The sequence below is a fragment of the Gluconobacter vitians genome (genome assembly GCF_015244565.1).
Taxonomy (GTDB): domain Bacteria; phylum Pseudomonadota; class Alphaproteobacteria; order Acetobacterales; family Acetobacteraceae; genus Gluconobacter; species Gluconobacter vitians.
The window spans coordinates 1-42,196 of the sequence record NZ_JABCQG010000019.1 but is presented as its reverse complement, the minus strand read 5'-3'; the positions used below and the strand labels follow the sequence as shown (position 1 = coordinate 42,196).

Genomic DNA, 42,196 nt, shown 5'->3' with positions numbered 1-42,196 from the left:
CGCACGGCGTGCGTGGTCGTGGCGCTGCCATGACGTATCTGTCCCATAAGGCTTCCTTCCACTCGCGTGAAAATATCACACCATCAAATCCCGGGACTAAACACCTAGGTCGGGCGTGAAGGGGATGAGGCAAATCGTCTCACGAAACGCACGAAAAACGGCGGTTTCGTAGGGGAAAGTTCTGACGTTTCACTCGGCCAGATTTTTTGTACTGGCGGTTATGTCGTTTTGGCCCGGATTTGTAGAAATATTTTCCAGAAATCCGGGCTTGTTTGCGTTTTACGGGTGAGCTTCCGCGTATGCGGCGGCCGCGCCAAAGAGGCCAGGCTGCGGATGCGTGATGATCTTGACCGGCATTTCGGTCATCATTGCTTCAAAGCGGCCCTTTGCGACAAAGCGCTCAGCGAAGCCGGAATGGCCGAGGCCATCGGCGAGCCGCAGTCCCAGCCCTCCGCCAATAACAACGCCGCGGGCGCCATGTGCCAGAGCCAGATCGCCTGAAATGGCGCCTAGGCTGAGGCAGAAGCGTTCCAGCGCGGCAACCGCAACAGTATCGGAGCCATCCAGAGCATTTTTCCACAATGTCCGGTTGTCACGCAGGGTGATGGGCCAGCCCTGCATCTCCGCAATGACTTCGTAAAGATTGGTCAGGCCGGGACCGGAAACGATCCGCTCGGCGGAAACGCGGCGGAAGCGCAGACGCAGGGCGCTGAGGATTTTGTCTTCAAGTTCGTCGAGTGGCGGATAGTCCAGGTGGCCACCTTCGGTCTCCATGACAAAATATCGGTCTTTGCGACGCAGCAGGCACGCGGCTCCCAGCCCCGTACCGGGACCAACAATCGTGATGGCGCCTTCGGTCGGCAGATCGATATCAGGCCCGCAGAGATGCCTCATATGCGACGAATCGACCTGTGCCACGGCATGTGCCACAGCGCCGAAATCATTGACGAGCACGAAATTGTCGAGATGCAGACGTGCCCCCAGCTGGCTGGGCTGGATGATCCATGGGTTGTTGGTGAGCTTGAGGATTTCGCCACTTACCGGACACGCCACCGCAATTCCGGCTTCGCGCGGAAGCGTCCGGTTCAGGGAGCGGCCGAATGTTTCCCATGCCAGAGCGAGGCTGCCATGATCCGCACATTTCAGCGTCGTGGCTTCACCCAGTGTGGCGACCTTGCCGTCCTCAATGGTCGCAATTGCAAACCGTGCGTGCGTTCCACCGATATCGACGGCTACGATTTCCCTCATGGCACCTCAAATCCTCTGACGATGCTGGCCGGTGGCCCGCGCTTTTTCTTATGGGCAGCAGTTACCTACCGTCCCGGCCACGTCAAGTTCCGGAGGCTTCCAAAGAATTTTCTTCAGCGTGCAGGGCGCTGCCGGACCTCGGCTGTTCTGAGCAGTCGGTGAACGATGGCCCGCGGCACGATCATCTCCAGAAACCGGGCAATGGCGAACGGCCACGGAAAAAGCAGATGCGCCCGTCCCTGCCCGATCGCGCGGGCAATCATCTGCGCAGCACGACGCGATGACACCAGGAAAGGCCTTGGCCCTTCAAGGCGCTGGCTCATGGGTGTGTCCACATAACCCGGGGAAATCAGGGTGACAGAGACATGATGGGGGGTCATGGCAGCGTGAAGGGCTGTGCTGAACCTCGCAAGACCGGCTTTGGAGCCACTATAGGCCGTGGCGATCGGCAGATCGTGGAATGCGGCGACGGAGCCTACCAGTGCGATACGTCCACCTTTGCGAGCGGCCATCCGCGAAGCCATCTCGGTCGCAAGCGTTGCAGGGGTTGTGAAATTGACCAGGGAAATGTTCCGGACTTCCTCGGCTGTTTCCGTGAGCGCATTTTCAGGACGGATATCTCCGAGGCCTGCTCCCAGGATCAGGATATCGATCTGCCGCGCATCATCCGTCTTTCGGAGTGCTGCCAGGGCATCGTCCGTCTGACACAGATCGAGCGAAAGGGTATCGGCCGTTGCCCCCCTGCGCACAACCTGTGCCGCAACTTCGGCGAGACGCTCGGGGTTGCGCCCCCAGAGCGTCAGATGTGTCCCCGGACGGGCATACTGGAGGGCCAGGGCGGCGCCGATGCCGCTCGATCCCCCGGTAATAAGGACGTGAAACGGGGCGCTGGAGGAGGAAGCAGAAGCATCTGACATGGAAAACCGCTTTATTCGTGGTCGGATCGGGGCTGGAAGGGTATAGCCCTCCCATGCAACAAGATGCGACCCCGTGCCGTACTGGCACATCACCCCGTCTGACGGGATGTTTTTTTCGATCAGAGGTTCACCTGCCATTATGACACTGCCCGACAGGACTGACATCCCTGCGCCACATGATGATCTTGTGGTCCGGCCAGTGACCACGCGGGCTGACCTCAAGCTGTTCATGACCCTGCCGCGTCGCATCTATGCCGGCATGGCTGGCTTTGTTCCAGCTTTCGACATAGAGCAGGATGACCTGCTCAACCCGAAAAAAGCACCGATTTTCCGTCATGCAAGCATCCGGTATTTTCTGGCCTGGCGCGGCAATACGGCTGTAGGGCGCATCGCCGCAATCGTGGATCATCGTGCCATCGAGCACTGGGGCATGAAGATCGGCTGCTTCGGGGCCTTGGACGCCATTCCGGAAGGGAGCATCGTCAGCGCTCTTCTGGATACGGCACGGAACTGGCTGCGGCTGCAGGGCATGCAGACAATGCGCGGCCCTGTCACACTGAGCGGTAACGGCGAATCCGGTCTGATGATCGAAGGACAGGACCAACCCCTGATGGTTGCCATGCCCTGGCATCCGCCTCTGCTGGGCAAACTGGTTGAAGAAGCGGGCTACACCCCTGTTGAGGACCTGCTCAGCTACAAGCTCGATCTGGATGACCAGACGGAGTCGCGCTTCAAGGTTCCGGGCGATCTGAAAATCGGTGAAGGCCGGCTGGGCGCCATTGCCATCCGGCGTCTGTCAAAAAAGCAGATCGCACAGCAGGGTGAAATTCTGCGCCAGCTTTACAATGATGCCTGGAGTGACAAATTCAATTTCGTTCCGCTTCAGGATTACGAAATGAAGGCCATGATCAAGCAGCTTGGCCCGGTCCTTCGTCCGGAACATTACGTCCAGATCGACCAGAATGGTGAGCCTGTCGCCATGGCGCTGGTTGTTCCCAATCTCTATGACATTGCAGGCGATCTTGGTGGTGCCCCCTCGCCTCTCGGCTGGGTGAAGCTTGCCGCGCGTCTGGCAACGCATCGCTTCCATTCCGCCCGTGTCATTCTGCTCGGTGTGACGCAGCGGCTGCGCGGAACGGTTCTGGGAGCGCTTCTTCCGTCACTGGCCATTGCCGAACTGATGCGTCGGCGGAAGTCCCTGCCCTATTCCTGGGTGGAACTGGGCTGGATCCAGGCGTCTGACTCCAACATGCGCAATCTGGCTGAAAGCATCGTGCCAGAGCCATACAAGCGCTACCGGCTCTATGAGCGGGTTATCGAAGATCCCGCCTGAGGCTCCACACTCACAGCGCGGCTGTCAGAAATGCTGCCAGCCGCCCTGTTTCGGGATGATGTCCCGTCCCTCCGCGTCCAGAATACGCACGCCTGTGCCAGAACACACCGTTCCAATGCGATGGACCGGGATGTTGGTAGCCTGAAACGCGGCCTGAAGGGCTTCTGAGCGTTCAGGCGCGCATGTGAGAAGCAGTTCGTAATCGTCGCCGCCGCACAGGCGTCGCATGAGCAAGTCATGTCCCAGCGACGCTGCAGCAGGGGAAACCGGAACGACGTCCGCTTCAATAACAAGCTGGACGCCTGATTCCTCGGCGATATGGCCGCAGTCCTGAATCAGTCCGTCCGAAATATCCATCGCAGCGCTGACGATGCCGTGCAGGTGAAGCCCTGTTCTGGGCCGGGGCAGATGATATCGCTCTGCCAGGAAGCCCGATGGATCCTGCAACTTGCCCTGCAGGACAAGCAGCCCCAGAGCCGCATCACCGATCGTGCCGGTAACCCAGATATCGTCTCCGGGACGGGCGGTGCTGCGACGGAGCGCCGTATTGTGCCGGAGTAGTCCAAACACGGTGGCGGAGAGGACCAGCGGTCCGGAAATGGACGTGGTATCGCCACCAATCAGATGAATACCATAGAGCTTCTGGTCTTCGGCCAGTCCACGTGAGAAGGCAGCAAACCAGCTTTCATCATGTCGTCCGCCACGTGGAACCGTAACGTTCAGCGTATAGGCATGAGGCCGTGCCCCCATGGCCGCCAGATCCGAAAGATTGCAGCGCAACAGCTTGCGGCCGAGTGTCTCGGGTGGATCGTCAGGAAGGAAATGGACGTTTTCGACCATGGTGTCGGTCGAGATGGCGAATTCCTCGCCTTCGGGGCAGCGCATCAGGGCGCAGTCATCCCGCAGGTCGAGGCTCTCTGGGCCGGCCAAGGGCCGGAAGTGACGGGCGATGAAGCCGAACTCGCCTGCTTTCGTCGCTTCGGCCCCTGACGTGCCCGTCATGGATCAGACGTTGCCGTCGCTGCCGCGGCGGCTGAGCGTATCGAGGATACCGTTGACCATCTTGGGCTCGTCGCCCGAGAAGAAGCCGTGAGCGACATCCAGATATTCGTTGATGATGATCCGGTCAGGCGTATCCGTGGCGATCAGTTCAAAGACGGCAGCGCGCAGAAGCGCCCGAAGCACGGGGTCCAGTCGCGGGAGTGGCCACTGCTCGGGCAGGACGTCGCTCAGCTTCGCATCGATATCGTCCTGACGACGCGTGACACCGAGGACGATTTCCTGAAACAGCTTCAGATCGGCATCGGGGATATGTCCATCGTCGAATGAAGCGGTGGAGCTGACGCGGCGGTGACGGATGAACTGGCTGATGACGGTTTCCGCCGTGTCGCCAGACTGTTCGCACTGGAACAATCCCTGGACGGCCGCAACACGGGCAATGGTCCGGCTGCGGCGCGTCGGGTTCGTGGCGGGGGCGTCGGTGGCGGTCATGGTGTCTCCTGGGAGTCGTCGGGGGACGGTGTGTCCGTATCCCCGGGAATGGGTTTCATGTCGGCGAGGATTTTCGAGAACGCCTCGACCTCGCGGAAGTCGCGGTAGACGCTGGTGAAGCGGACATAGGCCACACCGTCCACTTCGCGCAATGCGTCCATCGCCAGCTGGCCGATGCGATGGGAAGAAATCTCGTGTTCTCCGGACGCCTCAAGCTGCCGGACCAGCCCGTTGACCAGACGCTCCTGACGTTCTTCGGCAACCGGCCGCTTGCGCAGGGCCACGCGGATGGAGCGTGCGAGCTTGTCCCGGTCGAAAGGCACGCGCCGTCCGTCTGCTTTGGTGACGGACAGCTCGCGGAGCTGGACCCGCTCCACGGTGGTAAAACGCTGCGTACATGCCGAACAGACGCGCCGGCGACGGATGGCAACGCCGTCTTCCGTGGAGCGGCTGTCCTTGACCTGGGTATCGTCATGTCCGCAAAAAGGGCAACGCATTCGCGATCCTGAGTGTTCGGGCCTTGTCGTGGCCGGGGAAATGGGAGCACTTTACCGGATGATGCGTTCCGGCCCAAACGGGCTTCGTGAGATCGCGCACAACACCGGGAGACTGTCGTTGAAACGGGTATCTGTCCTGACCGCCCTCTTTGCTCTTTCCACTGCCTCTGCCATGGCCCAGCAGGTTCCAGCGACTACGGCACCGGATGCCGATCATAACGCACAGCGGGTGGTGGTCATGGACGGGACGTTCCGTCCTTCAGCGTATTTTCCGAACCGCGGCGCCGGCTATTTCACGATTCGCAATGATGACAGTGTCGATCATCTGCTGAAGGGTATTTCGTCTCCGCTCTGCCAGAACGTCGTTGCCCATCATACGAACCAGCAGCAGACCGATGGCGCGAATGATCTTTTCACGCATCTGGCTCTGCCGCACAATTCGACGATGATTTTTCCGCGGTCTGGCTATCACATGATGTGCATGGGGATCCGGCAGATGCCAGCGAAGGGCGACAAGGTGCCTTTCACGTTTGATATTCTCAATGGTGGCAGCATCACCGTCAGTTTCACCGTGACCGAGCCTGACGAACTGACCCACGACTGATTTTTTGGCGGGCGGTCAGTGAGCTGTCGCAGGCTCACGGATCTCTCGGAGTACGGTCAGCACTGCGGCGCCGTAGCGGTCCAGCTTCGATGCACCCACTCCTTTGATGGTTCCCAGCTCTTCGCGGCTGACAGGCTGCTCTCGGGCAATGTCGCGCAGAACCGAGTCATGAAAAATGACATAGGGCGGAATTTCCTGCTCCCGCGCCTCTGACAGGCGCCACTGACGCAGGGCATCGAAATACGGTTTTTCGTCTGCTGACAGGCGGTCATTTTCCGTATGACCATCCGAGCCCGCGCTGGCAGTCAGGGCTGCCTTGGCTTCAAGCCTCAGGGCTACGCGTTCCTCACCACGTAGGATCGGGCGGGCGATCTCGCTTTGCAGTGCCAGACTACCGTATTCACCGTGCATCCGGATGGCACCGCGCGCAATCAGCTGACGAATGACAGCGCGCCACCACTGCTCACTGTGGTCTTTGCCAATCCCGAACACCGAAAGATGCTGATAGGCATTGCGCTCGATGGTTTCGTTGAGCTTTCCGCGCAGCACATTGGAAAGTTGAACTGCTCCAAGGCGCTGTCCGGTGCGGTAGATGGCTGAGAGAACCTTTTGGGCCGCCTGTGTGCCATCGAATGTCGAGACCGGGCTGATGCAGTTGTCGCAGTGACCGCAGGGCTGAGGAAGGTTTTCTCCAAAACACGCCAGCAATGCCTGTGTGCGGCAGCCCGTGGTTTCCGTGAGCGCGATCATGCTCTCAAGCCGGGCCTGCATGACGCGCTTTTCATGATCTGGTGCGCTGGACTGTTCGAGCCAGTAACGGGCCCGGGCCATGTCTTCGCCGCCATAGAGCAGGAGCGTATCGGATGGCTCCCCATCGCGCCCTGCCCGTCCGATCTGCTGGTAATAGGCTTCCGGCGACGAGGGCATGTCCAGATGGACCACGCAGCGTACGTCGGGCCGGTCGATTCCCATGCCAAACGCAATTGTGGCCACGATCACCATTTCCTCGCCGGAGCGGAAACGCAGCAGGGTCGCCCGTTTCTCGACCGAGGACAGGCCTGCGTGAAACGGAAGAGCGGTCAGGCCCTTGTCCCGCAGCATCGTCGCGACACGTTCCGTCTTGTTGCGGCTGCCGCAATAGACGATGGAGGCCCCCTCACGATGGCTCTGCAGGGTCTCGAGAAGCTGCCGGCTTTCGCTGGCCTTGGCTCTGGCTTCCACAATCAGGTTGGGACGGTGAAAGCTCGCCATCAGGACACGTGCGTCGGGCATGCCGAGCGCGTTCAGAATATCATCCCGCGTCCGGGGATCGGCCGTGGCCGTCAGGGCAATGCGCGGCACACCCGGAAACATCTCCGGCAGGCCGGCGAGTGCGCGGTATTCCGGTCGGAACTCATGTCCCCAGGCCGAAATGCAGTGCGCTTCGTCAATCGCGATCAGCGAGATCTGGCGCTTTGACAGGAAATTCGCGGTTGAGGGCTGAAGGAGACGCTCTGGCGAAATGTAAAGAATATCGATCCTGCCACTGCGAAGATCGCTCTGCAGTGCATCACGTTCGTCGGGCTCAAGTCCGGAATGCAGGGCTGCAGCACGAACGCCCAACTGTCTCAGGCCTGCAACCTGATCGTCCATCAGGGCAATCAGCGGGGAAATAACCAAGCCCATGCCATCGCGGCAAAGAGCTGGCACCTGATAGCACAGGCTCTTGCCGCCACCGGTCGGCATGAGGACAAGGACGTCCTCACCCCGCATGACAGTCTCGACAGCTTCCTGCTGGAGGCCGCGGAAACCGGGAAAACCGAAAACTTCCGCAAGCACGCTTTCAGGCGTGGAAGGCGGATGTGATCCCGGGGCGACGGGAGGGCTGTTCTGCGCCTGCGTCATCCCGGGCGCCGGATCAGTGGCCCGGAACGATGGTGATGGAGACGCGACGCAGGGCGACGTGGGAATCCTCAAGCTCGCTCGGCGTGTACGGCGTCATTTCGATCCGGGCACCATTGATCCCGTCATTGCTGAGCTGGGTGGCGACGGTCTGGGCGCGGCTCGTGGCCAGTTCCTTCAGAACCGCGGCATCGCCGCTTGCACCGGCCGAACCCGAGACGCGAACGACGGAGGCATGTTCAGCGCGGGCGGCCGTGGCAGCCTTTGTGACGACAGCCTGTGCGACAGGGCTGAGGGTTACGGATTCACGGTCGAAGAAAACCACGTAGCTGTCACGCGACGGCTGCTGGGCGCATCCAGCCAGCGCAGCTGACAGAACGAAAACCGGGGCCGCGATGCGGACGAAGGAGAGGAAACGTGCCATGGCGTAGCGTCCTGTCAGGATGAGTAAGCGTGAAGCTGGATCGGCGCGGGCCGGTCAGCACGCACTGGAAATAACCTGTCCGTCCTCGAGGCGCCAGATGCGGTCAAGTTTTTCCACGCCGGTCAGACGATGCGCGATCAGCAGGACGCTCCGTCCCTCGGTCGCATTGTTCAGCGTTTCGAGGAAAGCCCGCTCGGTATCGGCGTCCAGTCCGGTTGCCGGCTCGTCGAGAACAAGGATCGGAGCATCGGACAGCAGGACACGCGCCAGAGCGATACGCCGTCCCTGCCCGCCCGAAAGTTTCGAGCCACCTTCACCAATCCACGTATCCAGACCATCCGGAAGTTCGCGGACAACATCGGCGATCCTGGCTTGCTCGAGTGCAGCCCAGAGTGCCGTGTCGGAGATGTCAGTCCGTCCGAGAAGCAGGTTGCCCCGAATGGTATCATCAAACAGGTGACTGGCCTGTGACAGCCATGCGATCTGCGAGCGCAGGTCACTGTCACGCAGTGTGGTGATGTCCGTTCCTCCCAGCAGGATCCGTCCCTTTTCCGGGGACGCCGCCTTGAGGATCAGTGCGGCCAGACTGGACTTTCCTGCGCCGGAAGGTCCGATCAGCGCTGCGCGCTCGCCCTGTCGGAGTGTGAGGTTCAGGTCACGAAAGATCGGTGCACGCTCCGCTGTCCAGCGGAACGTCACATTTTCCAGTCGCAGATCCCGTCCCGCCGGAAGTGGCGCATTGCCTTCCGGAGCCGGGGGCGCACGGTCGGCAATCTCGACAATCCGTTGTGCCGCGTGATTGACCTGCCCGCTGAGCAGTCCTGCCCGGGCCAGCCCTGTTACGCCTTCTAGAGCTGTAATGGCGACAAACAGCGCCGTGATACCGGCAATGGCTGGAGCCTGTGGAAACAGGATTCCTGCGACCGCGCACAGGATAACTGCAATCCCCGCCTTGGCGATCAGGCCAGCGAAACCGTGCATGAGCGCCATACGGGTCTGCTGACGGCGCTGGGCCCTGAACAGGGTTTCCTGACGGTCCGTCACTGCGGCGGCAAGCACATCTTCTGCGCCGAAAGCCCGGGCTTCGCGGAGGCCGGATGTGAGATCAAGAGCGGCAACCCGCAGGTCGGACTCCGCACGAAGAATGTCCGGACCGAAACGACGGGACAGCCGCGCACCCATCAGAGGCAATATGAATGCGAGAACAGCAAACAGCGCGCCGGTCAGAAGGCCCGCTTCCATTCCGGCCCGCATCCAGACGAGTGTTGCGATCGGGAGTGTCAGTAGGGCTGAAATCAGCGGAACAAGAATGCGCAGATACAGGTTGTCCAGTGTCTGGACGTCGGACACCAGACGCGACAGGAGATCTCCTGAACGCTGGAAACCCAAGCCCGCCGCAGCACCACCTGCAAGTTTGCGGTAGAACCAGACCCGCAGATCCGCCAGCGCGCGGAACATGGCGTCATGGGTATAAAGGCGTTCGCAATAGCGCAGGACGATCTGGGCCACACCCGAAAGACGCAGCAGAAAATAGGCAGTTCCTGCTCCGATTGCAGCGCCGGCGACTCGTCCACCTGCCTGTCCCATCAGGGCCAGGCCGGCACAGACAGCCAGTTCAGCTATGACAATGCCGGTAATGAGACGTGTATACTGGGGGCGCCAGACCTGCAGAATGCGGGAGAGCGCCGTCTCGCTGTTTGGGGCGGAAACCGGGCTGGTTGGCAGCGGGGTGCTCATGCAGCTTCTCCTGTAAAGGCGACAGCGCGACCGCCATCAAGGACAAGATGACGGCCGTGGAACTGGCGGGCCTGTGCGGAATGGCTGCACAGGATGACAGTCCGGCCCCTGGCCAGTTCTTTCAGGCTGATGAGGATTTCCGCCTCTGTTTTCGGATCGAGATGGGATGTTGGTTCGTCCAGAAGCAGAAGCGGCGCGTCTTTGAGATAGGCACGTGCAATGGCAATACGCTGCGCCTGTCCGCCGGAGAGGCCAAAGCCCCCCTCGCCGATCCGCGTTTCCAGACCTTCCGGCAGGGACGACAGATACTGATCGACGGCCGCAGCCGAGACGGCATGTTTCAGATCTTCGGCAGAGGCATCCGGACGTGCGAAGAGAATGTTTTCCCGGATCGTGCCGGCAAACAGGACAGGCTTCTGTCCGATCCAGCTGATTCGTGATGAAATCTGGCGCGGAGACAGGGTCTGCATGTCCTGACCATCGAACAGGATGCGGCCCTGTGAGGGTGCAACGAAGCCGAGAAGCAGTTCCAGAAGCGTGGATTTACCTGCGCCAGAGGCTCCTTCAAGGATCAGGGTCGATCCAGCCGGAAGAGCAAAGCTGACATCATGAATGACCGTGCCGCGCTGCTCGTCCCAGGCAAAGGAGACATGCTCTGCAGTCACTGAAATTCCGCCATCCGCATGAACGATATCCGGACCAGCAGATGTCCGCTCGGTCAGCGGTGCGAGTTCATGCATGGCTTCTGCAGCAGCCGTGGCATGTGCCCGGTCCTGATAGGCGGCAGACAGGGCACGGAAGGATGCAAAAGCTTCCGGTACCAGCAGAACGGCATAAAGGGCGCGGGTCAGAACAGCGTCCGAAGGATGTCCCATCAGCGTGTTGGCCTGTGTCACGACAATCAGCACAAGAGCCACCACCATGGCGACATCAGTCGTGGCCGACGCCACAAAAGCGATCCGCAGAACCTTCATGGTGCGCTGGCGCAGGTTATCGGCGCTCTGGGCCAGAGCCTGTGTCTCGCGATCGGTGCCGCCGGACAGGACGATGGTCGCAATGCCTTTCACCCGATCGAGAAAGCGCGTCTGAAGCCGCGTCATGGCCAGAAACTGCCGGCGTGATGCAACAGCGGTGGCGATTCCGAAAACAGCCTGGAAGATGGGAAGCGATGCACAGCAGGCGGCGAGGATCAGGCCAGCTTTGTGATTTTCCAGATACAGCGCAATGACAACCAGCCATTGTGACACCAGCCACAGCGATGCTGCCGGCAGCCAGCGGGCAAAATAGCCGTCCAGCGCCTCGATACGATCGACCAGAGTCGCTGCGATGGCCGCACTATGGTGGCGGCGCAGCAAGGCTGGCCCCTCGCCGATGATGCGATCCAGCACCTCACGGCGCAGACGGCGCCGGGCATGGATTCCTGCCGCCGCAGCCGTCATGTCCTGCACGGTGGAGAGAATGACCCTCAGCACACAGGCCAGCAGGAAAACGGCGATGGCTGGCCCGGTACTGTCCGTATCCCGCGTCAGGACGGATGCCAGCGTTCGTGCCAGTGCCCATGCCTGCAGCAGTCCCAGCAGGGTCGAGAGCAGTCCTAAAAATACGACGACAGAGGTCCGGGAGCGGCTTGCTCGTCCCTGTGCCTTTACCCACGCTTTTGCGATTGTCTTGTCGGCCTTCATGATCCCTGCATATAGGTCGCAAAAGCTCCACAAGACAGTGCTTCACACAATTCTTGCCGCTTATTTAGATTTTTTCGTGGATTTTCGGGCGGAACCTTGAAGGTGACCGGCCTTTACAGACCCGAGTCTTCTCCGTGACTGATCGCCTTGCGGGCCATGGCCAGCGCCGTAAGTGAGGGCTGTTCCGGAACAAAACGCAGGGTATACCAAGTCCCGTTTTCATTGCTGACTGTCATCTCGGCGTTGATCTGCCGTGCGAACCCACGGATGAGCTGCATCCCGATACCTTCCCGACGTGTGCGGGACTCGGAGGCCTGACCAGCATTGATACCGATGCCGTCGTCTCCAAGCTTCAATTCGACCAGCCCCTCCTGTTCAGGAGGCGCCGGGATGACCTTGTGCAAGGCGATGACGATGTGCCCTGCCCTGTCCTCCGGGAAGGCATAGCGGAGGGCATTGCTCACGACCTCGGTGACGATCAGGGCGATTGGCACGGCCTGATCGGGTGAAATCAAAACATGTTCAATGTCGAGCTGCAGGCGGATGCGCGTCTGGGCGTTCATCCCGTTCGCAGACAGCAGGATGCTGCAGAGTTCTTCCAGAAAGCTCTGGACGTCCAGCGCAGAGAGACCGCTCTTGGAATAAAGGTAACGGTGCAAGGTTGCGAGCGCCCTGACGCGATCGCGCACAAGACGGAACTCCTCACGAGCTTCATGAGAACGAATGCGGCTTGCCTGAAGGTTCAGCAGAGACGCGACAACCTGCAGGTTGTTTTTGACGCGGTGATGGATTTCGCGAATCAGCATGTCCTGATTACGTCCCGACTGCTCCAGATCCTGTTCATGCTGGCTCAGTCGCCGCGTTGCCCGAAGGAACGCTTTCTCCAGATGCCGGATTTCCAGTGGTATGGAACGGCTTATTCTTGGTGCAAATGGCGCGCCCCGCCGCCAGTCGGCCACGGCCTGAGTCAGTTTTTCGAGCGGATCAACGAGGAAAAGCCGGGCCCCCAGTGCGACGGCCATCAGTTCAAGAACCAGCAGCCCGACAATAAGGCTGACCCGGATCAGAAAGATATTGAGCGCATGGCTTTCCTCGGCAGTGCGCTCGGTGGAAACGATCAGGCTTACGGGGCCATAGGCGTTCTGGAAGGCATAAGTGATGCCGCGGCTTGTAAAGACGTCGTGCAGGTTAAGAGACGAGATGTCCCTCTTCAGGCGGGCCAACGCTTTGGGCGGCAGTGTCGCAACCACAGGACGATCGGGAAAAAGTGAGTAAAGGGAGCCGTCCGGCATTGCGAGAAAATGCTGTGCATTGTCTCCTGTTCCAAGGAGAAGGCGACTGTCCCCTTTCGGGAGATGACTGCGCTGCCAGCCAAGGGTTCGCACGGCAATAATGTAGCCGGAAACCGAATTATTGCTGAGAATTGGAACAACAAATTTCAGAAGCGGACCGCGGTCACCTTTTAGGACATCTACCCCGACAACGGGGAGCTTTGCCGGCGTCGATGTCAGTGACGGGTCAGCAAGTTCAGGAGACCGGCAGATTGCGGCTTCCTGCGTTGATGCAGGTGGCAACACAACCGACGGACGCCCTGAAACATCTGTCAGCATCAGCAGGCAGTAATGATGCTGCGACACCGTTTGGACGAGAGAAAACTCCCGTAGGGCATTGCCTGAAGAAATGTCGCCATCGGCGAGCATGTCCAGAAGTGTATGGGTCTGATCGAGATCGGTTGTGATTTCCGAAATCGCAAGCTGGGTATCCCGCTCGGTGCGCAGGGCTCCGTTACCGACATTCTGTTGATAACTATGCCATGCGAGCAGAGAGGCGATGATAGCGAGGGGAAGAGTCGTTGCCACGATCAGCGCCATCACCCGGGCACCGACAGTATCCAGCATCCGGATATTACGCAGGGCGCCCCGTCTGTAGAACAGACGGCGCCAGCGCCGCGGACTCAGGTCTGGAAGCCCAGACCGGGTAACAGTCACTTGTTTCGGTCTTCCTCGATCAGTCGGAGAAGCTCATCGGGAATCGGCTCGTTTGCAACATCATCGAAAAGCTGATGCAGGCCCCGGCTCAGCCAGATACCAAAAGGCGAGTCCTTTTCCTCACCTCTGGTATCGCTGACTGAGGACTTCCGCTTGTCTCCTGCGGTCATTGGCTGGTCTGAACCTTCCTGTGACGTCAGAAGATGCAAATCCTGCACCCCTGATACTGACTATGGCGCGAACTCCGAGTTTTCTCCTAGAGAAGCCGCTATGGCATGAACTGCCAATCCAGTCTTACGAAAACAACTCGTTCTCTGCAATCGCTGCCAAACCGCAATGGACGCAGATTCCATCGTTTGTAACCAATTAAGGTCAGGAAAGCATCAGATCGTCAGAAGACTTGCCAGCGCGACGACGGGCATCCATTGCATCGCGCAGAGCCTTGACCTTCACGCGCAGCTTGTCGTTGGTCGGCAGTTCGCCGCTCATCCATGCTTCCAACTGACGGCGAGCACGGAACACGCGGCTCTTGGCCGTGCCGACAGCGCAATCGGTTGCTTCGGCCAGAGCCTCATAGCTCATGCCCTGGATCACAACCATGACAAGCGCCTCGCGCTGATCGGCCGGGAGACGGGACAGCGCCATCGACAGATCCTTGAGAGCAAGGCTGTCTTCATGCGTTGCCGGGCTGGCAAAGGAAGATGCGGGCACATCATCGATGTCGGTCGTCTCACGACGCTTGCGAAGATCGGAAATGAAGCGGTTCCGCAGAATACGATGCATCCAGGCCGAGAAGTTCGTCCCCGGAATGAAGCTGTTCTGGGCAGCCAGGGCGTTGCACACGGCGTCCTGTACGAGATCCTCCGCAGCAGCGCGGTTACGGGTCAGGGAGAGGGCCTGAACACGCAGCTTCGGAAGAATGGCAATGACCTGATCGTGGAACGTCATGGAACTAACTCCTGATTTCGCTCTGTTTTCATGGGATCAATGAACGGTCGGGAGAAAATGTTGCATCGAGCCGCAGAAAATCTTCCCAAGAGCGAAAACAGGGCGCCAAAAGCCGCTGAAAACCGCCGGAAATCAGGTGATATTTTTTTCGGATTCCGTCTGCGGATCAACGCTTTTTTCTGCAGCCAGCTCCGCAAGCTGGGCTCTGGCACGGGAAACACGGGCCCTCATGGTTCCGGCCGGCACATCACAGACGCGGGCGGCGTCTTCATAGGACAGTTCCTGTGCCCCCACGAGAATAAGCGCTTCACGCAGAAGGTCCGGCAGCTTCCAGAGCAGCTCACCCAGATCCTGAACCGCGTCACGCGCGTGCTGTCGTGATGGTGCCGCGGTAGAAGGCTGCATATCGAATTCGATATCCTGCATGATTTCCTGTTCGCGGCTGCGGCGACGGGTCTGCTCGTAAAAGGCATTTCGCTGAATTGTGAACAGCCAGGCTTTCAGCACCGTTCCTTCCTGGAACTGGTCCTGTGCTGCCAGGGCACGGACAATCGTGTCCTGCACCAGATCATCAGCTGCAGCCGTGTCCCGTGTCAGAAAACGTGCAAAACCCCGCAGATCCGGAAGGGTCTGAAGCAGACCCCGATGGAAACTGCCTTTTTTCGCAGTCGGGCCGGATGGAGTGCCCCCGGGTGCTGGTGTGCTCAGAAGAAGATCCTTCATGCGACATTGCAGGCGACCGAGGTGGCCACGAAGACTATACGAAGATTGGGCATCGTGTCATGATTATTCAACCTTCATAACGGGATGCATCCCACTCGGGATGGGTCGGCAGCTATCTTTTCAGGAGGCCACGGACACATGACTGATCTGACACGTCAGGAACTCGTCAAGGCACTTCCCTATGCACGTCGTTTTGCCCGCGCGCTGGTTGGTGATCAGAAGACGGGCGATCAGCTTGTGGCTGCGGCCCTGAAAGAGCTGATGGAAAATCCGCCTCAAAGCGGTCTTTCCGCACGGCAGGCTCTTTATGGCCTGCTCGTGAACGTGTTTATGGCACAGCACGGCGCGGATGCTACGGTGGGCATGCCGCTGCGCCAGCGTGCACTTCTGCTACTGACCTCTCTGGAAGAGCAGTCGCTTGCGTCGAGTGCGCAGGCTCTGGGCATTACCGATGAAGAGGCGGCTGCCGAACTGAACAAGGCCCGCCAGGGGCTTCAGGGAATTGCGCAGACCAACGTTCTCATTATCGAGGACGAGCCGATCATCGCCATGGATATCCAGGATCTGGTCGAACGGTGTGGTCACAAAATCGCCGGCGTAGCCCATACTGAGGCGGACGCCGTTGAACTTGCTGCAAAAACGAAGCCCGGCCTTATCCTTGCAGATATCAATCTTGGCGGCGGCGGTGATGGCATGCAGGCCGTGGGACGGATCCTGCGCACACATGAAGCCCCGGTTATTTTCGTGACAGCTTATCCGGAGCGTCTGCTGACCGGTGAGACGCAGGAGCCATCCTTCGTTATCACCAAGCCGTTCGAGCCGATGACGCTGGCCGTCGCAACCTATCAGGCCGTAACAGGTGGTGTGACACCCGTCTGAATTTTATTCGGACAGAGGCGTCTTGCGGCAGACGTCAGGCTGCGACACATAGGATGCCATGTCGGCACCCATTCTTTCTCTTCAGAACATTACCTACACTCTTGGTGGACGCCCGCTCCTAGATGGAGCAGAGCTAGGCGTCCTGCCCGGTGAACGGATCTGCCTGGTAGGGCGGAACGGCTCGGGAAAATCCACGCTGCTGAAAATTGCCTCTGGCGATATCGTCGCAGATTCTGGCGAGCGGTTCGTCCAGCCCGGGACGAAGGTCCATTATCTGGCGCAGGAGCCGGATCTTTCGCGTTATGCTACGACCTTTGATTACGCGTCTGAAGGGCTGGATGAGACCGAGACCTATCGGGCGCGCTCGATGCTGGCCGAACTCGGCATGACGGGTGAAGAAAGCTGCCAGAACCTTTCGGGCGGCGAAGTCCGTCGCTGTGCCCTCGCCCGCGCCCTTGCAGCCGAGCCGGATCTTCTGCTGCTTGATGAGCCAACGAACCATCTGGATCTTCCATCCATCACCTGGCTGGAAAAAGAGCTCGCTGCCACCCGCTGCGCCATGATTGTCATCAGCCATGACAGACGCCTTCTGGAAACGCTGTCTCGCAGCGTGGTCTGGCTTGAGAATGGGGTCACGCGCCGGCTGGATCAGGGATTTGCCCGCTACGAGAGCTGGCGGGATGAGGTTCTGGAACAGCAGGAGCGTGATGCGCACAAGCTGGACCGCCAGATTGCGCGCGAAGAAGATTGGATGATTTACGGCGTTACCGCACGCCGCAAGCGGAATGTCCGGCGTGTCGGAGAGCTGGCAGCGCTTCGGGCGCAGCGCCGTGAACTGGCGTCCCGTGGCAAGGGGACGCTGCGGATGGCAGCGACGGAAGCCGAGAGCGCAGGCAAGATCACCATTGCAGCCGAGGGTGTGAACTGGGCTTATGATGACCGCGCCATTGTCCGGGATCTCGATCTGCGGGTCCTGCGTGGAGACCGGCTCGGTCTGGTGGGCGCCAACGGCGCCGGAAAGACAACGCTCCTGCGTCTGCTGACCGGCAGGATGGAGCCACAGTCCGGCACAGTGAAGATGGGGCCGTCCGTGGCCATGGTCACGCTGGACCAGCAGCGGGAAAGCCTTGATCCTTCAAAGACCCTTGCTGAAACCCTTGCGGGCGGCAGCGGAGACATGGTGCAGGTTGGCGACGAGAAGCGTCATGTCATTGGCTATATGAAGGACTTCCTTTTCCGTCCGGAGCAGGCCCGCACTCCCGTAGGAAAGCTTTCGGGCGGTGAGCGCGGACGGCTTGCACTGGCCTGTGCTCTTGCCAAGCCGTCCAGTCTTATGGTGCTGGACGAACCGACCAACGATCTCGATCTTGAGACACTGGATCTTCTACAGGATATGCTGGCTGATTATGCGGGTACGGTCCTGCTGGTGAGCCATGATCGCGACTTCCTCGACCGGGTCGCAAGCTCGGTGCTGGTTTCCGACGGTGGTGGAGACTGGATCGAATATGCAGGCGGCTACTCCGACATGCTGATCCAGCGTGGGGATGTTCCGGCCGGTCGTGAACCTGCGGAGTCGGAGGCGGAAGAAATTGCGCCAAAATCTGCTTTGAAAACAGAGAAGAAGCCGAAAAAGCTCAGCTATAATGACAAGCGGGCCCTGGATCTTCTTCCGCAGAAAATGGCGGATCTGGAAAAGAAGATCCAGACATACCGTGACGTTCTGGCTGACCCCGGTCTCTATAGCCGGGATGCTGCAAAATTCCAGAAGACCACACAGCTTCTGGAGGCTGCCGAACAGGATCTTACCCGGTCCGAGGAGGAATGGCTCGAGCTGGAAATGAAAAAAGAAATCCTCGAAAATCAATAATTTGGCAGGATAAAATCATTTACACTTTCAGGAGGGGATCAGGCCTGAAAGCTCCATGATCTGCCGGGACTGCCGGATGCTGTCCGTCACGCGGATGGCGGCATCGAGTGCCCTGATCCCCGCCTGGGCGTCCACTAGCACGGGCGCACCATGAAGACATGACGCTGCAAAGGCGTCATGTTCGACTGCAAGGTTGTCGTGATCCTTCCAGCTTATGGCTTCACGCCGGAAGCCACCTGTGCCGGGAAGCGGTACGCCGCGCTCACGGCCAATGAAGCTCAGTTTGCGCTCCATGAAATCGGCAGACAGATAGCCGTCCTGTGAGAAAAGCCGCATACGCCGTTCCGTTTTTAGGGAAATCCGGCTGGCGGTGATCGTGGCTACGCAGCCATTCTCGAACCGGACGCGGGCATTGGCGATATCTTCATGCGCGCTTGAAACAGCTGCTCCCAGAGCATCGATGTCCGCGATCGGGCTGTCCACGATTGCCAGAACGAGATCAAGATCATGGATCATGAGATCCAGAATGACCGATACGTCCGTTCCCCGTGGCTTGTAAGGTGCAATGCGGGTGGCTTCGATGTAAAGCGGCGCCTTGATCCGCTCTGTAATGGCCCGGTGTTCTGCTGAATAACGCAGCAGATGGCCGACCTGAAGGACCTTGCCGGTCTCCCGGGCAAGATCGGCAAGGGCATGCGCTTCGTCCAGCGTGGCCGCGATGGGCTTTTCGACCAGAACATGTCGCCCGGCCCTGAGGGCCTGGCTTGTCAGGGCAAAGTGATACTCGGCTGGTGCAGCGATGATGACGGCATCCACCTGCTCCAGAAGATTTTCATAGCTTGTGGCAATTGCGCAACGAACTTCCCGTGCCACGATCGCCGCACGGGCCGGATCGGGATCGTAAAGCGCGACAAGCTGTTCGGCCGGGTTTGCGGCGGACTTGAGTGCATGAAACCGTCCGAAATGGCCGGCCCCGACGATGCCGACCCGAAGCTGTTGCGCTGTATTCATGCTGACAGGCTTATCAGCCACGGCGATCCTCGCAAAGGCAGCGTGCCCTCAAAGAGGCAAAAGGTTGCATCGGCATGGCGGAAACGGCATGGTCCCGCCCTGAAAATGATCTGAAAAACGATCTGTCCAAATCCGCCGAGGACGTCTCGACCTGATATGATGTATTACAGCCGGCTCAGACTGCTGGGCGTCGCGGGCATCTGCCTGATTGGCGTACTCCTGTGTCTGCCCAATTTTCTGCGTTCTCCCGCACCGTCCCTGCCCTGGCGGCAGATCCATCTGGGGCTCGATCTGCGGGGTGGGTCCTACCTTCTCCTTCAGCTCGATCTGAAATCCCTTGAGCATGACCGCCTCCAGTCCCTTCAGGATCAGGCGCGCCAGACGCTTCTGGACCGGTCTCTGGGATATCGCGATTTTGCCCGCGACGATGCAACCGCCAGCCTGAGCTTCATGCCGCGTTCGGATGCCGAACGTGACGCCGCGCTCAAGGCCATGCAGTCCCTGCCCCCGGTGGTGCCGAACGAGTTCACGACGTCTGAAAAGGACGGACGCATCGTCCTGACGCTTCAGCACGACGCGATGCTGGCCCGTGCGCGCGAAGCCGTGGCACAGTCGATCGAGATCGTCCGTCGCCGTATCGACGCAACGGGTGCGATCGATCCGAGCATCGCGCGTGAAGGTGACGACCGGATTGTCGTGGAGCTTCCGGGCGTCAGCGATCCGGAGCGGATCAAGAGCCTGCTGGGAACGACAGCGCGTCTGACCTTCCGTCTGCTGGCCCCGAACCCGAGCGTTGCGAGCCCTGGCTCGACGATGCTTGAGGACGAGAGCGTGCATACGCAGGTTGCGGTTCAGGATCATGTCGATGTAGATGGCACGGACCTGACCAATGCGGGTGCCGTGATCGATCAGCAGAGCGGTGGCTGGGCTGTGACGTTCCAGCTCAACAGCGCTGGTGCAACGGCCTTTGCGAACGTCACGCGGGCCAATGTCGGCAAGCGCTTTGCGATCGTGCTGGACAACAAGGTCATCGAGGCTCCGAACATTATCAGCCCGATCACAGCCGGAAATGGTCAGATCACGGGTGGTTTCGATGCTCGCAGTGCGTCTGATCTTGCGCTTCTGCTGCGCGCCGGTGCCCTTCCTGCTCCGCTTTCGGTCGTAGAGCAGCGGACGATCGGTCCGAGCCTTGGCGCGGCGTCCATCCATGCCGGTATCATCAGTCTTCTGACCGGACTGCTTCTGGTTATCGTGTTCATGGTGCTGTTCTACGGGCGGTTTGGCCTGTATGCGGATATCGCCCTGTTCGCGAACCTGATCCTGATGGTGGCGATCCTCTCGCTGTTCCAGGCGACGCTGACCCTGCCGGGCATGGCCGGTATGCTGCTGACCCTTGGTATGGCCGTGGATGCCAACATCCTGATCAATGAGCGTATCCGTGAGGAAGTGAAGCGTGGCCGTGGTCCGCTTCAGGCCCTGCAGGCCGGTTTTGACCGCGCGACCGGTACGATCATCGACAGTAACGCCACGGCGTTCCTGGCGCATGTCATGCTGTTCGTGTTCGGAACGGGTCCTGTCCGCAACTTCGCCCTGACGATCACCATCGGTATCGTCACGACACTCTTCACGACCCTCCTGCTGTCACGCCTTCTGGTCGTGCGGTGGTACGCCCTCGCCCGTCCCAAAGAACTTCCGGTCTGATCGTCATGCTGTCACGTCCCCTTTTCCGTTTTGTCCGTGACGATCGGCGCATCAACTTCATGCGCGGCCGTCACATGGGGCTGATCGTTTCGGCAGTCCTCTCCATTGCTTCCGTCATCCTGTTCTTCCAGCCCGGGCTGAAGCTCGGGCTGGATTTCCGCGGTGGCATCATCGTTGAAGCCCAGACCCCCGGCCCTGCCGATTTCGGCAAGCTGCGCGCGGCTCTGGATCATGCCGGCATTCATCCGGACGCCGTGCAGGCATTCGGTTCACCGCGGGATGTCCGCATTTCGATCAATGCTCCGGAAGGTGCGGATCGCGAAGCGCAGACCCAGAAGCTGGTTGATGGCGTCAAGAGCGCCATTTCGGCTGCCGAACCCGGAACGCAGGTTCTTCGTGCCGATGCCGTAGGCGCCTCGGTTTCGTCCGAACTGTTCCGTGATGGTCTGCTGGCGCTTGGCTTTAGCCTTGCAATGATCCTGATCTATGTCTGGGTCCGCTTTGAGCGTGAGTTTGCCATCAGTGCGGTGGTGACGCTCATTCTCGATCTGACCAAGACGGTCGGCTTTTTGGCCATTACGCGCTTCGAATTCGATCTGGTGATGGTTGCAGCCCTGCTCACGATCCTAGGCTATTCCACCAACGACAAGGTGGTGGTCTATGACCGGATCCGCGAGAACCTGCGCAAGTACCGCACGATGCCGCTGCGGGAACTGCTGGATCTGTCTATCAACGAGACCCTGAACCGGACACTCGGCACGTCCATGACGGTCTTTCTGGCCGCCCTGCCGCTTGCCCTGTTCGGGGGCAGCACGCTGACCGGTTTTGCGACGGTCATGCTGTTCGGCATTGTGGTCGGGACGTCTTCGTCGATCTTCATTGCAGCGCCCCTGCTTCTCCTTATGGGTGAGAAGCGGTTGCGCAAGGAAACTGACGCAGGCTGATTACGTCTGTTCCAAGCACAAAAAAACCGGCGTCCCTCAGGGGAGCCGGTTTTTTTGTGTCTGTTCTGCCGGACTTCGTGGGAGCGGCGGTGTCTTCTGCGGAAGATCTGCCAGCAGGTTGGAAAGCGCCTGATCGGCCTGCCGGTTGGCTGACGAGCTTTGCAGCTTCAGGGCGTTTACCGTGGCCTGCTGTGCGGCCTTGTCCAGAGTGACGAGCCGAACCAGTCCCTCGGGGCCAATCTGGCCGGTCATAACCGCGCCCCGTGCCATGCCATGTGCAATCAGATAGGCATAAAGACGCGAGTTCGGCGATGGCGGCAGCCCTGTCATGACAGGGCGTGCCACACATCCGGCCAGAAGGCTTCCTGCTACCAGCAATACGGCTGTAGAGCGCCAGACTGCAGCAGGGGAAGCCTTCAGGTCAGTCATCAGACGCTCTTTTTTGCCAGAAGATCGCGGATTTCCGTCAGCAGAACTTCTTCCTTGGTCGGTGCCGGCGGAGCTGCAGGCGTAGCTTCTTCCTTGCGGTGCAGCTTGCTGAGGATGCGTGTCAGCCAGAAAATGAAGAAGGCGACGATCAGGAACTGGATCACGGCGTTCAGGAAGACGCCGATGTTGACGGTGACAGCGCCCGCCTTCTGGGCTTCGGCCAGAGTGTCCTTGACCGGGCCTTTGAGCGTGATGAAGAGGTTCGAGAAATCGACACCTCCCGTCAGCAGGCCAATGAACGGTGTCAGGATATCCTTGACGGCACTGTTGACGATCGCGCTGAACGCAGCACCGATCACGACACCGACGGCAAGATCAAGCACGTTGCCGCGCATGATGAATTTCTGGAAATCGCCAACCCAGCCCGGGGTGTGCAGTGTATGTTTGGTTTCGCTCATATCAAACCTTTCTCGGTATCCGTGAAACCACGGTCGCAGGCCTGACTTTCGAGCCCGCATTCATTTCAAGGGATAAACGGACTCATATGATCCAGTAAAGGCTACTTTCATCCGACAGCGGTTTCCGTTATATGCGCCTCATGATTCGCTCCGGTCGGCATCGGAGCTTTCTTTATGGAGTAGAAATTCATGAAATCCGGCATCCATCCCGATTACCACGAGATCACCGTCATCATGACCGACGGGACTGAGTACAAGACGCACTCTTGCTACGGTGAACCGGGCGCAACGCTGCGTCTTGACGTTGATCCGAAGTCTCATCCGGCCTGGACTGGCGTCCAGCGCATGATGGATACCGGAGGCCAGGTCGCAAAGTTCAACAAGCGCTTTGCAGGCATCGGTACGCGCACGAAGTAATTCGGCGCCCCTCCTCCCGTCTCCTCTTGAAGGCGGGCAGGTCGGAACCTATCTGGAAAACCAGTCGCGATGCCGTTCGGGTCGCGGCTGGTTTGACCATAGCATTTTGCCATACCGGGAAATGCGCCAGATGATTCCTGCCAGAAGGAGGTTTCAGTGACCTACGATTTTACACCGCTGTTCCGCAGCGCGATCGGTTTCGACCGTCTTGCCAGAATGGCCGGCAGTGTTGCCAACGCCCAGGCAATTCCAAGCTATCCCCCTTACAATATCGAAAAAACCGGCGAGACGAACTACGTCCTGACGATGGCTCTTGCGGGCTTCCGGCCAGAAGACGTGGAAGTTCTTCAGGAAGAGAACACGCTTGTCGTGCGTGGCAGCGTCCCTGAGAACAGCCGTGACCGGGACTGGCTCCATCGTGGCATCGCTACGCGGGCTTTCGAGCGCCGTTTTATTCTGGCCGACCATACGGAAATCGATCAGGCGGATCTGGTGAATGGGCTGCTGTCCATTGCCGTCCGTCAGGTCGTACCGGAAGCTGCCAGACCGCGCCGTATTCCTGTCCGGACAGGATCGGAGCATGTCGCACAGGCAGAAACTGTTCAGGCAGCCTGAACGTCAGAAAGGGAGCGTCCTAAAAGCGCTCCCTTTCTTTTTGGTGCTTGACCACGGCGGTGTCGGTGGCCCATACCCATCTGCATTATCGCAGAGCATCCAGCAGGTGCCGCGATCATATCCCGGGCGGGATTGGTTCCTCGCCGGATACGCCCGATCGGTGCCTGCGGAAGCCGGCTCCATCCGTGTCCCAGCAAGGAACGCACCGACATGACCCTGCCTTTGATGCCCAAGGCCACGGCCGTCTGGCTGATCGAGAAAACCGGTCTTACCTTTACCCAGATCGCAGAATTCTGCGGCATGCATCCGCTTGAAGTTCAGGCGATTGCGGATGGCGAAGTCGCGGCCGGGATCAACGGTTACGATCCGGTCAAGAATCATCAGCTTGCCGAAGCCGAAATCAAGCGCTGTGAGGCAGATACCAACGCACGCCTGAAGAGCATGCCGACGGCCAGCCCCGTGAAGCGCCGTGCCAAGGGTGCGCGCTACACCCCGGTTGCCAAGCGCAATGACCGTCCGGACGCCATCGCGTTCGTCCTGCGTCAGTTCCCGCAGTTGTCCGAAGCCCAGATCGTCAAGCTGCTCGGCACGACCAAGGACACCATTACCAAGGTCCGCGACCGTCAGCACTGGAACAGCGCGAACATCAAACCGCGTGATCCCGTGATTCTCGGCCTGTGCACCCAGACGGATCTGCATGCTGCTGTGACGGCTGCCAACGATCGTCTGGCCCGTGAAGGCCATGCGCTTCCGGTCGTGGACGCCTATGTGCCAGACAGCGACAGTCATGCCTGATTGCGGCATCCGGACGGCCTTGTGAAGGGCTGGTCCGGATGAATGCCTGACGGGCACTGGTCCGCTGCCCGTCAGGCATGATACTGCAATGAAAAGAGTGGAAAGAATCAGTCTCTCCACAACGCCTGACCGTTCTCCGGGACCGGATGCCATGATGACTGACGACAATGCCATGCTGAAACGTCTGCACGAACTGCGCAGCGAGCATCGCGACCTTGATACCGTCATCGAGCGTCTCGTCCATCATCCCCTCAACCAGCTGCAGCTTCAGCGTCTCAAGAAGCGCAAGCTCCAGCTCAAAGATGAAATTTCGTGGATCGAGACCCGTCTCATCCCGGATAATATTGCCTGAATGAGCCAGATCCTCTCCGCCGACGAAACCCTTCAGGACGACATGCCGATCCGTGTTGGTGTGATCATGGGAAGCCAGTCCGACTGGGATACCATGCGCCATGCCTGTGAGATCCTCGACGATCTTGGAATTGCCCATGAAAAGCGGATCGTCTCGGCTCACCGTACGCCTGACCGTCTGGTGGACTATGCGAAGACGGCCCGTCAGCGTGGCCTTCATGTCATTATCGCCGGTGCAGGCGGTGCGGCGCATCTTCCAGGAATGTGCTCCGCCTGGACAAGCATTCCCGTTCTTGGCGTCCCTGTGCAGAGCCGTGCCCTGAACGGGCAGGACAGTCTGCTTTCCATCGTGCAGATGCCGGGTGGCGTGCCTGTGGGGACGCTGGCGATCGGCAAGGCTGGTGCGATCAATGCGGGGCTTCTGGCAGCATCAATTCTTTCGGTTTCAGATAGCGAGGTCATGGCTCGTCTGGATGCCTGGCGGGCAACGCAGACTGCGGCTGTTGCGGATGTTCCGGTCGAATGACGAAGCAGAAGGTTTTTGCTCCCGGCAGCACGATCGGGATCATTGGTGGTGGCCAGCTTGGCCGCATGTCAGCCGTGGCGGCCTCGAAGCTTGGCTTTCATGTTCATGTGCTGAGCACCGAGGCGCCAAGCCCGGCTACGGAAGTCGCGGCGTCGGTAACGGTCGGGGCCTATGACGATCCGGCGGCGCTTGAGGATTTTGCCTCGCGCTGTGATGTCGTGACGTTTGAGTTCGAGAATATCAGTGCCGAAGGGCTGGCTCTGCTGGAGAAGCATCGGCCGGTGCGACCTGCGGGGGAAATCCTGCGGATCAGTCAGGACCGGATTGCGGAAAAGACGCGTCTGTCCGAAATCGGCGTCAGTCTGGCCCCCTGGCGGGCCGTCAATGGCCCCGAGGATCTGGCAGGGCTTGAGACGCTCGGTTTTCCGCTCATTCTCAAGACGACCCGCTTCGGTTACGACGGTAAGGGTCAGTTCCGGGTGTTGGATGCCGAGGCCCTCGCAGCCCTGAAGGATCTGCCCTACCCGCTCGTTGCGGAGAAGATGATCGATTTCGAGCGTGAGCTCAGCGTGATGGTGGTCCGTGGGCTGGACGGAACCGTGCGGTGTTTTGATACAGTCGAGAACCGGCACCGCAACGGTATCCTGGACGTGACGCTGGCCCCGGCCCGCATCATGCCGGACCTTGCGCGTCAGGCGCAGGACATGGCGGCCAGAATTGCCGAGGCGCTGGGGCTGGTGGGGATCATGGGGGTGGAGATGTTCCACGCTGCTGATGGCAGTCTCATGGTGAACGAGATCGCCCCTCGCCCGCATAATTCCGGGCACTGGACCATGGATGCGTGTCTGGTAGATCAGTTCGAGATGCATGTGCGGGCGGTGGCGGGTTTGCCGCTGCCGCCTTCACGTCGGCATTCCGATGCCATCATGCACAATCTGATTGGTCCCGAAGACATGGCGCGTGTTCCGGCCATTCTTGCAACGGACGGGGCATCGCTGCATCTGTACGGTAAGGCCGAAGCGCGTCCAGGACGCAAGATGGGGCATGTAAACACCATCTTCCCGCGTGGTGCCCTTCCTGGAGAACTGGCGCTTGAAGGGCTTGTGCCGCCGCGCGGCTGAGGTTTCAGAGCAGGTTGCTGCGGCGAAAGCTGGTGTGGCGGCCGTTGCCGATGATGAAGTGGTCCGCGATCGTAACGCCGACCACTTCGAGTGCCGCCTGAACCTGCATGGTCATCTGAAGATCGGCTTCCGAGGGCGTGGGATCGCCGCTCGGATGGTTGTGGACCAGAACCAGCGCGGTGGCGCCAATTTCCACAGCGCGTCTGGCGACTTCCCGTGGATAGACAGGCGTGTGGTTGACCGTGCCTCTGGCCTGCGCTTCGTCAGCAATCAGGCTGTTCTTTTCGTTGAGAAACAGGATGCGGAACTGCTCAATGTTTTCCCGCGCCAGACGGGCCGTGAGGTAGTCGAGCAGTTTCTGTTCGTTGTCGAGCACGTCTTCCGGCGGCAGGCGCGCACGATTATAGCGAAGTGCTGCTTCCTGAAGAACACGGATCATGGGCAACATGTGCGTGCCCATATCCGTGATGCTTTCGAGTTCCCGATCTGTGGCGGACAGGACAGCGGCCAGAGAGCCAAAACGCGCCAAGAGATTGTGTGGTAGTGCCGCGCTGCCCGTTTCCCGTCCGGTGAACAGCACGGTCAGGAGATGCAGCAGGGTCGCATCGTCCAGATGCCGCCCCCGCCCCGTCAGCAAGGCAAGCGGCGGTTCTATTTCGGGAAGAGTTTCCGTCAGCGCCGAAATCTGTCGCAGATCGGCTGACGACAGGCCTGTCATGCCATCCGAAAATCCGGTTGTTCCAGCGTTCCTGTCGTCCACCTTACAGCAGCCCTTCCTGACGCAGGCTTGACGGGCGCCCGTCCCCTGCAATGAGTACGTCGTGAAGCGTAATGGACAGGGGACGCATCGCGAAATCCAGTTGCCGCGCTGATTGTGACAGATCTACGGGGCGTTCCTTGGGACGAATGTGAAAACCGATCAGGGCCGTGGCATGCAGTGCGAGGGCCCGGATGGCGATGGCGCGGTTGCGATCCGCAAGACTGTCGGCCTCGGGCGCGGCTTCGTCTGCCAGAAGCCGGTTACGGTTGTCGAGATAGAGCAGCCGGAACTGCCCCGAAACACCGCCCTCAAGTGCCTGATCGAGATAGGCCATGAGCTGTTCCCAGTTGCTCAGTGTCGGGCGTTCACGCTGTTCCGAAGAGGCCAGACGTTCGGCCGCCACTCCTGGAAGGCGCAGCACCCTGATGGTATCATCTTTCAGTCCTGCGGCGCGCAGGGCTTGTGTGGGTGCGCGGAAAACATCCACCAGACTGCCGAAATGGCCGATCAGTGCCTTGGCGAGCGGTTTGGTATCCTTGCGTGGCACACCTGCGAAGAGCAGCATTTCAAGGATTTCGTAATCGGCGAGCGTGTGGGCACCATTGGCCAGCACGCGGGCGCGCATTCTGGCGCGGTGTCCCTGAGGTCCTGTGCCGCGTGTCAGATCGATCCGGGGATATGTGTTGGCCATGACGGTATCTCACTCTATATCGGGAGGGTGCCGCAAGACCTACCCTCCCCTACCCCCGAGTATCTCTCCCGCCTCAACCCGGAGCAGAGACGTGCCATCGAGACAACCGAAGGCCCGCTCCTCATTCTCGCCGGTGCGGGAACGGGAAAGACGCGCGTCCTGACGACGCGGTTTGCCCATATTCTCCTGACGGGCCGCGCCTATCCGAGCCAGATTCTGGCCGTGACGTTCACGAACAAGGCCGCCCGCGAGATGCGCGAGCGTGTCAGTGCGATTCTGGGCGAGCCGGCCGAAGGGCTGTGGCTGGGAACGTTCCATTCGATCTGTGCGCGAATGCTGCGGCGTCACGCGGAATATGTCGGGCTGACGAGCAGCTTCAACATCCTCGATACGGATGACCAGATCCGGCTGCTCAAGCAGGTCATGGAACCGTGGAAGATCGATACCAAGCGCTGGCCGCCGAACCAACTCATGGGGATCATCCAGCGCTGGAAGGATCGCGGGCTGACACCTGACCGGGTGACGCCGGCCGAAGATTCCGATTTTGCGAATGGTCATGCTCTGGCGATTTACCGGGCGTATCAGGAGCGTCTGATTGCGCTCAATACATGCGATTTCGGCGATCTGATGCTGCACATGACGGAGATCCTGCGCAACCAGCCCAATGTTCTGGCGCAGTATCACCGGATTTTCCGCTACATTCTCGTGGACGAATATCAGGACACGAATACGGTTCAGTATCTGTGGCTGCGTCTGCTGGCCAAGCGCGAGCACGGACCATCCAACATCGCCTGTGTGGGTGATGATGATCAGTCCATCTATTCCTGGCGCGGGGCGGAAGTTGAAAACATTCTGCGCTTCGAGAAGGATTTTCCGGGGGCGGAAGTCGTGCGTCTGGAGCGGAACTACCGCTCGACGGCACAGATTCTCGCCGCGGCTGCCGGGCTGATCGCTCATAACGAAGGACGCCTGGGCAAGACGCTGCGGCCCGGACGCGATGATGCGCAGGGGGAGAAGGTCCAGATCATCGGGGTACGCGATTCGGATGAGGAAGCGCGGATTGTGGGGGGTGCCATCGAGCGTCTGCGCGGTGACGGACATCCGCTGTCGGAAATCGCCATCCTGATGCGCGCTGGTTTCCAGACGCGGCCGTTCGAAGAGCGGCTGATGATGATCGGCATCCCATATCGGGTTGTTGGTGGGCTGCGGTTCTACGAGCGCTCCGAAATCCGGGACTGTCTGGCGTATCTGCGTGTACTGTCGCAGCCTGCGGATGATCTGGCGTTTGAGCGGATCATCAATGTTCCCAAGCGTGGCGTGGGTGCCGTGGCCGTGCAGAAGCTGCATGCCCAGGCGCGTGCCCTGCCCGGTCCGCTGACGGCGGCTGTGATCTGGCAGCTTCAGGAAGGGCTGCTCAAGGGCAAGTCGAAGGACGCATTGGACGGGCTGATGGCGGCGTTCCAGCGGGCCAAGGCAACGCTTGAGAGCGAAGGCCATGTGGTGGCCGCCGAACAGCTTCTCGAGGATAGCGGCTATCTTCAAATGTGGCGGGATGACCGCTCCGTCGAGGCGCCAGGGCGTCTGGACAATATCCGTGAGCTTCTGAGGGCTCTTGGAGAATTTGGAACGCTTCAGGGCTTTCTGGAGCATGTGGCGCTCGTCATGGATACCGAGAGCGAGACGTCGGATGACAAGGTCAGTCTCATGACGCTGCATGGCGCCAAGGGGCTGGAGTTCGACACCGTGTTCCTCCCGGGCTGGGAGGAAGGTGTGTTCCCGTCCCAGCGGTCGCTCGACGAGGGCGGCAACCGGGCACTCGAGGAAGAGCGGCGGCTGGCCTACGTAGGGCTGACGCGCGCGCGGCGTCGGGCGATCGTGCTGCATGCGGCGAGCCGGCGGATCTATGCCAACTGGCAGTCCTCGATGCCGAGCCGCTTCATTGAGGAAATCCCGTCCGAATATGTGCAGTTGACGGGACAGGCATTCGAGACGCGCCGGCAGGCCGCAGCGGCACCGTCCATGTTTGCGTCCGGGCCGCTGACCAGTACGCGGCCGCCGGGCTTTCGGGCGCCACGTCCGAAAATTCATGATGTGAAGCCAGCGCCGACGGTCGCCATCGGGACCACGGTGTTTCATCACCGGTTTGGTGAGGGCACGGTGATCGGGGCCGATGGGCCGCAATTGCACATCAATTTTGAAAACGGTGGCGTCAAACGCGTCATGTCAAACTTCGTGGAGATCAGATCGTGATGGCACCCCGCAGCATTGGCCGTCGCCATGCCAGTGCGCTCGAAACCCTGTCCATCACGGTGGAAGAGCCCTTTGTTCCCCTGTTTGAACAGGCCCTGATGTGCGCCTGCGAGACTGTTGGCATTTTCGAGGCCGATGACGCGCAGAAATACTGGCGTGTGGAAGGCGTGAAGGATACGGGCTTCAAGGAAGACGAGCTCGAAAACGCTCTGGCCGTGGCGAGGATGCTGACCGGCTGTGAAGCGGAACTCGAACGCATTCCGACGGAGTCCGAGGGCTGGCTGGCCCGGACCTATGAATCCTTCCCGCAGCAGAATGTCGGCAAGCGTTTTGCCATTCGCGGCACCCATCTGCATGGCGCGCCGGATCAGTCGCGCCTGACGATCACGCTGGATGCGGGAATAGCGTTCGGTTCGGGCGAGCATGGGTCCACGCGCGGGTGTCTGCGGGCACTTGAGATGGTCGCGTATCGCAAGCCGCAGCGTATTCTGGATATGGGTTGCGGGTCCGGCATTCTGGCGATGGCGGCGGCGAAGCTGCTGCACCGTCCGGTTCTGGCCGTCGATATCGAGCCTTGGTCCGTGCGAACGGCGAAGCTCAATGCTCGCCTGAACGGTCAGGGCAATCTGCTGGACTGTCGTTTCGGCAATGGCTGGCAGACCGAGGCCGTGCGCGCCAAGGCGCCGTATGATCTGGTCTTCGCCAATATTCTCGCCCGTCCGCTGTGTCGGATGGCGCAGTCTCTGGCGCTGAACCTTGCGCCGAACGGGACGGCTATTTTAGCCGGTCTGCTTTACAGTCAGGCGCGGATGGTGCTGGCCGCACACCAGCGTCAGGGTCTTGTGCTGGAGCGTATCCTGCGTGAAGGCGACTGGGCCACACTGATCCTGCGCCGTCGCGGCTGATGGGTGTGCCGGGATCATTGCCGTTGATCCGGGACGCTGGACCTGATGACCTGCCGGCTATCCTGCGGATCACCAATGATGCCATTGAAAACACCGATGCGCTCTGGATCACGACGCCTTTTACGCTGGAGCAGCGGCGCCAGTGGTTCAAGGATCGGACGATGCAGGGCTATCCAGTGCTTGTTGCCGTCGATGCGGCTGGCGAGATTGCGGGGTACGGTTCTTATGGGTCTTTCCGGGCCTATGAGGGCTATGCGCAGACTGTCGAGCATTCGGTGTATGTGGCACCTAACTATCAGCGCCGGGGCATTGGCCGGCTGCTTCTGCGCGCGCTAATCGAGCATGCGAAGGCGGCGGATTTTCATGTGATGGTGGCCGGGATCACGGCGGACAATGCGGCGTCCCTTGCCATGCATCGCGAACTTGGTTTTCAGAACTGTGGCACGTTGCCTCAGGTTGGACGCAAGCATGGGCGGTGGCTTGATCTGCTGTTCATGACACTCCGCCTTGACGATATTCATACTGTGGAAAAGGACTTTTCATGACCCTGTCCTCCATCCCGCTCAACGAGCGCCCTGCCCTCGTCCGCAAAGCCTGCAAGGCGCTGGGTGTTGACGGTTTCATCATCCCGCGCGGTGACGAATATCTGGGTGAATATGTTGCTCCCTGCGCCGAGCGTCTGGCCTGGCTGACGGGTTTTACGGGAAGTGCGGGACTGGCGGCGATCCTGCCGGAAACAGCCGCCGTATTCTCCGACGGGCGTTATACGGTGCAGATGGAAGAGCAGGTTCCCCATGATCTGTGGGCGCGTCGCCATGTCGCACTGGAACCGCTTTCCGACTGGCTGGCGGAACACGCGAAGGGGCTGAAAGTCGGTTATGATCCGCGTCTGGTCAGCCGGTCCATGCTGGCCTCGTGGCAGACGGCTGGCGTGGAGCTTGTCCCGCTGCCGCGCAATCCCATCGATCAGGCCTGGACCGATCGTCCTGCGGCTCCAGCCGGCCCGGTCGTGCCGCAGCCGCTTGAATTCTCGGGCGAGAGCAGTGCGGACAAGCGCCGGCGTCTGGGACAGGCGCTGCAGGCAGCCAGACAGGATGCGGCGGTGATTGCGGACTGCACGTCCCTCGCCTGGTTGTTGAATATCCGGGGGAGCGATGTGCCCCTCACACCGGTCGCACATGGCTATGCGGTTCTGCATGCAAATGGTTCGGCAGAGTGGTTTGTTTCCTCGGACCGTCTGACGGATGGCGTGACGGAGGTCTGTGGTGACGGCGTGACGGTTCATGCTCCTTCGGAGCTGGCGGATCGTCTGACGGCGCTCAGGGGCCGGACAGTGCGTGTGGATCCGGTGACAACGGCTGTGTGGTTCGACACGACGCTTGCGGCTGCTGATGTAACGGTCGCGGATGGAACCGATCCCTGCACGCTTCCAAAGGCCGTCAAGAACAGAACTGAGCAGGCAGGTTCGAGGAAAGCTCATGCCCTTGATGGCGTGGCGATGGCCCGCTTCCTGCATTCACTAAAAGTTTCGGGAATCGGACAGCACGAGACGGATCTTGTGACCCGGCTGGATGGGTTTCGTGCCCGCTCCGGCGATTATCGGGAACAGAGCTTTGATGCCATTTCTGCTGTTGGGCCAAATGGTGCTTTCCCGCATTACAGGGCGCAGGTGGGCAAGGATCGCGTTCTGGAAACGGGCAGCGTCTACCTGATCGATAGTGGCGGGCAGTATCCTTTTGGCACGACTGACATCACGCGCACGCTCTGGGTGGGAGATGAGGAGCCGCCGGCTCATATCCGTGAGGCATTCACGCGGGTTCTGAAGGGCAATATCGCTCTCTCCCGCATCCGCTTTCCGCCTGGCACGACCGGTCATCGGCTGGACGTGCTCGCGCGTGCGGCTCTTTGGCAGGTCGGGATGGATTACGATCATGGCACCGGACATGGCATCGGGAGTTATCTGTCGGTCCATGAAGGCCCGCAGAACATTTCCCCTGCTCCCCGTCCGGTGGCGCTTGAGGCTGGCATGATTGTTTCCAACGAACCCGGTTATTATGAGCCCGGACAGTATGGAATCCGGATCGAGAATCTGATGCTGGTGCGGCCGTCTTCCTTTAGGGGAAACAAGGGGACGTTCCTTGAGTTCGAGATCCTCAGCTATACGCCGATCGACCCTCGCCTGATCGATGTTCCGCTGCTCAATGATGCCGAGCTGAACTGGCTGAATGCGTATCATGCCGAAGTTCAGAAACGTGTCTTACCGCAGGTCGAGCCAGAGGTCGCAGACTGGCTGGCGGAGGTCTGCAAACCGCTCGTGCGATAAAGTTGCACGCATAACCTAATTTTTACCTTTCCCAATCATATACAGGACGATGATCGGGAAAGTTCTCCTCTCTGCTGCTGTCACAACGCTTTCAGGCTTGCCCACGGCGTTCGCCTATGATGCGTCCTCCGTCTGTCGTGTGGCAGCGCAGACTGCGGAACAGCAGGCCGGGATTCCGGCGCGTCTTCTCGATGCCATCAGCCGTGTCGAGAGTGGTCGCCGCGATCCTAATGGATCAGCGACTGTCGCCTGGCCCTGGACCGTCAATGCGGCCGGGAAAGGCTATTTTTACGAAAGCAAGGACGAAGCCATTGCGGCCGTGCGGGATTTTCAGGCGCGCGGGATCGTCTCGATTGATGTGGGTTGCATGCAGATCAACCTTCATCACCATCCGGACGCCTTCTTCTCGCTTGACGATGCCTTTGATCCGTTCAGCAATGCCCGTTATGGCGCCCGCTTCCTGTCCGGACTGCACAGCCAGCTTCAGGGCTGGCCTGCTGCGACGGCGGCCTATCATTCCCTGACCCCTGCTCTGGGCGCCGAGTATGCCCGCCATGTGCTGGCGATCTGGAACGGTCAGCCAGATAGCTACCGACCGCCTGACTTTCTGCCGCAGGTCGTGATGACGGCAAACGGTCTGCAGGCCATGCTGCCAGCGTCCAGACCACCCTCCTATTTTGCTGCTGGCAGACAGTCCGGATTTTCTGCGCCTTCTCCGCCGCGTACGGGCAATCTACCATCCGTTCACATGGTGTCCTATGCCCCACCGCCCCGCATCATCCATCACCCGATCAGTGCAGCAGGCGGTGGTATGCCGCAGCAGATGGGCAGGAGCTTGGCGTCCTATCGGGCTATGCCGGTCCGATTGGCCTGGCGTCAGCGCTGATCAGTATCCGGACCAGCCACTTCCGGCTCCGGCATAAGCTCCTCGATGAGACGTGTGGTGTCGAGAAATGGGTGTGCTGCCGTCATCTGGTGTTCGAGCGCACGCGGCAATTCCAAGAAGCAGGGCCAGAGCCACTATCCGAAAATTCATGTCACACCTGCCTTTACACTTTGAAACCGGCGCTTGCGGCAACCCGTACCATTCTGGTTCGTTTTCGAGCTTCATGACCGGAGAAATATCATGAAGTTCCTGTTCTGCCTGATCCTGGGCGCCATGACCGCCCGTGTGTGGTTTCGCGTTCTGGCCAATACCTATTCACGCCCTTCGCTTATCGGAAGCCGGGGTGTCTGAACGGATGCTGCCAAATTCAGAACAGGTCTGACCTGTCAGGGCTGGAGGCATCGAGCCATCCCTGGAGCATGTAAGCTGCAGCTATCTTGTCCACGACCTCGGCGCGACGACCGCGCGTCATGTCGGCATCCTTGATCAGAAAACGGTTGACGGCGCTTGAGGACAGGCGCTCGTCCCATAGACCTGCGGGAATCCCGAGCTTTTCCGACAGGGCCTGTGTCCAGTCCGATGCAGCACGGGCTGCCGGACCAAAAGATCCATCCAGCGATAACGGTAATCCGACGACCAGGGCTCCTACGTCTTGTGCTCGGACGATCTTGGCCAGTTCCTGCGCATTTTCGCCCAGTTTCCGGCGTTTGAGGCCGATCAGGGGGGATGCCAGCATGAGCGAGACATCCGTCAGGGCGACGCCAATGGTCTTCGATCCGGGGTCGAGACCGAGAACGCGCTGACCGGACTGAAGAAGATTACGGAGATCATGTGGATTGAACAGGGGCATAGCACGGCGTTATGATCCCCCTGACGGCTGAAAAGCCACCATAAAATTTCCTCTTGTTCAGGAATATTCATGTCGCTCGACGCGAAAACGGTTACGCGCATCGCCAGACTGGCGAGGATTGGTCTCCAGCCCGAAGAGGTTGAAACTCTCGGGAAAGATATGGGCTCCATCATCGACTGGGTGGAGCAGCTCAAGGAAGTGGACGTCACGGGCGTCGACCCCATGATCGGCACGGGTCTCGCAAAGCCCCGCCTGCGCGAAGACCGCGTTACGGATGGCAACTGCCGTGACAAGGTTCTTTCCAACGCTCCCGAGCGGGAAGGCCCGTTCTATACGGTTCCGAAGGTGGTCGAATAATGTCCGGCATTCACGATTTTACGCTGGCTTCGGCCCGGGACGCGCTCAAGGCGCGCAAGATTTCCGCGGTTGAGCTGACGAACGCCCATATTGACGCGATCGAGCGTCTGGACGGCCAGCTCAACAGCTTCATTACCCGTACCCCCGATCAGGCCCGTGAGGCTGCCAAGGCTTCGGACGAGGCCCTGGCCAAGGGTGAAGGCGGAAGCCTGTGCGGTATTCCGCTGGGCATCAAGGATCTGTTCTGCACGAATGGTGTCCGCACCACGGCAGCCAGCAAGATTCTCGGCAATTTCGTTCCGCCTTACGAGAGCACGGTGACGGCCAATCTTCTCAAGGATGGTGCTGTTTTCCTTGGCAAGCTGAACCTTGACGAATTCGCCATGGGATCGGCGAACCTGACCTCGGCCTTCGGACCGGTGGAAAACCCCTGGAAGCGCAAGGATTCTGACGCAAAGCTGGTTCCGGGTGGCTCTTCGGGTGGTTCTGCGGCGGCTGTGGCGGCCGGGCTTGTCCTGGGTGCGACAGGTACGGATACCGGTGGCTCCATTCGTCAGCCGGCGGCGTTCACGGGTATCGCCGGGATCAAGCCGACTTACGGTCGCTGCTCGCGTTTTGGAACAATTGCCTTCGCAAGTTCGCTGGATCAGGCCGGTCCGATGGCGCGCAATCTTCAGGACTGCGCCATTCTGCTTGAATCAATGGCCGGGTTTGATCCGCGCGATTCAACGAGCGTTGATACCCCCGTTCCGCATTACGAAGCGGCGCTCAAACGCGGTGTGAAGGGTCTGCGCGTTGGTATTCCCAAGGAATATCACGTTGAAGGCATGCCGGCTGAGATCGAGGCCCTTTGGCAGCAGGGCATGACCTGGCTACGCGATGCCGGTGCGGAAATCGTCGAGGTTTCTCTGCCGCATACGAAGTACGGTCTGCCGACCTATTATATTGCGGCTCTGGCCGAGGCGTCTTCCAACCTTGCCCGTTATGATGGTGTCCGGTTCGGTGAGCGTGTCAGTGCACCGACGCTGGATGGGCTGTATGAAGCCAGCCGTGCAGCCGGTTTCGGTGATGAGGTCAAGCGCCGCATTCTGATCGGGACGCATGTGCTGTCATCGGGCTATTACGATGCCTATTACCTGCGCGCGCAGAAGGTCCGCACCCTGATCCAGCAGGATTTCCTCAAGGCTTTCGAGAGTGTCGACGTGCTTCTGACGCCGACCGCTCCTTCCGGCGCTTTTGCGCAGGATGAAAAGCCGAGCGATCCGGTACAGATGTATCTCAATGACGTGTTCACGGTTCCGGCCAGCATGGCGGGTGTCCCTGCCCTGTCCGTTCCAGCTGGTCTGGACGCGCGTGGCGTGCCGCTTGGGTTGCAGCTTATCGGCAAGTTCTTCGATGAAGAGACGCTGATTGCGGCTGGTCATGCCATTGAGCAGGCTGCGGCATTCCATCACAGACCCACCATTCATGCAGGAGTGTCGGCATGAGCTATCGTATCACCGGCAGCACCGGCGAATGGGAAATCGTTGTCGGCCTTGAAGTTCATGCCCAGGTCGTCAGCGAAGCGAAGCTTTTTTCCGGCGCTTCAGCGGAATATGGCGGCGAGCCGAACACGCATGTCAGTCTCGTCGATGCCGGTTTTCCGGGCATGCTTCCGGTTCTGAACCGGGAATGCGTGGCGCAGGCCGTTCGGACAGGTCTGGGGCTTGAAGCCGAGATCAACCTGTTCAGCCGGTTTGATCGCAAGAACTACTTCTATGCCGATCTGCCCACCGGGTATCAGATCAGCCAGTTCGCCCATCCGATCATCGGCAAAGGCAAGGTCCTGGTTGATCTGGCCGATGGCAGCACGCGCGAAATCGGCGTGACGCGGCTTCATCTGGAGCAGGATGCGGGCAAGTCGATCCATGATCAGGATCCGACGCGCTCTTTCATCGACCTGAACCGGGCCGGTGTGGCGCTGATGGAAATCGTCAGTGAGCCGGATATTCGTTCGCCCGAAGAAGCCGGTGCCTATCTGCGCAAGCTGCGCCAGATCCTGCGCTATATCGGCACCTGCGATGGCAACATGGAAGAAGGCTCCATGCGTGCCGACGTGAACGTGTCGGTCCGCAAGCCGGGTGAGACCGAATATCGCACGCGCTGCGAGATCAAGAACGTCAACTCCATCCGTTTCGTGATGATGGCGATCGAGGTCGAGGCGCAGCGTCAGATCGAGGTCTGGGAAGCTGGCGGAACCGTTGATCAGGAAACGCGTCTGTTCGACCATGTGCGTGGCGAAACCCGCTCCCTGCGGAGCAAGGAAGACGCGCATGATTATCGCTACTTCCCGGATCCGGACCTGCTGCCGCTGGTGATCGAGCAGGCTTGGGTTGATGAGCTCAAAGCGGCTCTGCCGGAACTGCCGGAAGCCAAGCGTGCGCGTCTGGAGCAGGAATACGGCGTCAGCCGTTACGAATCTTCTGTGCTTTGCGTGGAACAGGCGATCGCGGATTTCTATGAGACCGTGGCGCGTGGTGCGGATGCCCGTCTGGCAGCCAACTGGATGTTGGGAGATTTTTTCGCAGCGCTGAACCGTACGGGGCGTTCGATCGAGAACAGCCCGGTCAGTGCGGAAGGTCTGCGGGAACTGCTGGGTCTGATTTCCAATTCCACGATCAATGGCAAGATCGCCAAAGAAGTTCTCGAAGATATGGTCGAGACGGGTGATTCCGCCTCTGCCATCGTCGAGCGCAAGGGCCTGCGTCAGGTGACTGACACAGGAGCAATCGAGAGCGCCATCCGCGAAATCTTGACTGCAAACAGCGATAAGGTCGAGGAATACAAGGGCGGCAAGGACAAGCTTTTCGGCTTCTTTGTCGGTCAGACGATGAAGGCCATGAAGGGCAAGGGCAACCCTGCCCTCGTCAACGAAACCCTGAAAAAACTTCTTTCAGAGTAAGGCGAAAAAAAATGTTCTCGGGGGGTTTGACCACGACGCGGTTACCCCCTAAGAACACTCCTGCATACGCCGTGCGAACCGCGTAAAAGAGCGGAGGGGTGGCCGAGAGGCTGAAGGCGGCGGATTGCTAATCCGTTATACGATGCAAGTCGTATCGTGGGTTCGAATCCCATCCCCTCCGCCAGCGCGATCCCAAAAAAGATCCTTACAGCTTTATCGAACATCAATTGGGCTGTTCTGCGTCAGCTGCTTTGCCGGGCTTTCTTCACGGGCTCGGAGCGTGTAGAGGCTGTGCCCCATGTCAGGACATTCCATTCCAGTTTATCTGGCGGGGGATCTGGTTTTCCGTCCGGAAGCCCTCTCCCTTTTCGCGCGACTGAAGTCGATCTGTGCAGAATACGGTCTTGAAGGCGTGGCGCCTTTTGATGGCCAGGCTGAGGCACGTCTTCTTCCTCCCGGGCGGGAAACCATTCTTGCGTTTGTGCGCGCCGATCGTGATCTGATGGATCATTGTGCAGCCGGGCTGTTCTGTATTGACCCGTTTCGTCGTTCTCCCGAAATGGATCCGGGGACGGCCGTTGAAATCGGTTACATGATGGGGCTGGGCAAGCCGATGGAAGCCTATACCGTTGATGGCAGGCTTTATTCCGAAAAAGTCGAGGCTTACTGGCGCGAGGCCTGGAGTGAAAGTCTGCGGGAACGGCCGGCGAGCGATGCGCCGTCTTCAGGCAGCATGGAAGATCCCGACAGCATGTTGGTTCATTCCGAAGGTCTGCTTCAGAACGGTATGGTTGAAGGGTTCATCAACATGGCAGGCGGCCGTGTTTCCATTGACCCGGATTTTTTCCAGGCCTTTCGGAACGCCGTCAAACGCCTCTCAGCACGACTGCATGAAAAAAAACTGACGCTTTAGCGTCAGTTTTTTGCGTAAATGCCCTGCCGACAGCGTGGCGCCAGATTGCAGACATTACAGACGACGGTCATTGAAGGATCGTCGTTGAATGCGCAGGACGCTGGACGTTCCATGGCATAGCCCTGTGGCGGGGGCTCTGTGTGGAACGCTGTTACAATCCGCGTTATCCAGCTCTGGAGTTGCTGTGGAAGCTCATCGCTATGGTTTGACCACCACAGGACGTCATCGGTTGTACGCCCAATCTGCTGTGCAAGCTGGTCAGGAGACCATTGAGTCACTTGCAGAAAATCAGTCAACGTTACACTTGGCACGTTACAGCCTTCCGAAAGTGTAAAACAGAATTATTTCTGTAGGAGGCTTCTGCTTTTCCGTCAATAAATCATCAATGAGAAATTGATAAAACAAAGTAACAGTGTTTTTAAATGGTTAACATTGCGACTTATGGCTTTAAGATTTTTCGAAGAGTAACTTTTAACTCGATTTTATGATCGTGCTTTTCTGCGGAGCATTGCGGTTATTCCTTCTGAGCAGCCGAGCCCAAAGTAGCCCTGTGTTTCAGGAATCGCTGTAATCCGATCTTCCCGATTTTTTCGAGTACCGGTGTACTGAGTCTTAGCAGCCACGGCATCATCAGGCAGGCATGGCCGAAGACCCCGTCTATTCTGGGCAGAAAGATCTCGCGTCCTGATTTTCTACTCGTCCGGACAATCATTCTGGCGACATCACGGGCAGACAGGGGCTGGCTCACAAAGTTCAGGACAGAGCCACCATCCTGCGTTTCCTGCTGCAGCATCTGGGTATCGACCGCCGCAAGAAAGATGGACGAAACCCGAAGTGTTCCGGGCCTGAATTCCAGTGCGAGCGAGCGCGCAAAGCCTCTGAGTCCGAATTTCGTGGCACTGTAAACCGCGCTTCCCTGCAGAGGCATGACGCCGGCAATGGAATTGACGAACATGATATGGCCGCTGGGAGATATTGCGGGAAGCAACTGACTGGTCATGAGTATGGGCGATGTCAGATTGATCGCCATCTGCTCATCGAGGCTGCGCGGCGTGATGTCCCTGGTCGGTTCAGGCTGGATTTTCCCTGCACAGTGAATCAGAAGCTCTACAGGCTTCTTTTTGCGAAGGATCTCGTCGCTGACTGCCTGAAGATCCGCGGGTTTTGTCAGATCACAGAAAACGGCTTCAAATCGGCCGTTTTTTCTGGAAATCTGCTCCTCCGCCTTTGCGGGTTGGCGCGTCAGAAGGATGACGTCCCATCCCTGCTCCAGAAGAAGGGCTGCAATTTCACATCCAATGCCCCCTGTTCCACCTGTCATGACGGCGAGTGATGGTGACGTTGCCCTCTTTCTGATGGAAAAGAGAGTCATGTACTGCGCAGACCGGTCTGAACTGAAAGCGTCGTGAAGTGCATGGTCAACTTTCTCAAAAGAATGGCTGCATCTTCATAACGCCATAGCCCTGCATATCCTATGCTTTTGATCTCCGTGTCTGAAAGTATCCGCAGGGCGTCATTTCATCTGACTGGATTGGACCAGCATTTTTGGAACGCGTTGTGCTCTGGGTAACAGACCGGACCTTTTTCTGGTCACGCCCGGTCTGTCTGGCATCGTCTTTACGACATTGGAAACGGGGGCTGCCCATTGGAGGCGGTGACACCTCCATCTACCGGCATGATGAGGCCCGTAATGTATGCGGCGTCATCGCTTGCAAGGAAAGTAATGGCAGCGGCCATGTCGTCAGGTTCTCCAAGACGTTGTAATGGCACGCGAGCCTCAACGCTGGTAACGAATGCCTCGTTTTTGAGTGCATCTGCTGTCATGGCTGAACGTGTAACAGAGGGACAGATGGTGTTGACACGAACGCCATCCTTGCCGTGATCCATGGCCATCGCCCGTGTCAGGTTCACGACGCCGCCTTTTGCAACATCGTAATAGGCTGTGTTCCAGTCTCCCCGCATGCCGGAGACCGAAGCGGTATTGACGATATTTCCCCTGGTTTCGATCAGCAGCGGCAGGAATGTGCGACTGACGTTCAGAGGACCAGTCAGGGTCGTGGCGCAGACAGTGGCCCATGTTTCCAGGTCACAGTCCAGCACCGTGCCCATGGCGGTCACACCGGCATTGTTCACAAGAACATCCAGCGTTCCAAAACGCGCTTTGACAAAAGCATACAGGGCTTTGACTTGCTCGGGAGAAGAAATATCGGTCAGTGAAGACAGGGCTTGCTGCGGGTTCAGCGCCTTCATGGTGACATCGAGTTTCTCCTTGTCCCGATCAACAAGAATAACCTGCGCACCTTCTGCCAGAAAACGAAGCGCTGTTGCACGTCCGATCCCGGAAGCGGCGCCTGTCACAAGGACCTTTCGGCCGTTAAAGCGTGTCAAACCCTGAATAGGCATGAAAAATATCCTTTATGTCTGAAGACATAAAGTCTCAACCGGGCGAATGGTTGCTGGCAGGAAAGTTAATGATGGTCATGGATCTATCTGATTTCATAGAGCAGGTCGGGACAGTGAGAATTTTTCAAACAATTCAACATTAGGAATCAAATAATATAGAATTATTTATTTCCGATTGTTCTGTGTTTTTCCACGGTATTTTTGAAAATTTTCTAGGGTCTGTTAGCACTTGATCCAGTCTGCAGCAGCAGCGATGTGTATGACGGCAAGGAATGACGCCGCTGTTTTTTCGTATCTGGTCGCGACTGCACGCCACTCCTTGAGGCGCGC

The 42,196-nt window shown here is 59.3% G+C and carries 42 protein-coding genes, 1 tRNA gene and 1 pseudogene; 22 read left to right on the top strand and 22 right to left on the bottom strand.

Annotated features, from left to right (window positions below; all coding sequences use genetic code 11):
- Positions 1–279: 279 nt before the first annotated feature.
- Complete coding sequence (gene glk / locus HKD24_RS12655; protein WP_194260601.1) at positions 280–1,248, bottom strand: glucokinase; 969 nt, start codon at positions 1,246–1,248, stop codon at positions 280–282.
- 113 nt (positions 1,249–1,361) lie between these two features.
- Positions 1,362–2,165, bottom strand: coding sequence for an SDR family NAD(P)-dependent oxidoreductase (locus HKD24_RS12650; protein WP_194260600.1), 804 nt, complete (start codon positions 2,163–2,165; stop codon positions 1,362–1,364).
- Between the two features lie 139 nt (positions 2,166–2,304).
- Here HKD24_RS12650 and HKD24_RS12645 point away from each other — a divergent pair, with 139 nt between their 5' ends.
- A complete protein-coding gene (locus HKD24_RS12645; RefSeq protein WP_194260599.1) occupies positions 2,305–3,498 on the top strand; it encodes a hypothetical protein in 1,194 nt (397 codons plus the stop codon).
- Between the two features lie 24 nt (positions 3,499–3,522).
- On the opposite strand, the gene thiL is transcribed toward HKD24_RS12645, so the two are convergent.
- Genes thiL through nrdR form a run of 3 tightly spaced genes read right to left on the bottom strand, consistent with a single transcriptional unit; the run spans position 3,523 to position 5,486 of the window.
- On the bottom strand, positions 3,523–4,500 hold the full coding sequence (gene thiL / locus HKD24_RS12640; RefSeq protein WP_194260598.1) for a thiamine-phosphate kinase: 978 nt from the start codon (positions 4,498–4,500) through the stop codon (positions 3,523–3,525).
- 3 nt (positions 4,501–4,503) lie between these two features.
- The gene (nusB, locus tag HKD24_RS12635; RefSeq protein WP_062510336.1) at positions 4,504–4,989 is read right to left on the bottom strand and encodes a transcription antitermination factor NusB; all 486 of its coding nucleotides are present in this window, start codon (positions 4,987–4,989) and stop codon (positions 4,504–4,506) included.
- Positions 4,986–5,486, bottom strand: a complete 501-nt coding sequence (gene nrdR, locus HKD24_RS12630; protein WP_194260597.1) for a transcriptional regulator NrdR — start codon at positions 5,484–5,486, stop codon at positions 4,986–4,988. Before nrdR ends, nusB begins: the two co-directional genes overlap by 4 nt.
- Before the next feature lie 118 nt (positions 5,487–5,604).
- On the opposite strand from nrdR, the gene HKD24_RS12625 reads away from it, so the two are divergent.
- The gene (locus tag HKD24_RS12625) at positions 5,605–6,090 is read left to right on the top strand and encodes a copper chaperone PCu(A)C (RefSeq protein WP_228124387.1); all 486 of its coding nucleotides are present in this window, start codon (positions 5,605–5,607) and stop codon (positions 6,088–6,090) included.
- 15 nt (positions 6,091–6,105) lie between these two features.
- Here HKD24_RS12625 and recQ read toward each other — a convergent pair whose 3' ends face one another.
- The 8 genes from recQ to HKD24_RS12585 all read right to left on the bottom strand — a co-directional run bounded on the left by recQ (position 6,106) and on the right by HKD24_RS12585 (position 15,389).
- Positions 6,106–7,974, bottom strand: coding sequence for a DNA helicase RecQ (gene recQ, locus HKD24_RS12620; protein ID WP_194260595.1), 1,869 nt, complete (start codon positions 7,972–7,974; stop codon positions 6,106–6,108).
- Positions 7,975–7,987: 13 nt separating this feature from the next.
- Positions 7,988–8,395 (bottom strand): OmpA family protein, encoded by a 408-nt coding sequence (locus HKD24_RS12615; RefSeq protein ID WP_194260594.1) that lies wholly within the window; start codon positions 8,393–8,395, stop codon positions 7,988–7,990.
- A gap of 54 nt (positions 8,396–8,449) precedes the next feature.
- Positions 8,450–10,132: a thiol reductant ABC exporter subunit CydC gene (gene cydC, locus HKD24_RS12610; protein ID WP_194260593.1), complete on the bottom strand. Its 1,683-nt coding sequence runs from the start codon at positions 10,130–10,132 to the stop codon at positions 8,450–8,452.
- A complete protein-coding gene (cydD, locus tag HKD24_RS12605; protein ID WP_194260592.1) occupies positions 10,129–11,814 on the bottom strand; it encodes a thiol reductant ABC exporter subunit CydD in 1,686 nt (561 codons plus the stop codon). The genes cydC and cydD overlap by 4 nt, the downstream gene beginning before the upstream one ends.
- Positions 11,815–11,927: 113 nt before the next feature.
- Complete coding sequence (locus HKD24_RS12600) at positions 11,928–13,802, bottom strand: sensor histidine kinase (RefSeq protein WP_322783316.1); 1,875 nt, start codon at positions 13,800–13,802, stop codon at positions 11,928–11,930.
- Positions 13,799–13,972, bottom strand: coding sequence for a NepR family anti-sigma factor (locus tag HKD24_RS12595; RefSeq protein ID WP_194260591.1), 174 nt, complete (start codon positions 13,970–13,972; stop codon positions 13,799–13,801). Before HKD24_RS12595 ends, HKD24_RS12600 begins: the two co-directional genes overlap by 4 nt.
- Before the next feature lie 202 nt (positions 13,973–14,174).
- A complete protein-coding gene (locus HKD24_RS12590) occupies positions 14,175–14,750 on the bottom strand; it encodes a sigma-70 family RNA polymerase sigma factor (RefSeq protein WP_194260590.1) in 576 nt (191 codons plus the stop codon).
- A gap of 132 nt (positions 14,751–14,882) precedes the next feature.
- Complete coding sequence (locus HKD24_RS12585) at positions 14,883–15,389, bottom strand: sigma-70 family RNA polymerase sigma factor (RefSeq protein WP_228124391.1); 507 nt, start codon at positions 15,387–15,389, stop codon at positions 14,883–14,885.
- 222 nt (positions 15,390–15,611) lie between these two features.
- On the opposite strand from HKD24_RS12585, the gene HKD24_RS12580 reads away from it, so the two are divergent.
- Together HKD24_RS12580 and HKD24_RS12575 are read left to right on the top strand one after the other, a co-directional pair.
- Positions 15,612–16,352 (top strand): response regulator, encoded by a 741-nt coding sequence (locus HKD24_RS12580; RefSeq protein ID WP_194260588.1) that lies wholly within the window; start codon positions 15,612–15,614, stop codon positions 16,350–16,352.
- A 58-nt stretch (positions 16,353–16,410) separates the two neighbouring features.
- Entirely contained in the window at positions 16,411–18,219 is a 1,809-nt protein-coding gene (locus HKD24_RS12575) for an ABC-F family ATP-binding cassette domain-containing protein (protein ID WP_194260587.1), read from the top strand.
- Between the two features lie 27 nt (positions 18,220–18,246).
- On the opposite strand, the gene HKD24_RS12570 is transcribed toward HKD24_RS12575, so the two are convergent.
- Positions 18,247–19,230, bottom strand: a complete 984-nt coding sequence (locus tag HKD24_RS12570) for a Gfo/Idh/MocA family protein (protein ID WP_194260605.1) — start codon at positions 19,228–19,230, stop codon at positions 18,247–18,249.
- 159 nt (positions 19,231–19,389) lie between these two features.
- Between HKD24_RS12570 and secD the strand changes: the two genes are divergently transcribed.
- A complete protein-coding gene (gene secD, locus HKD24_RS12565; RefSeq protein ID WP_194260604.1) occupies positions 19,390–20,931 on the top strand; it encodes a protein translocase subunit SecD in 1,542 nt (513 codons plus the stop codon).
- A 5-nt stretch (positions 20,932–20,936) separates the two neighbouring features.
- On the top strand, positions 20,937–21,875 hold the full coding sequence (gene secF / locus HKD24_RS12560) for a protein translocase subunit SecF (RefSeq protein WP_194260586.1): 939 nt from the start codon (positions 20,937–20,939) through the stop codon (positions 21,873–21,875).
- Between the two features lie 36 nt (positions 21,876–21,911).
- On the opposite strand, the gene HKD24_RS12555 is transcribed toward secF, so the two are convergent.
- Positions 21,912–22,304 carry a hypothetical protein gene (locus HKD24_RS12555; RefSeq protein ID WP_194260585.1) on the bottom strand — a complete coding sequence of 131 codons (393 nt, stop codon included), beginning with the start codon at positions 22,302–22,304 and terminating at the stop codon, positions 21,912–21,914.
- Positions 22,304–22,762, bottom strand: a complete 459-nt coding sequence (gene mscL / locus HKD24_RS12550) for a large conductance mechanosensitive channel protein MscL (protein WP_194260584.1) — start codon at positions 22,760–22,762, stop codon at positions 22,304–22,306. Before mscL ends, HKD24_RS12555 begins: the two co-directional genes overlap by 1 nt.
- A gap of 189 nt (positions 22,763–22,951) precedes the next feature.
- On the opposite strand from mscL, the gene rpmE reads away from it, so the two are divergent.
- From rpmE to HKD24_RS12520, 6 genes are all read left to right on the top strand, one after another.
- Complete coding sequence (rpmE, locus tag HKD24_RS12545) at positions 22,952–23,179, top strand: 50S ribosomal protein L31 (protein ID WP_062028708.1); 228 nt, start codon at positions 22,952–22,954, stop codon at positions 23,177–23,179.
- A 156-nt stretch (positions 23,180–23,335) separates the two neighbouring features.
- Positions 23,336–23,794, top strand: a complete 459-nt coding sequence (locus tag HKD24_RS12540; RefSeq protein ID WP_194260583.1) for an Hsp20 family protein — start codon at positions 23,336–23,338, stop codon at positions 23,792–23,794.
- Between the two features lie 210 nt (positions 23,795–24,004).
- Positions 24,005–24,589 carry a DUF1013 domain-containing protein gene (locus HKD24_RS12535; RefSeq protein WP_194260582.1) on the top strand — a complete coding sequence of 195 codons (585 nt, stop codon included), beginning with the start codon at positions 24,005–24,007 and terminating at the stop codon, positions 24,587–24,589.
- A gap of 151 nt (positions 24,590–24,740) precedes the next feature.
- Positions 24,741–24,941, top strand: coding sequence for a YdcH family protein (locus HKD24_RS12530; protein WP_011253895.1), 201 nt, complete (start codon positions 24,741–24,743; stop codon positions 24,939–24,941).
- Positions 24,942–25,466, top strand: coding sequence for a 5-(carboxyamino)imidazole ribonucleotide mutase (gene purE / locus HKD24_RS12525; protein ID WP_194260581.1), 525 nt, complete (start codon positions 24,942–24,944; stop codon positions 25,464–25,466).
- Complete coding sequence (locus HKD24_RS12520) at positions 25,463–26,587, top strand: 5-(carboxyamino)imidazole ribonucleotide synthase (RefSeq protein WP_194260580.1); 1,125 nt, start codon at positions 25,463–25,465, stop codon at positions 26,585–26,587. The genes purE and HKD24_RS12520 overlap by 4 nt, the downstream gene beginning before the upstream one ends.
- 4 nt (positions 26,588–26,591) lie before the next feature.
- On the opposite strand, the gene radC is transcribed toward HKD24_RS12520, so the two are convergent.
- Positions 26,592–27,347, bottom strand: a complete 756-nt coding sequence (gene radC, locus HKD24_RS12515) for a RadC family protein (protein ID WP_407646374.1) — start codon at positions 27,345–27,347, stop codon at positions 26,592–26,594.
- A 1-nt stretch (position 27,348) separates the two neighbouring features.
- A complete protein-coding gene (locus HKD24_RS12510) occupies positions 27,349–28,038 on the bottom strand; it encodes a JAB domain-containing protein (protein WP_194260579.1) in 690 nt (229 codons plus the stop codon).
- A 27-nt stretch (positions 28,039–28,065) separates the two neighbouring features.
- On the opposite strand from HKD24_RS12510, the gene HKD24_RS12505 reads away from it, so the two are divergent.
- The 5 genes from HKD24_RS12505 to HKD24_RS12485 are packed head-to-tail and all read left to right on the top strand — an operon-like array spanning position 28,066 to position 34,402.
- Complete coding sequence (locus tag HKD24_RS12505) at positions 28,066–30,288, top strand: ATP-dependent helicase (RefSeq protein ID WP_194260578.1); 2,223 nt, start codon at positions 28,066–28,068, stop codon at positions 30,286–30,288.
- Positions 30,288–31,193 carry a 50S ribosomal protein L11 methyltransferase gene (locus HKD24_RS12500; protein ID WP_194260602.1) on the top strand — a complete coding sequence of 302 codons (906 nt, stop codon included), beginning with the start codon at positions 30,288–30,290 and terminating at the stop codon, positions 31,191–31,193. Before HKD24_RS12505 ends, HKD24_RS12500 begins: the two co-directional genes overlap by 1 nt.
- Positions 31,193–31,738: a GNAT family N-acetyltransferase gene (locus HKD24_RS12495; protein WP_194260577.1), complete on the top strand. Its 546-nt coding sequence runs from the start codon at positions 31,193–31,195 to the stop codon at positions 31,736–31,738. Before HKD24_RS12500 ends, HKD24_RS12495 begins: the two co-directional genes overlap by 1 nt.
- Positions 31,735–33,516 (top strand): aminopeptidase P family protein, encoded by a 1,782-nt coding sequence (locus HKD24_RS12490; RefSeq protein ID WP_194260576.1) that lies wholly within the window; start codon positions 31,735–31,737, stop codon positions 33,514–33,516. Before HKD24_RS12495 ends, HKD24_RS12490 begins: the two co-directional genes overlap by 4 nt.
- A gap of 49 nt (positions 33,517–33,565) precedes the next feature.
- Positions 33,566–34,402 (top strand): transglycosylase SLT domain-containing protein, encoded by an 837-nt coding sequence (locus HKD24_RS12485; protein WP_194260575.1) that lies wholly within the window; start codon positions 33,566–33,568, stop codon positions 34,400–34,402.
- Between the two features lie 367 nt (positions 34,403–34,769).
- Here the strand turns inward: HKD24_RS12485 and ruvX are convergent, their stop codons facing one another.
- On the bottom strand, positions 34,770–35,252 hold the full coding sequence (ruvX, locus tag HKD24_RS12480) for a Holliday junction resolvase RuvX (protein WP_194260574.1): 483 nt from the start codon (positions 35,250–35,252) through the stop codon (positions 34,770–34,772).
- Positions 35,253–35,321: 69 nt separating this feature from the next.
- Here ruvX and gatC point away from each other — a divergent pair, with 69 nt between their 5' ends.
- The 5 genes from gatC (at position 35,322) to HKD24_RS12455 (ending at position 39,463) form a co-directional block, all read left to right on the top strand.
- On the top strand, positions 35,322–35,609 hold the full coding sequence (gene gatC / locus HKD24_RS12475) for an Asp-tRNA(Asn)/Glu-tRNA(Gln) amidotransferase subunit GatC (RefSeq protein WP_041112482.1): 288 nt from the start codon (positions 35,322–35,324) through the stop codon (positions 35,607–35,609).
- A complete protein-coding gene (gene gatA / locus HKD24_RS12470; protein ID WP_194260573.1) occupies positions 35,609–37,096 on the top strand; it encodes an Asp-tRNA(Asn)/Glu-tRNA(Gln) amidotransferase subunit GatA in 1,488 nt (495 codons plus the stop codon). The genes gatC and gatA overlap by 1 nt, the downstream gene beginning before the upstream one ends.
- On the top strand, positions 37,093–38,550 hold the full coding sequence (gene gatB, locus HKD24_RS12465) for an Asp-tRNA(Asn)/Glu-tRNA(Gln) amidotransferase subunit GatB (RefSeq protein WP_194260572.1): 1,458 nt from the start codon (positions 37,093–37,095) through the stop codon (positions 38,548–38,550). The genes gatA and gatB overlap by 4 nt, the downstream gene beginning before the upstream one ends.
- 92 nt (positions 38,551–38,642) lie before the next feature.
- Positions 38,643–38,734: transfer RNA gene (locus HKD24_RS12460), tRNA-Ser, on the top strand.
- Between the two features lie 114 nt (positions 38,735–38,848).
- Complete coding sequence (locus tag HKD24_RS12455) at positions 38,849–39,463, top strand: nucleoside 2-deoxyribosyltransferase (RefSeq protein WP_194260571.1); 615 nt, start codon at positions 38,849–38,851, stop codon at positions 39,461–39,463.
- 514 nt (positions 39,464–39,977) lie between these two features.
- On the opposite strand, the gene HKD24_RS12450 is transcribed toward HKD24_RS12455, so the two are convergent.
- The 3 genes and pseudogenes from HKD24_RS12450 to HKD24_RS12440 form a co-directional block, all read right to left on the bottom strand.
- On the bottom strand, positions 39,978–40,835 hold the full coding sequence (locus HKD24_RS12450) for an SDR family NAD(P)-dependent oxidoreductase (RefSeq protein ID WP_194260570.1): 858 nt from the start codon (positions 40,833–40,835) through the stop codon (positions 39,978–39,980).
- 245 nt (positions 40,836–41,080) lie between these two features.
- Positions 41,081–41,866 carry a meso-2,3-butanediol dehydrogenase gene (locus HKD24_RS12445; RefSeq protein ID WP_194260569.1) on the bottom strand — a complete coding sequence of 262 codons (786 nt, stop codon included), beginning with the start codon at positions 41,864–41,866 and terminating at the stop codon, positions 41,081–41,083.
- Between the two features lie 222 nt (positions 41,867–42,088).
- Positions 42,089–42,196 (bottom strand): annotated as a pseudogene (locus HKD24_RS12440) (IS5-like element ISMex42 family transposase); the annotation flags it as partial.

What these genes read in the sequence shown, in the direction of transcription:
- glk (WP_194260601.1), bottom strand. Translation starts at nt 1,248, where the DNA reads ATGAGGGAAATCGTAGCCGTCGATATCGGTGGAACGCACGCACGGTTT.
- HKD24_RS12650 (WP_194260600.1), bottom strand. Translation starts at nt 2,165, where the DNA reads ATGTCAGATGCTTCTGCTTCCTCCTCCAGCGCCCCGTTTCACGTCCTT.
- HKD24_RS12645 (WP_194260599.1), top strand. Translation starts at nt 2,305, where the DNA reads ATGACACTGCCCGACAGGACTGACATCCCTGCGCCACATGATGATCTT.
- thiL (WP_194260598.1), bottom strand. Translation starts at nt 4,500, where the DNA reads ATGACGGGCACGTCAGGGGCCGAAGCGACGAAAGCAGGCGAGTTCGGC.
- nusB (WP_062510336.1), bottom strand. Translation starts at nt 4,989, where the DNA reads ATGACCGCCACCGACGCCCCCGCCACGAACCCGACGCGCCGCAGCCGG.
- nrdR (WP_194260597.1), bottom strand. Translation starts at nt 5,486, where the DNA reads ATGCGTTGCCCTTTTTGCGGACATGACGATACCCAGGTCAAGGACAGC.
- recQ (WP_194260595.1), bottom strand. Translation starts at nt 7,974, where the DNA reads ATGACGCAGGCGCAGAACAGCCCTCCCGTCGCCCCGGGATCACATCCG.
- HKD24_RS12615 (WP_194260594.1), bottom strand. Translation starts at nt 8,395, where the DNA reads ATGGCACGTTTCCTCTCCTTCGTCCGCATCGCGGCCCCGGTTTTCGTT.
- cydC (WP_194260593.1), bottom strand. Translation starts at nt 10,132, where the DNA reads ATGAGCACCCCGCTGCCAACCAGCCCGGTTTCCGCCCCAAACAGCGAG.
- cydD (WP_194260592.1), bottom strand. Translation starts at nt 11,814, where the DNA reads ATGAAGGCCGACAAGACAATCGCAAAAGCGTGGGTAAAGGCACAGGGA.
- HKD24_RS12595 (WP_194260591.1), bottom strand. Translation starts at nt 13,972, where the DNA reads ATGACCGCAGGAGACAAGCGGAAGTCCTCAGTCAGCGATACCAGAGGT.
- HKD24_RS12590 (WP_194260590.1), bottom strand. Translation starts at nt 14,750, where the DNA reads ATGACGTTCCACGATCAGGTCATTGCCATTCTTCCGAAGCTGCGTGTT.
- HKD24_RS12580 (WP_194260588.1), top strand. Translation starts at nt 15,612, where the DNA reads ATGACTGATCTGACACGTCAGGAACTCGTCAAGGCACTTCCCTATGCA.
- HKD24_RS12575 (WP_194260587.1), top strand. Translation starts at nt 16,411, where the DNA reads ATGTCGGCACCCATTCTTTCTCTTCAGAACATTACCTACACTCTTGGT.
- HKD24_RS12570 (WP_194260605.1), bottom strand. Translation starts at nt 19,230, where the DNA reads ATGAATACAGCGCAACAGCTTCGGGTCGGCATCGTCGGGGCCGGCCAT.
- secD (WP_194260604.1), top strand. Translation starts at nt 19,390, where the DNA reads ATGTATTACAGCCGGCTCAGACTGCTGGGCGTCGCGGGCATCTGCCTG.
- secF (WP_194260586.1), top strand. Translation starts at nt 20,937, where the DNA reads ATGCTGTCACGTCCCCTTTTCCGTTTTGTCCGTGACGATCGGCGCATC.
- HKD24_RS12555 (WP_194260585.1), bottom strand. Translation starts at nt 22,304, where the DNA reads ATGACTGACCTGAAGGCTTCCCCTGCTGCAGTCTGGCGCTCTACAGCC.
- mscL (WP_194260584.1), bottom strand. Translation starts at nt 22,762, where the DNA reads ATGAGCGAAACCAAACATACACTGCACACCCCGGGCTGGGTTGGCGAT.
- rpmE (WP_062028708.1), top strand. Translation starts at nt 22,952, where the DNA reads ATGAAATCCGGCATCCATCCCGATTACCACGAGATCACCGTCATCATG.
- HKD24_RS12535 (WP_194260582.1), top strand. Translation starts at nt 24,005, where the DNA reads ATGACCCTGCCTTTGATGCCCAAGGCCACGGCCGTCTGGCTGATCGAG.
- HKD24_RS12530 (WP_011253895.1), top strand. Translation starts at nt 24,741, where the DNA reads ATGATGACTGACGACAATGCCATGCTGAAACGTCTGCACGAACTGCGC.
- purE (WP_194260581.1), top strand. Translation starts at nt 24,942, where the DNA reads ATGAGCCAGATCCTCTCCGCCGACGAAACCCTTCAGGACGACATGCCG.
- HKD24_RS12520 (WP_194260580.1), top strand. Translation starts at nt 25,463, where the DNA reads ATGACGAAGCAGAAGGTTTTTGCTCCCGGCAGCACGATCGGGATCATT.
- HKD24_RS12510 (WP_194260579.1), bottom strand. Translation starts at nt 28,038, where the DNA reads ATGGCCAACACATATCCCCGGATCGATCTGACACGCGGCACAGGACCT.
- HKD24_RS12500 (WP_194260602.1), top strand. Translation starts at nt 30,288, where the DNA reads ATGGCACCCCGCAGCATTGGCCGTCGCCATGCCAGTGCGCTCGAAACC.
- HKD24_RS12495 (WP_194260577.1), top strand. Translation starts at nt 31,193, where the DNA reads ATGGGTGTGCCGGGATCATTGCCGTTGATCCGGGACGCTGGACCTGAT.
- HKD24_RS12490 (WP_194260576.1), top strand. Translation starts at nt 31,735, where the DNA reads ATGACCCTGTCCTCCATCCCGCTCAACGAGCGCCCTGCCCTCGTCCGC.
- HKD24_RS12485 (WP_194260575.1), top strand. Translation starts at nt 33,566, where the DNA reads ATGATCGGGAAAGTTCTCCTCTCTGCTGCTGTCACAACGCTTTCAGGC.
- ruvX (WP_194260574.1), bottom strand. Translation starts at nt 35,252, where the DNA reads ATGCCCCTGTTCAATCCACATGATCTCCGTAATCTTCTTCAGTCCGGT.
- gatC (WP_041112482.1), top strand. Translation starts at nt 35,322, where the DNA reads ATGTCGCTCGACGCGAAAACGGTTACGCGCATCGCCAGACTGGCGAGG.
- gatA (WP_194260573.1), top strand. Translation starts at nt 35,609, where the DNA reads ATGTCCGGCATTCACGATTTTACGCTGGCTTCGGCCCGGGACGCGCTC.
- gatB (WP_194260572.1), top strand. Translation starts at nt 37,093, where the DNA reads ATGAGCTATCGTATCACCGGCAGCACCGGCGAATGGGAAATCGTTGTC.
- HKD24_RS12455 (WP_194260571.1), top strand. Translation starts at nt 38,849, where the DNA reads ATGTCAGGACATTCCATTCCAGTTTATCTGGCGGGGGATCTGGTTTTC.
- HKD24_RS12450 (WP_194260570.1), bottom strand. Translation starts at nt 40,835, where the DNA reads ATGACTCTCTTTTCCATCAGAAAGAGGGCAACGTCACCATCACTCGCC.
- HKD24_RS12445 (WP_194260569.1), bottom strand. Translation starts at nt 41,866, where the DNA reads ATGCCTATTCAGGGTTTGACACGCTTTAACGGCCGAAAGGTCCTTGTG.